Source organism: Streptomyces sp. WMMC940 (assembly GCF_027460265.1).
GTDB lineage: Bacteria > Actinomycetota > Actinomycetes > Streptomycetales > Streptomycetaceae > Streptomyces.
In genome coordinates, this window is record NZ_JAPZBC010000001.1 from 2,175,277 (window position 1) to 2,232,947 (window position 57,671).

The following is a 57,671-nucleotide window of genomic DNA, read 5'->3' on the forward strand; positions in this document are numbered from 1 at the left end:
GCGGCACCCTCGCGTTCCGCCTGACACAGCCACCGGACGACGCCGGCGGAACGCCCGGTGAAACGTCCGGCGAAACGTCCGCTTAACGAACACGACCTTTCACTCAACGGACGCAATCCGGCCATTCTCTTGACGCGCTCCTGACAGGAGGCGTCCACTCCTGCGACTCTTCCACCGATCCACGCACTGCATGCTCCTCAGCTCTGCCGGGCGGCCCACCCAGCCGTCTTCGACCCCCCTCGCAGAAGGAGTTCGCGTGAGACCCACGCCCAGCCGTCGCGCATCCGCGACCGGCGCTCTGCTCGCAGTCGCAGCCCTCCTGGCCGTCGGAGTCCAGTCCGGCTCCGCCGCCGCGGCCCCCGACGCCGCGCCGATCGCCCCGAAGCAGCAGTCCGCCTCCGGGGCCGACCCCGGCGCGCTGCCCGCGCAGCTCTCCCCCGCCCAGCGGGCGGAACTGCTCCGCGAGGCCAACGCCACCAAGGCGGCGACCGCGGCCGAACTCGGCCTCGGCGCCCAGGAGAAGCTCGTCGTGCGCGATGTCGTCCAGGACCGGGACGGCACCACGCACACCCGCTACGAGCGCACCTACGCGGGCCTGCCCGTGCTCGGCGGCGACCTGGTGGTCGCCGAGACGAAGGCCGGACGGACCGAGTCCGTCAGCAAGGCGTCGACGGCCGCGCTGAAGAACGTCGACACCAGCGCCGATGTCGCTCCCGCCGCCGCCGAACGCCAGGCCGTGGCCGCCGCACGCTCCGAGGGCTCGAAGGACACCGCCGCCGACCGGGCCCCGCGCAAGGTGGTCTGGATGGCCCAGGGCAAGCCGACGCTCGCCTACGAGACCGTCGTCGGCGGTCTGCAGCACGACGGCACCCCCAACGAGCTGCACGTCGTCACCGACGCCACCACCGGCGCGAAGCTGTACGAGTGGCAGGCGGTCCACGAGGGCACGGGCAACACGATGTACAGCGGCCAGGTGACGCTGGGCACCGCACCGTCGTACACCCTGACCGACACCACCCGCGGCAACCACAAGACCAACAACCTCAACCGCGGCACGTCCGGAGCCGGCACCCTGTTCTCCGGCCCCGACGACACCTGGGGCGACGGCACCCCGCAGAACGCCGAGACCGCCGGCGCCGACGCACACTACGGCGCGGCGCTGACCTGGGACTACTACAAGAACGTGCACGGCCGTTCCGGTATCCGGGGCGACGGCGTCGGCGCGTACTCCCGGGTCCACTACGGCAACAACTACATCAACGCGTTCTGGCAGGACAGCTGCTTCTGCATGACCTACGGCGACGGCGCGGGCAACGCCAAGCCGCTGACGTCGATCGACGTGGCCGCGCACGAGATGACGCACGGCGTCACCTCCAACACCGCCAGGCTGATCTACAGCGGCGAGTCCGGCGGGCTCAACGAGGCGACGTCCGACATCTTCGCCGCCGCGGTGGAGTTCCACGCCAACAACCCCCAGGACGTGGGCGACTACCTCGTCGGCGAGAAAATCGACATCAATGGCAACGGCACCCCGCTGCGCTACATGGACAAGCCGAGCAAGGACGGCAGGTCCAAGGACGCCTGGTACTCGGGCATCGGCGGGATCGACGTGCACTACTCCTCGGGCCCGGCGAACCACTGGTACTACCTGCTCTCCGAGGGCAGCGGCGCCAAGACCATCAACGGCGTGAACTACGACTCCCCGACCTCGGACGGTCTGCCGGTCACCGGCATCGGCCGCGACAAGGCGTCGCTGATCTGGTTCAAGGCGCTCACCACGAAGTTCAACTCGACCACCAACTACGCGGGCGCCCGCACCGGCACGCTCGCGGTCGCCACGGAGCTGTACGGCGCGAACAGCGCCGAGGTCAAGGCCGTGACCGACGCCTGGGCCGGCATCAACGTCGGCTCCCGGCCCGGCGGGGGCGAGCCCGGCCCCGGCAAGGTCTTCGAGAACACCGGCGACGTCAACATCCCGGACCTCGGCACGGTCAGCTCCCCGGTCGCGGTCACCGGCATCGCCGGCAACGCCCCGTCGAACCTCAAGGTCGACGTCGACATCAAGCACACCTGGCGCGGTGACCTCGTCATCGACCTGGTGGCCCCCGACGGCACGGCCTACCGCCTGAAGAACTCCAGCGGCAGCGACTCCGCGGACGACGTCATCGCCACGTACACCGTGAACGCCTCCAGTGAGGTGGCCAACGGCACCTGGAACCTGCGGGTCCAGGACGTCGCCCGTTGGGACACCGGCCACATCAGCAACGTCAAGCTGACGTTCCCGTAAGCACCGGGGCCCGTCGGGCCCGTGTCGGCACCGTCCGGACCGCCCGGGGGAGCTCTCGCTCCCCCGGGCGGTCCCGCGCGGGGAACCCGTCGGACACGGAGGGACCCGCCCACCTCCGCGCGCCCGGCCGCACGATCCGCCCCCGCTTCAGCGCATCAGCACCCCCGCGCCCTCCCCGGTCACCTCGGTCGGCCACGCCACCAGGCCGGGATCCGCCCCGTGCGGCAGCAGCGGGTGCGCGGGCAGCACGCGGACCGTGTAGCCGAACGGGCCGGTGCGGTCGAGGGCGAGCGGGCCCTCGTAGATCCACCGCCCGGCCGTACCGGGACCGCCGGCGGCCGGCTTCAGCGGAAAGGTCTGGGGGTCGGCGATCGCGTCGTCGGAGTCGACCCGGCCCGCCACGGCCTGCACCTCGACGTCCTCGGGCCGGAGCGCACCGAGGGTGACGCACACCCGCAGCGCCAGCGTCGAACCGAGCTCCGCCGCGCCCGTGTCCGCTCCCGCCTCGACGTGGCCGACCGAGACGCCGGGCCACGCCGCGCGCACCCGGGCCTTCCAGGCGGCCAGTTCACCGGCCGCGCCGCTGTCCAGGGCGAGCAGCCGGTGGGCCCGGGCGGCCGGGGCGTAGAGCCGGTCCACGTACTCGCGGACCATCCGGTCCGCGAGCACCTTCGGGCCCAGCGCGGTGAGCGTGCGCCGAACCATCTCGGTCCAGCGGGCGGGGACCCCGTCCGCGCCCCGGTCGTAGAACAGCGGCGCAATGCGCTCCTCGACCAACCCGTACAGCGCGGCGGCCTCCAGGTCGTCGCGGCGGTCCTGGTCGTGCGCGGCGGTGCCGTCGGCCGTGGGCACGGCCCAGCCGAAGTCCGGCTCGTACCACTCGTCCCACCAGCCGTCGAGCACGGACAGATTGAGGCACCCGTTGAGCGCGGCCTTCATCCCGCTGGTCCCGCACGCCTCCAGCGGCCGCAGCGGATTGTTCAGCCACACGTCGCAGCCCGGCAGGAGCCGCCGCGCCATCGCCATGCCGTAGTCGGGCAGGAAGACGATCCGGTGCCGGACCCGGGGGTCGTCCGCGAACCGCACCAGTTCCTGGATCAGCCGCTTCCCGCCGTCGTCGGCGGGGTGCGCCTTGCCGGCGACGACGATCTGCACCGGCCGCTCGGGGTGCAGCAGCAGCTCCGCCAGCCGCTCCCGGTCGCGCAGCATCAGGGTGAGCCGCTTGTACGCGGGTACCCGGCGGGCGAACCCGATGGTGAGCACGTCCGGGTCCAGCACCCCGTCGATCCAACCCAGTTCCGCCGCGCCGGAACCGCGCTGGCGCCAGGAGGCGTACAGCCGCTCACGCACCTCGTGCACCAGTTGCTCCCGCAGCACCCGGCGCAGCTCCCAGAGATCGGCGTCCGGGGTCGCCGCGACGTCGTCGCCGAGGGCGAGCACTTCCGGGGCCGTCCAGGTCGGGGCGTGCACCCCGTTGGTGACCGAGGTGATCGGGACCTCCGGCGTGTCGAAGCCCGGCCACAGACCGCGGAACATCTCCCGGCTGACGGCGCCGTGCAGCGTGGAGACGCCGTTGGCGCGCTGCGCCAGGCGCAACCCCATCACCGCCATGTTGAACACGCCCGGCTCACCGCCGGGGTAGCTCTCCGTGCCCAGCCTCAGCACCCGTCCCGCGTCCACGCCGGGCAGTTCGCCGCCCTCGCCGAAGTGACGGGCCACCAGATCGCGGTCGAAGCGGTCGATACCGGCCGGGACGGGGGTGTGGGTGGTGAACACCGTCCCGGCCCTGACCGCCTCCAGCGCGGCGTCGAAGTCGAGACCGTACGTCAGCAGCTCCCGGATCCGCTCCAGCCCCTGGAAACCGGCGTGGCCCTCGTTGGTGTGGAAGACCTCGGGCTCGGGATGGCCGGTGAGCCGGCAGTACGCGCGGACCGCGCGGACCCCGCCGATACCCAGGAGCGCCTCCTGCAGCAGCCGGTGCTCACTGCCGCCGCCGTACAGCCGGTCGGTGACGTCCCGCTCCCCCGGCGCGTTCTCCTCCACGTCCGAGTCCAGCAGCAGCAGCGGTACGCGACCGACCTGCGCCTGCCAGATACGGGCTCGCAGTGAGCGGCCGCCCGGCAGGTCGAGGGACACCTGGGCGGGGCTGCCGGCGGGCTCGCGGAGCAGGGTCAGCGGGAGCTCGTCGGGATCGAGGACGGGATAGTGCTCCTGCTGCCAGCCGTCGCGGGACAGCGACTGGCGGAAGTAGCCGTGCCGGTAGAGCAGTCCGACGCCGATCAGCGGGACTCCCAGGTCGCTGGCGGCCTTCAGATGGTCGCCGGCGAGTATGCCCAGACCGCCCGAGTACTGGGGCAGCGCCGCGGTGATCCCGAACTCCGGCGAGAAGTAGGCGACGGCGGCGGGCAGGGGCACGCCGTCGCCGGACTGCTCCTGGTACCAGCGCCGCCCGCGCAGATAGGCGTCCAGGTCGCGGGCGGACTCCGAGACGCGGAACAGGAACTCCGGGTCGGTGGCGAGTTCGGCGAGCCGGCCCGCGGTCACCGACCCGAGCAGTCGCACCGGGTCGCCGCCGGACGCGCGCCAGCCGGACGGGTCCGCGCTGCGGAACAGCTCCCGCGTCGGCGCGTGCCACGACCAGCGCAGGTTGCGGGCCAGCTCGCTGAGCGGGGCGAGGGGTTCGGGGAGGACGGGGCGGACGGTGAATCGACGAATGGCCTTCACAGGTCCCACCTTCGAAACGGTGTTCATCCGGGGACGCACGACGCTGTGCGCCCGTCCGACCTCTCGACCGTAACGGCGCGCCGCCCGGCTCAACCACGGCGCGAGGAGGGCGCATCGAGCCGTGCCTCCATCGGCGGATGCCGGGCCGTGCCGCGTCCCGCGCCGCGAACACGGGTTCGCACGGGGCCGGACGGCGCGGTCCCCCCGGCAGCGGCCAACGGTGCACGTCCCCGCCCGGCGACGGCCGGAGCCTGCGCGGGCTACGGCGCGCGGTTTCCGTCCGCCGCGCTCCCGGCGGCCGCCGGGAGCGCGTGCAGGCTTCCGTGGGAGGCGGCGGCGTAGACGGTGCGGACCTCCGGGGCGTGGGCGGTGGCGAGGATCTGGCCGCCCAGGTCGAAGCTCTGCAGGGAGGCGCCGTCCGCCGCGTCCAGCAGATGGAGCCGGCCGTGCCAGCCGCCCGCGTAGACCGCGGTTCCGTCGGCGCACAGGGAGAAGAACTCCTCGCCGTCCGCGTACTGGGCGCGCCAGACCTCCTCGCCGGTCTTGGCGCTGTGGCAGTGCACGATGCCCGCCGTGTCCCCGACGATCAACGTGTCGGCGACCCGTACGGGCGGGGCGACCACCGGCGCGCCGAGCCGGGTCTCCCACAGCGTGCCGCCGTCGGCCGCGGCCAGGCAGCGCAGTCCGCCGTCGCCGTCGGCGACCACGACGCCGTCGTCCAGCGCCAGCGGCGCCGCCGGCACGGGTGCGGGGAACCGCACGGCCCGGTCCCAGCACGCGCGGCCCTCCTCGTCGTCGACCGCGAGCAGTTCGCGGCCCTGCGCGGCCGAGAGGTAGACGTGCCGGGGACCGGCGGCGACGGGCTCCGCCGGGCCGCCGTCGGAGTCCGAGAGCGGTTCGGTGCGCCACCAGACCCGGCGGGTGACGGCGTCGAAGTGGTGGATCCGGCCCGCCCCGTCGCCGAGGAAAACGCTCTGCCCGCGCAGCAGCACCCGCGCGTGCGGAAGGCTCCCGGCGGGGACGGACCACCAGAGGGTGCGGGCTCTCGTGTCCCAGGACTCCAGCCGGCCCGCGGAGTCGCACACCAGCAGCAGAGCGCCCTCGGCGCACAGCTGAACGGGGGGTGCGAAGTCACGGTGCCGGGCCTGTTCCCGACCGGTCGCCGCGTCGAGCCAGCGCACGTCGCCGCCGCCGTCCGCGGTCACGACACTGCCGTGGCCGGTGGACACGACCTGGTGCGGCCATTCCCCCGCGCCCGCGCTCCAGCTGCGTCGGCCGGTGCGGAACGGCACGGTGAGGTCGGCGCCGTTGCCGGCGCCCGTGAGCAACTCCCTCAGCTCTGACCGGTACCGCGCCAGGGTCCGGGCGACGTCGCCCGGGAGCCTGAGGGTGCCCGGTTCGCCGAAGCCCTCGGCGACCTCGGCGAGGGTGGGGCGGTCGGCCGGGTCCTCCGCCAGGCAGGCCCGGATCAGGCGCCCCGCCCGGTCGTCCGGCAGCCCCGACAGATCGGGCGCGGTGCCCGACACCCGGCGCAGCAGCATCGCGCGGGCGTCCCGCTCCCCGGTGTACGGCGGATGCCCGGTCAGCCCGTACAGCACGATCGCACCGATCCCGAAGACGTCGGTCGCGTTCACCGTCTTCGACAGGCCCATGATCTGCTCGGGAGCGCAGAAGTGGGGATGGCCGATCACGGTGTCCAGGCTCACCGTCACCCGCTGGCCCCGGATGCGGGTCAGCCCGAAGTCGATGATCCAGGGCCCGTCCTGGGTCATCAGCACATTGCCGGGGTGCAGGTCCCGGTGCAGAAGGCCCTTGCCGTGCGCGGTGCTCAGGGTGTCGACGAGCTCGGCGGCGACGGAGTGCACCGTGTCGCGGGGCAGTGCGCCCCCGTGCGACTCCAGGATGCGGTAGAGCGAGAGGCCGGGGATGAAGCGCGTCGCCAGGGTGGGCTGCCGTCCCGCGCCGAAGTCGAAGACGAGCAGCTCGGGGATGCGGGCGCCCTTGCAGCGGTCGAGCGCCTTGCTCTCCTGGTGGAAGCGCTGCAGATGCTGGGCGTCCTCGGTGAACTCGGACTTGAGCAGCTTCACGGCCCCGAGGGTGTCGAGGCCGCGCTCCTCGCCCGACGGACGGCCGAGGTAGACGGTGCCGAACCCGCCCGTGCCCAGTCTGCCGAGCAGCCGGAACCCCGCGGCCTCGGGCGGGTCGACGGCCGGGTCCAGCGGCTTCACCATGACGGGGTCCTCTCCTCGGGCGGCTGGTGCGGGTGGGTGGTACGGCACGGACTCCCGGGACCGCGTCGCGCGGTAGGGCGCCCGGAGCCGCGTCCGGCTCACTGCATGACGACGGCCTGGCTCCCGGTCTCGTGCGAGAACCCGATGCCGCACAGCACGGTCGACTTGCCGAGTTCGCACGTGCCGCTGCCGCTCAGCCGCTCCCCGCCCGGTCGTGGGGCCTCGCGGTCGCACCGCAGGACGAGCACGAGCCGGCCGCCCTCCTGGCGTCCGCGGACGGTGATCCGGGCCCGTACGTCGCCCGCGTCCGTCTCCGCGCTGACCTCCCGGCCGCGCAGCGCCAGCGTCCGGCGGTCACCCGTCCGCAGGTCGGTCACGGTCAGCGTGCCCGAGAGCACGGGACGGCTGCGCTTGTACGCACGCCACCCGGCCGCCCCTCCGAGCAGGGCGACGAGCAGCACCAGCGGATAGAACCAGCCCGGGGCCCGGCCGGGGACGGTCCCGACGAGGTCGACGTCCGTGACGGCCGGGCCGCCCGTGGCGAACTTCGCGTACCCCAGCGAGCTGCGGACGGCGGGCGTCCACGGCGAGGAGACGTCGGCCCGGAGGTCCAGCCCGGCGCGGAAGTCCCGGGCTCCCGGGATCAGGGCGAACTCGGGATCCTGAACCCAGGCCAGCTTCAGCTCGACCGTACGGCTCTGCCCCGGAGCCAGGTCCACGGCCCGCCCCGCACCGCTGACGTCCACGTCCGGACCGCCTCGTTCGGCGGCCGCCCGCAGGACGACCCGCAGCGGGACGTGCCGGGCCTCGGACGACAGCGTGACGCGCACGGTCCTGGAGCGGGCGCCGGTACGGTCCCCGGTGGCCAGGGTGACCGCCCCGGGCCCGGGGCGGCGCACCCCTTCCCCTTCGACGGAGACGGCCACGCCCCTGCCCTCGTCGGTCCGGAGGACGCTCACGGCCTTCTCCGCACGCACCTGGTCCTTGGCGACGCCGAGCTGCGTTCCCAGCGCCGCTGGGTCCACGGGCAGGATGCGCGGGGCGCCGAACGCTCCGCCGAGGACCTCGCCGACGCGGGTGCCCTCGGCGAGCGGCACACCGTAGCCGACGATCTTCCGATTGGTCCCCATCGCCGAGTAGCGCTCCTTGAGGCGCTTCCACGCCGGAGCGTCCTGGCGCTCGTACGGACTGCCCGGCGCGTTGACGGCGCCGTCGGTGAGCAGGAGCACCGCGCCGACCGGGGCCGTGCTGCGGTTGAGCTGCTCGGCTGCGGCCTCCAGCGCGGACCCGTGGTCGCTGGCCGACTCCGTGGCGGTGGCCGGGAGCCCCTTGGCGAAGAGGCTGCCGCCGCCCTTCGCCTTCACCGGGGACATGGGGTGGATGACGCTCGTGGCCCGGCCGAAGGTGACGACCGCGACCTCGTCGGCGGGGGTGAGGGTCCTGAGGAAGGCGTCCAGCCGGCGTTTGACGGTGGCGTAGAGCGGTGCGCCGTCGGGGCCGCGGTCCTGCATGGAGCTGGAGGTGTCGATGAGGACGACGTACGCGGCCGGTACCTCGTCGACCTTCAGCGAACGGTAGATGCCCTCGCGCGGGAGCGGGGCGTCGGCGGCCGGAAGGGCGGTGGCCGCCGGCGCGCCGGGCGCGGCCAGCGCGGCGCCGAGGGCGAGCGGCAGGGCGCGGCGCGCCGTTGCGTGGAAGGTGTGCATGAGGGGTCCCCCCTGTGACGTGCGTGGAACGGGCCTCGGAGCCCGGCGTTGCGCCGGGACCGGGAGCGGCCGCTGGGTCTGTGGCGGGTACGGCGGGGTGTCACGGTGTTGCGGGCACTGCGTGTCGGCGCTGCGGGTGCTCTCGGATCGGTGAGCCGGGGCGTTCCCTCCGTGGACGGCGGTCGCCGTGGGCGAGCGGGTGGGGCGTGCGGGCGCGGGCCGGGGGTCAGGAGCGGGTGGGGAAGGAGGCGGCCCCGAGTTTTCGCAGCCGGGCGATCTCCTGCTCCGTCCTCTGCTGCCTCTGCCGGAGGTCCCGGATCTCCTGCTCGATCCCGGTCCGTTCCGCGGTCAGATGCCGGATCGCGTGATCGCGGTAGTGCTGCCAGATCCTGGGGTCCCGGCCGCCCCGGGCGAAGGCGAGTTCCAGCTCCTGTGTCTCCTCCAGGGCCCGCCCCACGCCCGTGTAGGGCTCCCAGGCCAAGCGGTACGAGGTGAGGATCGCGAGAACGCGGTGGCCGGTGCGTTCCCTTGCGGCCCAGGACTGCAGCGGGGCGCAGAGCTGGTCGGTGCCGGCTCCGGCGCGGCGGGCCGCGTAGAGCTGCGCGGCGAGTTCACCGAGGTCCTCGGGGCTGTCCTCGGCCCGCAGGGCGGTGCGGTGCACGACGCGGAGCGTCAGGGCCGGCGACAGTTGGGGCAGTCGGCCCGCGAGGCGGTTCAGCCACTGCTCGTCCAGCTCGGACTCGTGCCAGTCGGGGTCCTCGGTCAGCAGCCGGACGGCGTCCGCGACGATCTGGACGTGCGGGCCGTGCCGGTCGACCAGACGGGTCGTCAGTTCCCGGCCGGGTCGCCCGGGACCCTCGCCGGTCTGCGGATCGACCTCCAGTACCCACTTGAGCAGCTCCTGGACCACGAGCGTGGCGTTGCTCCGCACGGTGTGCGACTCCAGCTCGGCGCACAGCGTCGAGACATATCCGTCGAGCCGGGGGCCGAGACCGCCGGAGCCGGGCTTCTCCGGAGCCTCGGCCAGGGCCAGGAGGGCCAGCGGCGGCAGTCCTGTGAGAGCGCAGAGCACGTCCCAGCGGGCGGCGGTCTCCGGTCGCACGGCCCGCGGGGGGTGGGTCAGCGCCCGGGTGAGCAGGAGGTGGGGCGGCTCCTCGAAGGGGTCGGACGGGGTCTTGAGGAAGGCGCAGTTGACGAGGCGCTGGAAGAACTCCCCCTGGAGCAGGTACTCCGCGCGCCCGCACGCCGCGGCCGCCCCGAGCAGTCGTACGGCGGCCTCCGGGTGCGCGGTGGTCCACTTCCGGGAGGGCGTGCCGTGCCCGGAGTCCAGCAGTTCGTACAGCGGGGCGAGTTCCTCGCTGCCCGCGGCGTCGGGCGCGGATCCGTCGCCGAGCCACCGGAGCCAGGCCAGGACGTCCGCGGCGGGGTCGGGTCCGGCGCAGAGGGCGTGGACGAGGCGGCCGGCGAGGCCGGGGGTGCCCAGCAGCAGGGACTGGGTGAAGGCCATGGTGCCCTCGGCGAACGGCGGCACGGCGGGCAGCAGTTGCTCGACGACGGGGTCGGGGGCCTCCGACCCCTTCCGGCCCCGCACCTCGCCGATGACGAACGCCAGGACCTGGTCGAGGGGCCCCAGGTCCTCCTTCGTGCCGGAGGTGGCGGCGCGCGCGGTCTCGAACCGGCCCCGGGCCCGTTCCGGCTCGTCGTTCAGCAGATCGTCGACGAGCTGGTCGCGGAAGGCCGCCGAGACCTCGTGGTGCTTCAGGTGGCGCGCGAGGGGAGCCATGTCGGTGGAGCGGCCCGCCAGCTTCTGTCCGGACAGGACGGTGACGGAACGGGGGTCGGCCAGCGGGTGGCGGAGAGCCGCGTCGATGCGGTCGCCCTCCACCTCCCGCCCGGCGCGGACCTCCTGCGCGACGGCGAGCGCCGGGTCGAGGTCGCCGAGTACGCGGAGGGCTTCCCCGTGCGCGTCCGGGCCGTCGATGTCCATCGGTTCGCCCGCGTCCGCCAGATGCCCCAGGACCACCTCGCTCCCGTGCCGGGCCCACGCCTCGATCAGCAGGTCGCGGTAGGAGCGCGCGTCGGCGGAGAGTCCGCCGACGTCCGGGAGCTCCCCGCCCCAGGCCAGGCTGACGACGCCCGGAGCCTCGTCGGGGACTCCCCAGTACAGGCGCATGGGGACCTCGGACCCCGAGGAGACCCAGGTGGCGGCCGAGAGGGTGCGGCGCATTCCGAACGGCAGCATGGCCGCGACGCAGTCGAGGACGTCCAGCAGTACGAGCGGGTCGTACATGCGGCCCCCCGTCACCACCACCTTGCCGTCCAGCAGGTAACCGGCGGCCGCCGCCAGCCAGTGGACGGCCTCGGTCACGCTGGGCCCGACGTGTGCGGTCACCTGGGTCACGAGCCGCCCGCCCGCCGTGACGGGCAACAGGACCGGCGCGGCGCCCGCCGCCGCGAGCCGCGGCGCCGCGTCCAGCGCGGCCCTGGCCAGTCCGCACCAGCCGAGGGCGAGGCCGCCGACCTCGGCCGCGGGTACGGCGAAGTGGCTGATCCGGCAGATCGGACGGTTCGTCCGGTCGACGGCGTCGGTGCCTTCGAGGAGGAAGACGCCCACCGTCGCGGTGCCGTTCGGTGCGGTGCAGGGCCCGATGGTGATCCACGGCAGCCGGTCCCCGGGTGCGGGGGTGCCGGGCGACCAGTGGTGGATGTCGCCGTTGAAGTCGGCGCTCCGGTCCGGCGGGCAGGCGGCCAGCACCTTGTAGCCGCTGTTGGTATGGGGTTCCTTGCCCCACACGGCCCAGTCGGCCGTCAGTCCCGGTGCCATGGCGGGTTCTCCTCTCGTGCGCTTCTCGGGTGCCGGGTCAGGACTGCTGCGGGCCGACGCCCCGCAGGAAGAGGAAGGGTTCGAGGATGTTGACGGGTTGGGGCGGTGCGACGAAGCGGACGGCGTCGTCCACGGGGTTCACCAGGGAGGGGTTCTCGAAGTCGAAGCCCCGCTCGGGGTCGACCCAGAAGCCGACGGCGGAGCACACGAAGTACCCGACGCGCTCGGGGGCGAAGAACAGCTCGATCTGCTGCTTGATCTCGCGCAGGCTGCCGTGCGGGAAGGCCTGGCAGAGCCCGTCGAACAGGCGCTTGGCGTCCATCACCTCGGGCTGCCCGGTGCGCGGGTTGAGCCGGACGTTGCCCTGTTCGCAGGCGAAGCGGAAGACGCGGTCGTCGTCGAACTTCGCCAGGCAGACGGCGATGCTGTGCGGCAGCAGATTGCCCTGGCGTTCTCCGCGCATGTTGACCTCGGTGGCGACCCCGGCGAGGACGTCGGTGAAGAAGTCCGCGTTCTGCCGCGCGTCGTCACCGACCGGGCCGTCGTCACCGTTGACCTGCCACTCGCGGACCGGGTCCACGACGTAGACCATGGCGCGCGAGGCCCCGAGGTCCTTGATGAGCTTGCCACCGAGGGCCGCGCCGGTCTGCGAGTGCAGGTCGAACGCCTCCCCGGGCAGGTCGCGGAGGGTGACCTTGAACTCCGTCAGATCGCGGCCGCGGTCGGCGCCACGCCGCCAGCGCCTGCGGCCGGCGCGGGAGAACCGGGTGCCGGTGAGGTCCCCGGCGAGCGTGAAGCGCACCGGGCGCTGCTCGGTCAGCGTGGCCATCGGGAACGTGCGGTCGCGGTAGAGGATGTGCGCGAGATCGCTGAGGAACTTCTTGGACGCGTGGTCCTCCGGCCACATGCTCCACCTGCCGTACATGGGGTCCTGCACCGCCCGGGACAGCGCCGCCAGCAGAGTGGACTTCCCGCTGCCCATGCCGCCCCAGAGGGTGATGGTCGACTCCGGTGCCGAGGCCGGGCCCTCGGGTTCCCTGCGCTCCTCGTCCCCGGGGGCCGCCTTGTCGGCGGCCGCCGTCTTCCGCTCGGGCTTCGCGGGCTTGTCCGGCTTGTCGGTCCTGGTGGGCCTGGCGGACTTGTCGAGGACTTCGGGGCCGCCGAACCTCTCCGCGAAGCTGCCGGGCTCGGCCGGCCGGCCGGCGTCCGCGGGCGATGCGCCGGAGGTCCGTGCCTTCTCGTCGCGGGGCCCCGGAGGCGAGGGAGCGGCCGGGCCCCCGGGCGCGGTGCCGTTCGACGGTGCGGGCCGGGCGGGCGGGGGCACCGGCGGCAGTGCGGCCCGGCCCCCGACCAGTGTGGACGGATCCCAGACGGCGAACGGCCCCTCCGCGGCCCGGTCGTCCCTTCGGTCCTGCTTTCCGTCCTTCGGCGTGCTCTCGGGGCGCTTGTCGTCCTCGGTCATGGTGGTGCTCCCCCTGTCGTGGCGGCGGAGAGACGTCCGCCGCACGGTCGTTGTCCGATCCGTGCGCCCGACGGGCACACGGTTCGCGTTGCCGCGGTCCTCAGCCGGCCGCCTCGTGCAGCCACTCCCCGCTCGCTCCGTCGGGGACGACCAGACGGATGGGTGCGCCGTCCTCGGGGAGGCAGAGCGCCGGTGCCGTCACGGCGGAGGCGACGCGCTGCGGGTCGTGGCCCGCGGTGAACCGGCCGTCGGCGCCGAAGAGGTCCCACGCCCGGTCGGCCCACCGCGCGAGATGTGGTTCGCCCTCGAGGTGGTCCATCCACGCGGGCTCGTCCACGACCGCCACGCAGGAGACGCCGTCGTAGTGGCGGGCCTCGTCCAGCGCCGCCTCCCACTCGACCCGGTCGGGGCAGATGCGCACCGCGGCGCTGCGCCGCAGCACCTGCGGAGGTGCGGTGCGCGGATGCGGCGGCCGGGAGCCGACCACGAGGAGGACCCGGTGGCTGTCCGGCCGCCACAGGTGCCGGCGGGCGGCGAGTTCGTGCGGTACGTGCTCCAGCCCGGTCGCGAAGTCGTGCCGCAGCGCGCTGTGGTGCCAGCCCGCCAGTGCCCGCTCGGCGGCCTGCGCGGTCGTCATGCCGAGCCGGTGGACGATGGGGTCGCTGTCGTTCGGGCGGTCGAGCGGGGCGTGGTCGCGGTAGCCGATGAGCCCGACGCGGAGCGTGTCGCCGCCGCCCACGGCGTGCCCTACGGCGGCCACGACCGTCGCCGCTTCCTGCAAGCGTTCCTCGACGGCCGTGCCGCCGCCCGCCTGAGGGCCGGCGACCTCCACGGCGAGTACGAGGTCCACGGGGCGGGGCCGGGAGAGCCGCCGGGGCATGGAGTGCGCCAGGTCCGTCCAGGGCGCGGTCTCCGGTTCGTGGTGCCCGTCGTACGCGAGGTCGACCCGGTCGGGCCCGCGCAGCCGGTAGTGGAGCGCCGCGCGGGAACCGGGCGGGAGTTCGAGGCGGTCGGCCCGCACCGGGAGCCATCGCGAGGGGGGGTCGCCGGGGCCGGCGGAGACGACGACGGCGGCGCTCGCCCCCGTGGTGGCTCCGTCCGGCGGCGCGGCGACCGGGACCCGTACGACGGCTCCGGGATCGCCGCCGGCCGGGTCGCCGGTGCGGCTGCCGGCCGGGAAGAGGGGGCGCCGTACGAGTCCGACCGTGCCCGACGTGCCGTCGATGTCGGCGGCGGCCAGCCAGAGGGCACGGCGCAGCGGGAGCGCGTCGGTGAGGTCGCCGGGGTCGGCGGGCCAGTGCGCGGGCAACCGCAGCCGCAGGGCCGGGGCCGCCTCCGGGCACAGGGCGTCGGCCGCCTGCTCCACGGGCCGCCAGCCGGCGGCCCGGACGACGACCAGGAGCGGATCCGCGCCGAGCGGGGTCCCGCGCACGAAGGTCCGCAGTGCCCGGCCGAGGGAGCCCGTGACGTCCGCGGCGGCGGGGCCCGTTCCTCCGGCGAGGAGGAAGAGCCGGCGCAGCCGTTCGGGGAGAGCCGGGGAGGGACGGTCGGTGGCCTCGGCCGTGAGGTCGGCCCAGGCCGAGTCGGCGAGCGACCGGGTCGAGGGGCCGCGGCCGTCGCTGCCGTAGGCCACCCGGCTCAGCCGCAGCCGCTCGCAGCCGATCTCCAGGACGTCCAGCGCGGCGAACCGCCCGCCTGCGAGGGAGGTGAGCGCCCAGCCGAGGCCCGACCGGGTGGTGCGGGCGCTCTCCCCGGCGAGGACGTCGCGCCAGGCACGCTTCCACGCACGCGGCGCGGAAGGGGTGTCGGTGCCGGGTATCAGATGGGCCACTCCGCGGTGGTCCGGGGCCGGCGGCGTCTCGGCGGCCCGCCGGCCGGCGCGCGCCGCGGGTCCGCCTTCCAGGACGTCGGCGGCGCGGAGCGCGGCGCGGAGTTCGCCGTCGAGGCCGGTTCCCGCATGGTCCGGGTGCACTGTCCCCCACCCCCCGATGCGGTCGCCGGCATGTGCTGGGAACGGCCGGCCACCGCGGTGTTTCGCACGTGGTTCAGGCATGGATGTGCCCAGGTGAGGGTGCACGCATGACTGATCGTCGGAACCCGGAGTGCCCACTCCGGATGAGGCTTCACAGTAATCATCCGGTGGAGGGGGACGCAGCTTTTTTCGCAACCTTTCAACAAAAGTCGGCCGGCGCGTTCCGCGATCATTCCGGCGACCCGGGCGATTGGCCAAAAAGAACCGTATGCGATCGATTCTCGATTAGTAATCAGGAATTACTGAACTCAACACGGTAAGAAGATGACCGAAGTTGACTTCGAATGTTCATTACGGTCGCTCTCCGCACGCCCGGAACCGTTCCGGAGGCGGCCGCGCACCGCCCTCCGGACGGCCGCGACCTTGTGCCGCGACCTACGCCCTAGTAGTTAACGGACCACCGGATTGCCGACCCGAAGCGCATGGGAAGGCTCCCCCGGTAGCACCGGAGCGCACTCGCGACCCTTCCATTCGAGTGAACGCGGACAGGAGCGGCCATGCCCGCAGCCCGCCAGTCGTCAACGGAGCAGTTACAAAGAACACCCGCCCCCCGTGAAGAGGGACCGCCCGTTCGACCCGCCGAGCCCGCACAGCCCCCAGGTGATGCCGTGAACCCGCTGATTGGCCGCATTCCCGTGCTGGACGTACGCCCCCTCGTCGACTGCGGCCGAAGGCCCGCGAAATCGACGGTCGGCGAAACGTTCCAGATCACCGCCACCGTGTTCCGCGAAGGGCACGACGCGGTGGCCGCCAACGTCGTCCTGCGGGACCCCGGCGGCCGGCCGGGCCCCTGGACCCCGATGCGCGAACTCGCCCCCGGCACCGACCGCTGGGGCGCCGAGGTCACGCCGGACGCCGAGGGGCGGTGGACCTACAGCGTCGAGGGGTGGAGCGATCCGCTGGCCACCTGGCGGCACCACGCCCGCATCAAGGTTCCGGCCGGGATCGACGTCGCCCTGGTCCTCGCCGAGGGCGCGGAGCTCTACGAACGCGCCGCCGCCGGCGTCCCCAAGAAGGCGGGCCGGGAGGCCGTGCTCGCCGCCGCCGACGGCCTGCGCGACAAGGACCGGCCGGACCGCGAGCGGCTGGAGGCGGCGCTCGCCCCGGACGCGCTCGCCGCGCTCGCCCGCCATCCGCTGCGCGAACTGGTCACCGCCTCGGCCCCGTTGCCCCTCCGGGTGGAACGCACCCGCGCGCTGTTCGGCTCCTGGTACGAGCTCTTCCCGCGCTCCGAGGGCGCCCGGGTCAAGCGCGGCAGACTCGTCTCCGGCACCTTCCGGACGGCGGCACGGCGACTGCCGGCCGTCGCCGCGATGGGCTTCGACGTCGTGTACCTGCCGCCCGTCCACCCCATCGGCAGCACCTTCCGGAAGGGCCCGAACAACACGCTCCAGGCCGGCCGCCACGACGTCGGAGTGCCCTGGGCGATCGGCTCGGCCGAGGGCGGGCACGACGCGGTCCACCCGGACCTCGGCACGCTCGAGGACTTCGACGCGTTCGTGCGCTGCGCCCGGGACCTGCGGATGGAGGTCGCCCTGGACTTCGCCCTGCAGTGCTCCCCCGACCACCCGTGGGTGACCGAGCACCCCGAGTGGTTCCACCACCGGGCGGACGGCAGCATCGCCTACGCGGAGAACCCGCCGAAGAAGTACCAGGACATCTACCCCATCGCCTTCGACCGGGACATGAAGGGGCTGGTCGAGGAGACCGTGCGGGTGCTGCGCCACTGGATGGCACACGGGGTGCGGATCTTCCGCGTCGACAATCCGCACACCAAGCCGGTGGTCTTCTGGGAGAGGGTCATCGGCGAGATCAACCGTACGGACCCGGACGTGGTATTCCTCGCGGAGGCGTTCACCCGCCCGGCGATGATGCGCACGCTCGGCGCGATCGGCTTCCAGCAGTCGTACACGTACTTCACCTGGCGCAACACCAAGCAGGAGCTGACCGAGTACCTGACGGAGCTGTCGGGCGAGGCGGCGGCCTGCATGCGACCCAACTTCTTCGTGAACACCCCGGACATCCTGCACGCGTACCTCCAGGAGGGAGGGCGGCCGGCGTTCGAGGTGCGCGCGGTGCTCGCCGCGACCCTCTCCCCCACCTGGGGGATGTACGCGGGGTACGAGCTGTGCGAGAACACCCCGCTGCGGCCGGGCAGTGAGGAGTACCTGGACTCGGAGAAGTACCAACTGCTGCCACGGGACTGGGAGTCGGCGGAGCGGGAGGGACGCAGCATCGCCCCGCTGGTGACGACGCTCAACCGGATCAGGCGGCGCCATCCGGCTCTGCAGCAGCTCCGGAACCTCCGCTTCCACCACGCCGACAACGACTCCGTGATCGTCTACAGCAAGCGAACGGGTTCGAACACCGTTCTGGTGGTCGTCAATCTCGACCCCCACCACACCCAGGAGGCGACGGTCTCGTTTGACATGCCGGAACTCGGCCTCGACCGGCACGAGACCGTACCGGTGCGCGACGAGCTCACCGGCGAGACCTATCACTGGGGCAGGGCCAACTATGTGCGCCTCGAGCCGGGCGTCACGCCTGCGCACATCGTCGTCCTGCGACCGTCCCCGCCGACCGGAGGGTCACCCACATCATGATCGTCAATGAGCCCGTCCACGACACCTTCGAGGACACCCCCGCCAAGGACCGGGACCCCGACTGGTTCAAACGCGCGGTGTTCTACGAAGTACTCGTCCGCACCTTCCAGGACAGCAACGGCGACGGCATCGGCGACCTCAAGGGCCTCACCGCCAAACTGGACTACCTGCAGTGGCTCGGCGTCGACTGCCTGTGGCTGCCGCCTTTCTTCAAGTCCCCGCTCCGCGACGGGGGTTACGACGTCGCCGACTACACCTCGGTGCTGCCGGAGTTCGGCGACCTCGCCGACTTCGTCGAGTTCGTCGACGCCGCGCACCAGCGCGGGATGCGGGTCATCATCGACTTCGTCATGAACCACACGAGCGACCAGCACCCGTGGTTCCAGGAGTCCCGCGGCAACCCGGAGGGACCGTACGGCGACTACTACGTCTGGGCCGACGACGACAAGCAGTTCCAGGACGCCCGGATCATCTTCGTCGACACGGAGACCTCCAACTGGACCTTCGACCCGGTCCGCAAGCAGTACTACTGGCACCGCTTCTTCTCCCACCAGCCCGACCTCAACTACGAGAACCCCGCGGTGCAGGAGGAGATCATCTCCGCGCTGCGCTTCTGGCTGGACCTCGGCATCGACGGCTTCCGGCTCGACGCCGTGCCGTACCTGTACCAGGAGGAGGGCACCAACTGCGAGAACCTCCCGGCCACCCACTCCTTCCTCAAGCGGGTCCGCAAGGAGATCGACGCCCACTACCCGGACACGGTACTGCTGGCCGAGGCCAACCAGTGGCCCGAGGACGTCGTCGACTACTTCGGGGACTTCCCTGCGGGCGGCGACGAGTGCCACATGGCCTTCCACTTCCCGGTGATGCCGCGCATCTTCATGGCCGTGCGGAGGGAGTCCCGCTACCCGGTCTCCGAGATCCTCGCCAAGACCCCGGCGATCCCGAAGAACTGCCAGTGGGGCATCTTCCTGCGCAACCACGACGAGCTGACCCTGGAGATGGTCACCGACGAGGAGCGCGACTACATGTACGCGGAGTACGCCAAGGACCCGCGGATGCGCGCCAACATCGGCATCCGGCGCCGGCTGGCCCCGCTGCTCGACAACGACCGGAACCAGATCGAGCTGTTCACGGCGCTGCTGCTGTCCCTGCCCGGCTCACCGATCCTCTACTACGGCGACGAGATCGGGATGGGCGACAACATCTGGCTGGGCGACCGGGACGCGGTGCGCACGCCGATGCAGTGGACCCCGGACCGCAACGCCGGTTTCTCGTCCTGCGATCCCGGCCGACTCTATCTGCCGACCATCATGGACCCGGTCTACGGCTACCAGGTCACCAATGTCGAGGCGTCCATGGCGTCGCCCTCGTCGCTGCTGCACTGGACCCGGCGGATGATCGAGATCAGGAAGCAGAACCGCGCCTTCGGCCTCGGCACCTTCACCGAACTCCCGTCGTCGAACCCGGCCGTGCTGGCGTACCTGCGGGAGGCCCCCGCGACCGAGGACGGCTCGGACGACCTGGTCCTGTGCGTGAACAACTTCTCACGGTTCGCCCAGCCCACCGAACTGGACCTGCGCCGGTACAACGGCCGCCATCCGGTGGAGCTGATCGGCGGTGTCCGCTTCCCGGCGATCGGCGAGTGGCCGTACCTCCTGACGCTGGCCGGGCACGGCTTCTACTGGTTCCGGCTGCGCAAGGAGCCGGTGGTCGCGGAGACCGCGGTGAAGGCGGCCTCGCGCAAGGCCCGCGCGCCCAAGGGCGTGTGATTCCGGCACATGCCATGTCGTGTGCGGGGCGGTTGGGCCGTCCCGCACGGGGCACGATTCCCCTCATATCGAGATCGGGTCCGAGTCCGTACGGACCATCCTCCGCCGACACTCCCCCTGCCTGCGGCGGGGGGACCCCCACGCACAGCCCGGACAGCTATTATTTGCCGCAATCCGGGACACTCTTCGCAACCTGTGGTGTGCCCGGGGAAAGGACGCGATGCCATGTCGGAGGCTGCATCCACCCGGACCCCCGTCGCCCTGCTGCCTTCGCTCTCGCCCCTGCTGCGCGAGTGGCTGCCCAGGCAGCGGTGGTTCGCGGGAAAGGGGCGCCCGGTCACCGGCTTCGCGCTGGTGGCGGCGGTCGAACTGCTGCCGGTCGACTCGGCCGGCCCCGGACTGCTGCACCTGCTGCTGCGCGTCAGGCAGCCCGGCCAGACCGTGGGCTCCAGGGCCGCCGTCGGCCGGACCCCGGCCGGGAAGCGCGACCCCGGAACCGGTGGCGACTGCTACCAGCTGCTGCTCGGCGTACGCACCGCACTGCCGCCGTACCTCGCCCCGGCCATGATCGGCCGCGTGGACGAGGGGCCGCTCGCCGGCCGGACCGTCTACGAGGGCCTGCACGACCCCCGGCTCGCCGGGCTGCTGCTGGAGCGGCTCCGCAGGCCCGGCCGGTTCGGCCCGCTCCGTTTCGACCGGGCGGCTCCCGTCCCGGGCGGGCTCCCGGCCCACGTGCTCGACGCCGAACAGTCCAACTCGTCGCTGGTGTACGGGGATTCGTACATCCTCAAGATCTTCCGCCGGGTGTACCCGGGGATCAACCCCGATCTGGAACTGCCTCTCGCGCTCGCCCGGGCGGGCTGCGACCGGGTGCCCGCGCCCGTCGCCTGGTTCGAGTCGGACACGCCCGAGCCCTGCACCCTGGGGGTCCTCCAGCCGTTTCTGCGCGGCTCCCAGGACGGCTGGCAGCTGGCGCTCAAGGCGCTCGCCGAGGGCGACGACTTCACCGAGGAGGCACAGGCACTGGGCCGGACCACCGCGGAGGTGCACACCGCGCTCGCCGCGGCGCTGCCGACCGTCTCACTGAGCGGGCCCCAGACCGAGCACCTGGCGACGGCGATGAACGAGCGCCTGGACGCGGCGCTCCGGGCCGTGCCCGCGCTGCTGCCGTACGTCCGCGGGCTGCGCGCCGCCTTCGACGCGATCGCCGGCGCGACCTTCGACGGCGACGGCAGGGCCCAGCGCATCCACGGCGACCTCCACCTCGGCCAGGCCCTCCGCACACCCGACGGGTGTTGGTCCGTCATCGACTTCGAGGGGGAGCCGGCCCGCCCGCTCGACGAGCGCCGCCGGGTGCAGCCCCCGGTGCGCGACATCGCCGGGATACTGCGTTCCTTCGACTACGCGGCCCGCTCCCACCGCCCCTGGAACCCGGCCTGGGCGGCGCGCTGCCGTGCCGCGTACTGCGAGGGCTACGCCGACGCGTCCGGCTCCGACCCTCGCGCCGAGGCGGAACTGCTGCGCGCCTACGAGACGGACAAGGCCGTGTACGAGGTCGTGTACGAGGCCCGTCACCGGCCGGACTGGCTGCCCGTCCCCATGTCCGCCATCCAGCGGCTGGCCGGCCCGGCGGGCTGACGCCGCGTCACCCCACAGCTGGGCCGCCCCCGGCCCCGCCTTCCCCCTGAGCACAAGGAGGCCGTCCCCGTGACTCCCCGCAATGGCGTACGCCCCGCCAAACCGCTCGACGCATCCGACCGGGAACGGCTGCTCGCCGGCGCGCACCACGATCCGCACTCCCAGCTGGGGGCGCACCTGGTCCGCGGCGGGGTGGCCTTCCGGGTGCTGCGGCCCTACGCGGAGTCGGTGACGGTCCTGGCCAAGGGGCTGCGCGCCGAGCTGCACGACGACGGCGACGGATTCTTCTCGGCGCTGCTGCCCCTGCGGAAGGTCCCGGAGTACGCGCTCCAGGTCGGGTACGAGGACACGGTCGTCGAGTTCGCGGACCCGTACCGCTTCCTCCCCGCGCTGGGCGATCTCGATCTGCATCTGATCGGCGAGGGACGGCACGAGGAGCTCTGGCACGCCCTCGGTGCCCGGCCGATGACGCACCAGGGCGTCACGGGCACCCGCTTCACGGTCTGGGCGCCCAACGCCCGCGGGGTCAGGGTCGTGGGGGACTTCAACTACTGGGACGGCACGGCCTGGGCCATGCGTTCGCTGGGCGCCTGCGGGGTGTGGGAACTGTTCGCGCCCGGTGTGGGTGAGGGCGCGCTCTACAAGTTCGAGATCACCCGGCCCGACGGCTCCCGCACGCTCAGGGCCGATCCGATGGCGCGCCGCACCGAGGTGCCGCCGGCGAACGCGTCCGTCGTCACCGAGTCCCACCACGTCTGGCACGACGAGGCGTGGATGGCGAACCGCGGCGCCCGGCCGGTCCACGAGGCCCCGTTCTCCGTGTACGAGGTGCATCTGCCCTCCTGGCGCCCGGGGCTCACCTACCGACAGCTGGCCGACCAGCTGCCCGCCTACGTCAAGGACCTGGGCTTCACCCACGTCGAGCTCATGCCGGTGGCGGAGCACCCCTTCGGCGGCTCCTGGGGCTACCAGGTGACCGGCTTCTACGCGCCCACGGCACGGATGGGGACCCCGGACGACTTCCGCCACCTGGTCGACGCGCTCCACCGCGCCGGCATCGGGGTCGTCATGGACTGGGTGCCGGCGCACTTCCCCCGGGACGACTGGGCACTGGCGGAGTTCGACGGCCGCCCGCTGTACGAGCACTCCGACCCGGCCCGCGCCGCGCACCCCGACTGGGGCACCCTCGAGTTCGACTACGGGCGCAAGGAGGTGCGCAACTTCCTCGTCGCCAACGCCGTGTACTGGTGCGAGGAGTTCCACATCGACGGACTGCGGGTCGACGCGGTCGCCTCGATGCTGTACCTGGACTACTCGCGCGAGCACGGCGAATGGAGCCCGAACGAGCACGGCGGCCGGGAGAACCTCGACGCCGTCGCCTTCCTCCAGGAGATGAACGCCACCGTCTACCGGCGCTGCCCCGGTGTGGTGACCATCGCCGAGGAGTCCACCGCCTGGGACGGCGTGACCCGGGCCACGCACCACGTCGGGCCGGCGGGCTTCGGCGGGCTCGGCTTCGGTCTGAAGTGGAACATGGGCTGGATGCACGACTCGCTCGGCTACGTCGAACACGAGCCGGTGCACCGCAAGTTCCACCACAACGAAATGACGTTCTCGATGGTGTACGCCTACAGCGAGAACTACGTGCTGCCGATCTCGCACGACGAGGTCGTGCACGGCAAGCGCGCCCTGGTGTCGAAGATGCCCGGCGACTGGTGGCAGCAGCGCGCCAACCACCGGGCGTACCTCGGCTTCATGTGGGCCCATCCGGGCAAGCAACTGCTCTTCATGGGACAGGAGTTCGCCCAGGGCGCGGAGTGGTCCGAGGGGCACGGGCCGGACTGGTGGCTGCTGGACCCCTCCTACTCGGCCGAGGGCGACCACCGGGGAGTGCGGGACCTGGTGCGCGAGCTGAACAGGGTCTACGCGGCCACTCCGGCACTGTGGCAGCGGGACACCGTCCCCGAGGGCTTCTCCTGGGTGGACGGCGGGGCCGCCGACGACAACGTCTTCGCGTTCCTGCGCTACGACGCCGACGGTGCCCCGCTGCTCGCCGTCTCCAACTTCTCACCGGTGGTGCGCCACGAGTACCGGCTCGGTGTGCCGCCGTCCGTGCCCGCCTGGGCGGAGGTGCTGAACACCGACGCGGCACGGTACGGCGGCGGGGACGTCCGCAACGACGACCCGGTCAAGCCCGAGTCCGTGGCCGCCCACGGCCACCGCACCAGCGTGCAGCTCACCCTGCCGCCGCTGGCGACGGTGTGGCTGAGGCCGGTGTGACGACCCCGAGCCGCTGGGTGGCCCTCGTCAGCGCCACATAGAGATCGTTGGGGAGCATCCGCTCGGGCGCGACCACCACCACCGTGTCGAACTCCAGGCCCTTGGCCTGGCGGGGGTCGAGCAGGACGACGGGCCGGGAGAGGTCGAGCGGCCCGTCGCCCCCGAGCCCGGTGAGCCCCGCGTGCAGCTCGCGCGGGGCGATGACGGCGAGCCGGCCCTCCTCCGGCGCCTCGGCGGCGGCGAGGGCCGCCACGTCGGCGAGGTCCAGGGTGCGCTCCCAGGGGGCGATGCCGGTGGACCGGATGGAGCGCGGTGGGGTGAATTCCGGGTCGGTGCTCCTGCGCCGCTCCGCCGCGTACTCCATGATCTCGGCGGGCGTACGGTAGTTGACGCCGAGCCGCGCCAGCTGCCAGCGGTCCTCGACGTACGGGGCGAGGATCCGCTCCCAGGAGTCGCAACCCGCCGGGTCGCCGGTCTGGGCCGGGTCGCCGACGAGGGTCATCGAGCGGGTCGGGCAGCGGCGCATCAACAGCCGCCAGGCCATGGCCGACAGCTCCTGGGCCTCGTCGACGATGATGTGCCCGAACGCCCAGGTCCGGTCGGCGGCGGCCCGCTCGGCGGCGCTGCGGTGGTCGGCCTCCTCCTGCCGCTCCGCCATCCGCTCCGCGTCGATGACGTCATGGGCGGCCAGCACCTCGGAGGCGTCGGCGTCGACGTCCTCCTTGTCCTCGAACTCGTAGGTGCGGGAGGCGTACGAGACGTCCAGCACGCCCTGCGCGTAGGCGATCTGGCGGGCACGCTCGGCCTCGGCGGCGGCGCGGGCCGCGGAGTCGTCCTCGCCGAGGAGCTCCGCCGCCTCGTCGAGGAGCGGCACGTCGGCGGGGGTCCACGGTCCGCCGGAACGTCTGATCAGGTCCGCGTCGGCCTCGTCGGGGTGCGTGGGGTCCGCGAGGTAGTCGGCGAGGAACTCCTCGGGGGTGAGCGGCGGCCAGAGCGAGGCGATCGCGGCGTGCACCTCGGCGCTGGCGGCGACGGCCTTGCCGAGCTGGGCGATGTCGTCGGGGCCGAGGAAGTTGGGGCCGCCGTACGGGTCCTCGCCGATGCGGTCGGCGAGCTGGGTGGTGAGGTCGTCGATGATGCGGAAGGCGAAGTAGGGCCGGGCGAGGTTGTGCGGCAGCCCGGTCTCGCGGGCCTTGTGCCGTGCCTCCACGGCGATGTCCCAGTCGAGGACCAGCTCGCCGTCGTCGTGGGCGATGACGATGGGCTCGCCCTTCTCGGGCACCTGCTGCCGCTCCCGTACGGCCGCGGCGAGCACGTCCGCCATGTCCGCGCGGCCCTTCACGGCCGCGGCGGCGGGACTGTCGGTGCCGGTGGCGCGTACGCCCGGGTACAGCTCCCCGACGGTCGAGAGCAGGACCCCGGTCTCGCCGAGGGACGGCAGCACCTCGCCGATGTAGCCGAGGAACGCCGGGTTGGGCCCGACGATCAGCACGGCCCGCTTGGCGAGCTGCTCCCGGTGGGCGTACAGGAGGTACGCGGCGCGGTGCAGCGCGACGGCGGTCTTGCCGGTGCCGGGACCGCCCTCGACGACCAGCACCCCGCGCTGCGGGGCGCGGATGATGTGGTCCTGTTCGGCCTGGATCGTGGAGACGATGTCCGCCATCCGCCCGGTGCGGGCGCTGTTGAGGGCGGCGAGCAGCACCTCGTCGGCGTCGTGCGACTCGTGGCCGGTACGGGTCGGATCGGCGAGGTCCATGATCTCGTCGTGCAGCGCGGTGACGGTGCGGCCCTCGGTGGTGATGTGCCTGCGCCTGCGCAGCCCGAGCGGTTCGTAACCGGTCGCGAGATAGAACGGGCGCGCGACGGGCGCCCGCCAGTCGATCAGCAACGGCGTTCGCTCGGCGTCGTCCCTGCGGATTCCCGTTCGCCCGATGTGGTACGTCACTCCGTCGCGCCGGTCGATACGTCCGAAACAGAGACCGGAGTCGGCGGCATTCAGCGCGGCGATCGAGGCCGAGTGCTCGGCCACCTCGATGTCGCGCTCCACGCGTGCCTGCCGGCCCGTGCTGACCTGCGCCATCGTGGCGCGCACCGCGGCCTCGGCCTCCCCCCTCAGCTGATCGAGCCGCTCATGGGCGAGGGAGACGAATTGTTGTTCCTGCCGCATTTCCTCGGTTGACAATTCAGCTCCTGACGCGCTACAGTACGTTTATTGAAGTTCTCCGTGTTTTAACTCGCAGCTGAACACGGAACTATTCAATATACGCGGAGAAATACCCGGACCGTCAAATACGGACCGGGTTTTTTGTTGCCCGGGGACACAGTGGCCCGACACCGCGACCGGACCGGGCCGACACCCGACGCGCGGCGAGCGAGGTGAACGAACCGCCCGAACCGGCGCCCGAACGCTGTGCCATACTCGGCGCGCTCCATGCCCGTACCGAAGCCCTGGGGATCGTTCGTGAAGCCCGTGCCCGCCGAGGCCGGCGCCGTCGGCGCCGGCGGTGCCGCCCGCGTCGCGGCGGCCGTGCCGTGGCCGGGCCGTGTCGCGACGGCCCGTGAGATCCGCGCCGGCGGCGGCGCATGACCGGTATACCCCTCACGACCCCCTATCTGGACACCGGGGCCGACCAGTTGTCCTTCACACTGGGCCGGCCGGAGCACCCGGCGCTCGCCGTACGCGACGTCACCCTCGCCGGAGTCGACGTACAGCTGCGGTTGCTCGGTGCCTCGCACCAGGTCCTCGCCGGTCCGGTCCGGGAGACGGTGGCCTGCCTGCCCGGCGTCGAGGGCGGGCTGCCCGACTCCACGACGCACGAGTTCGACGACTGGCGCTACCACTTCGGCGCCCGCGTGCTGCACTGCACCGCCGCGGGGTTCACCGAGCGGGTGGCGGCCGTGCGTGCCCGTTGCGAGAGTGACCCGCGGTCGCTCTGCGGGGTCTTCCCCGGCTCCCCGGACGCCGTCACGGCGCTGACCGTCGAGCCCCACGGAACCGGGCTGCGCTGGCGCACTTGGCACACCTATCCGCAGAGCCGCCAGATCGTGGCGACGCAGACCCGGCTGGAGGCCCGTTGAAGACCGCCCGACTCCTCACCGCGACGATGCTCGCCATGGCCGCCCTCACCGCGTGCTCCGACGAGCCGGACGACGACGGCAACGCCGCCCCGTCCTCCTGGATCCGGCAGCAGTACGGCGGCAGCGGCCCCGGCTACACCGACCCGTCGGACCGGGTCTCCAGGGTCGGTGACGAGATACACGGGCACACCGCGGCCATGGACCGCGTCGCCGACGGCGACATGGTCTTCCTGCGGTACCGGAACGACATCGTCGCCATCAGCCCGCACCTCCGGGGCAGCCGGATCGAGATCGACGACTACCGCACCGGCCACAAGCGCTGGAAGTCCCGTATCGGCAACGTCTGGCCGGACCCCGGGACCGACGCGTTCCGCGGCGGCGGCCCCGGCTCCGGCAAGTAGTCCCCCGCGATCCGCCCGCCCCCATACCGACGACGTCCCCGAAAGGCACCCCCGTGGCAGAGATCCTCGAGTCGGCAGGCACCGCCCTGCTCTACGGCCTGACCGGCTTCATCGTGATGGCCGTGGGCTTCATCGCGCTCGACCTGGTGACCCCCGGCAAGCTCGTACACGTGGTGTGGACGGAGCGCAACCGCGGCGCCGCGGTCCTCCTCGCCGGGCAGACCGTGGCCATCGGCCTCATCATCGACGAGTCCATCCGGGCCAGCGAGTCCGAACAGGGCCTGGGTCTGGGGCTGTTCAGCACGTTGCTGTACGGCCTCGCCGGAGTCGTCGTGATGACCCTCGTGGCCTGCGTCGTCGGCCTGCTGACACCGGGCCGCCTCGGCGCCACCGTGCTCGACGACAGCGACGGCCGCCCGCACCCGGCCGCCTGGGTGCAGGCCGCGATGTACCTCGGCACGGCCTTCATGGTCGGCGCCGCGGTCTCCTGACCACCCCGTGAGCACCACCGTGCAGGACCGCACCGACTCACACGAACCCACCGCCGCATCCGGGTCCCCCGTCCGGTCCCGGGGCGCACGGGTGCTGCTGCTGTTCTCGGTGTTCCTCTGCGCGGCCTGCGGCCTGGTGTACGAGCTGGCCCTGACGGCGCTGGGCAGTTACCTCATCGGCAACTCCGTGATGCAGACCTCGGTGGTCATCTCGGTCATGGTCTTCGCGATGGGCGTGGGATCGCTGGCGGCCAAACCACTGCAGCGCCGGGCCGTCGGCGCGTTCGCCGCCGTCGAGGCACTGCTGGCGCTCGTCGGCGGCCTGTCGGTGCTCGTCCTCTACCTGTGCTTCGCCTGGCTGCGCATCTACATGCCGGCCATGGTGGTCGTCTCGTTCGTCGTCGGCCTCCTCATCGGGGCCGAGATCCCGCTGCTGATGACCCTGCTGCAGCGCATCCGCCGCCAGGAGGCCGGCAGCGCCGTCGCCGACATGTTCGCCGTCGACTACATCGGTGCCCTCATCGGCGGTCTGTGCTTCCCCCTGCTGCTCCTGCCGACGTTCGGCCAGCTCAAGGGCGCCCTGGTGGTGGGGGCGGTCAATGCCCTGGCCGGGGTCGTGGTGGTGCTGTGGATCTTCCGCCGGCAGACCCGCCGCGCGGTGCGCACCGGACTGCTGGTCGTGGTCGCCGCGGTCCTGGCCGTGCTCGGCACGGTGTACGTGCTGGCCGACGACATCGAGGTCACCGCGCGGCAGCAGCTCTACCGCGACCCGATCATCCACGCCGAGACGACCCCGTACCAGGACATCGTCGTCACCCGGTCCACCGCCTTCACCGGGGAGCCCGACACCCGGCTCTTCCTCAACGGCGACCTGCAGTTCTCCTCCGTCGACGAGTACCGCTACCACGAGGCCCTGGTGCACCCGGCCATGTCGGGGCGTCACGCGTCCGTACTGATCCTCGGCGGCGGGGACGCGCTGGCCCTGCGGGAGGTGCTGCGCTACGACCGGGTCGGGAAGGTGACACTGGTCGATCTGGACCCGGCGATGACCCGGCTGGCCCGCGGCTTCGAGCCGCTCAGCGAACTCAACGGCCACGCCCTCGCGGACCCGCGGGTCACCGCCGTCAACGCCGACGCCTTCAACTGGCTGCGGGACGCGACGGAGCGTTTCGACACGGTCGTCGTCGACTTCCCCGACCCGGACACGGCGGCGCTGGCCAAGCTCTACTCGGTCGAGTTCTACCACCTGCTGGGGAAGGTGCTGAAGCCCGGCAGCCAGGTCGTGGTGCAGGCCGGGTCCCCCTTCTTCGCCCCGAAGTCCTTCTGGTCCGTCGCCACGACGATCGGCGCGGCCGGCTACCGCACCACCGAGTACCAGGTGGACGTGCCCAGCTTCGGCAACTGGGGTTACGTCCTGGCCGTTCCCGGCAGGGAGGGCGCGGCGCCGGCCCTGCGCCTGGCCGGGGACGCCCCGCGCCTGCGCTTCCTGGACGACGCGGTCCTGCGGGCCGCGACGGTCTTCCCGCTGGACCGCCGCCCGCAGAAGGTGCGGGCGAGCACGCTGATGGATCCCGCGGTGCTGGAGTACACCCAGCACGAGTGGCAGAACTACTGAGCCCCCGCCCGGTCCCGGGAAGCCGGGCCGGCCACGGTCCGTCCGGTCCCCGCCGGGCGGGGGCGGCGGAGCGCGGCGCGTCCAGTGGCGGGACGGGTCCGGCCCCCAAGTGCCGTGTGCATTCAGGAAGTCAACGCGCGCAAGGCATTGACGACCGCGGTGCCTCCATCTACAAAACATCCTGAGAGCGCTCTCAACCACTTCCGGCACCACCCCCTCCCGGAGGTCTTCCTTGAGCACGAGCCGCATCAGCAGACTCTCCCGTACCCCACTCATCACCGCGCTCACGGCCCTCGCCGTCGCCCTGACCGGGCTCCTCGCCCTCGGTCCCGCGAGCCCGGCCAGCGGCGCGGTACCCCCCGCGCCGGACTGGAACCTCCAGTGGAGCGACGACTTCACCGGTCCGAACCGGTCCCTGCCCTCCTCCGCGAACTGGCAGATCGACACCGGCCACGGCTATCCGGGCGGCCCCGCCAACTGGGGCACCGGCGAGATCCAGAACTACACGAACAACCCGGACAACGTCAGCCTCGACGGCGGCGGCAATCTGCGCATCACCCCGCTTCGCGACGGCGCGGGCAACTGGACCTCCGCGCGGATCGAGACCCACCGCGCCGACTTCAAGGCCCCGGCCGGCGGCACCCTGCGCATCGAGGGCCGGATCCAGATGCCCAATGTGACCGGGGACGCGGCACTGGGCTACTGGCCCGCGTTCTGGGCGCTCGGCGCACCGTACCGGGGCAACTACTGGAACTGGCCCGGCATCGGCGAGTTCGACATCATGGAGAACGTCAACGGCCTCAACTCCGTCTGGGGCGTGCTCCACTGCGGAGTGAACCCCGGCGGGCCGTGCAACGAGACCAGCGGCCTCGGCGCCAGCCGCACCTGCCCCGGCGCGAGCTGCCAGTCCGCGTTCCACACGTACCGTTTCGAGTGGGACCGCTCCGCCTCGCCCAACGCCCTGCGCTGGTACGTGGACGACCGGCTCTACCACAGCGTGAACCAGAACCAGATGGACGCCGGCACCTGGGCCGACATGACCGAGCACGCCGGCTACTTCATCCTCCTCAACGTCGCGATCGGCGGCGCCTTCCCGGACGCGCTGGCGGGGAAGACGCCGACCGCCGCGACCGTCCCCGGCCGCCCGATGCTCGTGGACTACGTCGCCGTGTGGACCCGTGGCGGCGGCACGACCCCGCCGCCGACCGACCCGCCGCCGACGGGCTCCTCCCAGCTGTACCTGCGCGGGGGCGGTGCCGCCGGGGACGCGACCGGGTCCGTCTCCACCGTCACGCTCGCGTCGGCGGGCGGAGCGAACCACGACGGCACCCCGCACAGCCCGCAGGTGTTCACCTCCGGCCCGCTCACCCGGGCGTACAACGGAGGTTCGACGCAGTTCGACCTCTTCGTGGACGCCGGCACGACCGTCGCCAACGGCCAGCAGGTGCGGGTGAGCTACGACCGCACCGGCGACGGGACCTGGGACCGCACCGAGACGTACCACTACTTCGCCACCGACCCCGTCCCGGGATACGAGCACTACACCCAGGCACGCGGTCTGCGCTCGGCCACCGGTACGCACGGCGATCTGACGAACGGCAGAGTGCGGATCGAGGTGTGGAACGCCATCGGCAACGGCGGCAGCACCCTGGGCACCGGCAACCAGTCCTCCGTCCGCATCCCCTTCGGCTGAGCGGAGGAAGGACATGCCGATCCGAAGAGCGCTCGCGAGCGCGGCGGCCCTGCTCTTCCTGGCCACCGCGGGCTGCGCGGCCGGCACCGAAGGGCACGGCGAGGGCCGTGCCCCGATGAACCACAGGGCGCACGCGTACACCTACACCAAGGCCCAGGCGGCGGCGATCGTCGCCCAGGCGGCGGCCCCGCTGCGCGGGAGCGAGTTCCGCGCGGACTGCTTCTCCAGCCACCGGCGGGGCGACGACCCGATCGTGTTCCCCGGCCAGGCGGGCCGCTCCCACATCCACGAGTTCTACGGGAACAGGACGGCGAACGCCTCGTCGACGCTCCAGTCGCTGAGCGCCGGCACCACCAACTGCACGCCGAGCACGGACCTTTCGTCCTACTGGACGCCGACCCTCTACCAGAACGGAGTGCCCGTGGCCCCGGAGCGGGTCACCGTCTACTACCAGGGCATCACCGACCGCACCCGCGCCGTGGCCCATCCGCGCGGACTGCGGTACGTGGTCGGGAACGCCCTCGCCACCTCCCCCGACCAGAACCCGGCCGCGCGCTGGTCCTGCGTGGGACGGCCCGAGTCCAGCCGGGACTTCATGAACTGCCCGCCGGGCACGAAGCTGGAGAACTACCTGGACTTCCCCACCTGCTGGGACGGGAGGAACCTGGACAGCGCCAACCACCGCGACCACATGGCGTACGCGACGGGACAGACGTGTCCGTCGAGCCATCCGGTGGTCGTGCCGCGGCTGGAGCTGCTGATCACCTGGCCGGTGCACGGCGGCGGGCTCACCCTGGCCGGCACCCGGGGCGGGGTCAATGTGACCGATGCCCCCGGCCACACCTTCCACGGCGACTTCTTCAACGCCTGGAACCAGGCGGAGTTGGAACGCCGGGTGCGGGACTGCATCGTGGCGGGCTACATCTGCGGAACGGACGGACGCCCCATCGAGCAGTGAGCCACCGGCGGCGGCGCGGTCCGACGCGGCGCGGCCGCCGCCGGGTACGACGAGTGCCGCCGGGTCCCCCGTCCCGGCGGCACCGTCGCCCTCCGGGGCGTCAGGCTCCCGGTGGCCGGAAGTCGACCCGCGTCCGCGCCGCCGCGTCGATGTCCTCGACGCTGAGCAGGGGCACGGCCCGGGACGTGATCGCCCCCGTGGCACGGACCTTCATGGAGGTGGCGGCCATCGAGACGGCGTCGGGCATGTCCAGCACGAGGTACAGGTCGTCGTCGCCGAACGCGAAGTACATCCATTCGAGGGTGCCGCCGCAGGAGCGGAGGACCTGCTCCACGGCCTCCCGGCGGCCCGTGCCGCCCTCGGTGAGCAGGCCCTTGGTGCCCTCGGCGCTGTAGCTGGCCCGGACCAGGTATTTGGGCATCCGTCTCTCCCGTCCTATCGCCTTTGGATCCACCCTTGGGCACCGACCGCGATCCGGCCAGCCGGAGGGGGCCGGGCGGGGTTCCGCCCGCGCCCGGCACGGCCCGGCCCGGCCAGGACCCATCGGACGGTCCGGACCCGGGACATGCGACACGGGTGGGCCCCGGTCGTGCGCGGTGTTCCTCCTCCCGGGCGGCTGAGCGAGCCCGCCGGCTGAGGGCTCTCCGGCCGGGCGCCGGGGGACGCGTGCGGGCCCGGGGCGGTGTGCGCCCCGGGCCCGCACGGTCACGGCGGTGCTCTCAGACCTTCAGGGCCGGCTCCCTGCGCGCCTCGTCACGCTGCTCCGGCACCTCGGCGGAGGCCGCGCCCGGGGCGTGGTCGTCGACGAAGGTCGACTCGTCGAACGGGATGCGGCCGGCGAGGACCTCGGCGGCACGCTCCTTGTCGATCTCCTTGGTCCAGGTGCCGACCAGGACCGTGGCGACGGCGTTGCCCGCGAAGTTGGTGAGGGCGCGCGCCTCGCTCATGAAGCGGTCGATGCCGACGATCAGGCCGACGCCGTCGACCAGGGCGGGCTTGTGCGACTGGAGTCCGCCCGCGAGGGTCGCGAGGCCGGCGCCGGTGACACCCGCCGCACCCTTCGAGGCGATGATCATGAAGACCAGCAGCGAGATCTGCTCACCGACCGAGAGCGGGGTCCCCATCGCCTCGGCGACGAACAGCGAGCCCATCGTCAGGTAGATGGCGGTGCCGTCCAGATTGAAGGAGTAGCCGGTCGGGACGGTGATGCCGACGACGGGCTTGGAGACGCCCAGGTGCTCCATCTTCGCGATGAGCCGCGGCAGCGCCGACTCGGAGGACGAGGTGGACAGGATCAGCAGGAACTCCCGACCCAGGTACTTCAGCAGCGCGAACAGATTGACCCCGGCGACGACCCGCAGCAGGGTGCCGAGGACGAGGACTACGAACAGCGCACAGGTGACGTAGAAGCCGATCATGATGACCGCGAGCGACTTCAGGGCGTCGACGCCGGTCTCGCCGACGACGGCCGCGATGGCCCCGAAGGCGCCCACCGGGGCCGCCCACATGATCATCGCGAGGATGCGGAAGACCAGCTTCTGGAGGTGGCCGATTCCGCGCAGGACCGGCTCCCCGGCGGAGCCCATGGCCTGCAGCGCGAAGCCCGCGAGCAGCGCGACCAGCAGGGTCTGCAGCACCTCGCCCTCGGTGAAGGCGGAGACCAGGGTGGTCGGGATGACCCCGAGGAGGAAGTCCACGGTGCCCTCGCCGGCGCCCTCGGCCTGCTTCTCGCCCGCGGCCCTCGCCGCGTCCGTCAGCTGCAGTCCGTGCCCCGGGTCGAGGACATTGCCCACGATCAGGCCGATGGCCAGCGCGACCGTCGACATCACCAGGAAGTAGCCGAGGGCCAGACCGCCCACGGCACCGACCTTGGCCGCCTTGCGGACCGAGCCGACGCCGAGCACGATCGTGCAGAAGATGATCGGGGAGATCATCATCTTGATCAGGCTCACGAACCCGGTGCCGATCGGCTTGAGTTCGACGGCGACGCCGGGGGCGGCGAAGCCCACGATGACGCCGAGGACGACGGCACCGATGACGGCGAGATACAGATAGTGGGTGCGATCCCGCCTTGCGGCTGCTGGAGCGGTTGCCACGGGGATTCCTCCTCGGCCTGGTGTTCATCCACGTCCCGGTGGATGCCCGTGACTATTCAGGACCCTGTGACCCCGGTCACCGTTGCGTGCGTTTCGTTCACACGAAACCGGCCAGGCAGACTTGAGCCATGCGCATCCCCCGCCCGCGGAGCCTCGCCGGCCAGCTCTTCGCGATGCAGGTCGTGCTGGTCACCGCCATCGTGGCCGGTTTCGCGCTCTTCTCCTACGTCACGGACCGCGCACAGGCCGAGGAGACCGCGCGCCGGCAGACGACGGCGACCGCGGCGGCCGTGGCGGACTTCCCGTCGGTGGTGACGGCACTGCGGTCGGCGGACCCGACGGCGCGGCTGCAACCGCACGCGGAGCGACTGCGGAAGGACGCGGAGGTCGACTTCGTGGTGATCATGTCACCGGACGGAAGGCGCTGGACCCATCCCGAACCGGGTGAGATAGGACACGTCTATCTGGGTCACATCGACGAGGCACGGCGGGGACACACGGTCTCGGAGACCTACACGGGGACGCTGGGGCCGTCGGTGCGGACGGTGGCGCCGGTGCGGGACGACTCCGGCCGGATCGTCGCGCTCGTCAGTGCGGGCATCACCATCGACAAGATCAGCGAGCAGCTCGGCAAGCAGCTCACGGCACTGCTGGCGATGGCCGGAGCGGCACTGGCACTGGGCGGACTGGGAACATACGTGATCAACGCCCGGCTGCGGCGGCACACGCACGGGATGAACGCGGCGGAACTGAGCCGTATGCACGATTACCACGAGGCCACGCTCCACGCGGTGCGCGAAGGGCTGCTGATGCTCGACGGACACCGCCGCATCGCGCTGATCAACGACGGGGCACGGGAGCTGCTGGGACTCGACGCGGACGTCGTGGGCCGGGCCCCCGACGAACTGGGCCTGCCGCCCGGGCTGACGGGGGCCCTGCTGGCGAGCGAGCCGCGCGTCGACGAACTGCACCTCACGGCCGACCGGGTGCTCGTCGTCTCCACCCAGCCGGTGGTCGGCGGTGAGCGCCGCGGCACGGTGGTGACCCTGCGGGACCACACCCAACTCCAGTCGCTGACCGGTGAACTGGACTCCGAGCGCGGCTTCACCCAGGCGCTGCGCGCGCAGGCCCACGAGGCGGCCAACCGGCTGCACACCGTGGTCTCCCTCATCGAACTGGGCCGCGCGGACGAGGCGGTCGAGTTCGCCACCGCGGAACTCGAACTGGCGCAGGTCCTCACGGACCGCGTGGTGACCGCGGTCGGCGAGCCGGTCCTGGCGGCCCTGCTCCTGGGCAAGGCGGCCCAGGCCAACGAGCACGGCGTCGAACTCGTCCTCACCGACGACAGCCGTATCGACGACGGGGTCCTCCCGCCCTGGCTCCCGCCCCGGGACCTGGTCACCATCCTCGGCAACCTGATCGACAACGCGGTCGAGGCGTCCTCGGCGAAACGACCGGCCGCACGCGGGGCGCGAGCGGACCGGGCCGGGAGCCCCCTCGTGGATGCGTCCGCGGCCGTCACCGCCGGAGCGGCCGCCATGGCCGCGGCACCCGGCACGCATCCGCCGACCCCGCCCGATGCCGCCGGGGCCGGGGCCGCCGGACGGCCCACCGCCGTACGGCCCGCCCCCGAGCCGGGCCACGACGAGCCCGGGGCCGCCGTTCCGGGCGCACGGGCCGCGCGAGCCGGCGCGGATCGGCCGGCAACCACCCCGGGCGGGCTGGAGGACGCCGGGCACCGGGGCCACGGCCACCGGCCCCCCGGGCCCGCCCGTGCCGCGCTCGACGTGCACGGGGACGACGGCCACGGGCCCGCGACCGCAGCGCACGCCCGCGCCGCCGTCGCGCGCCCGCGCGTCGTCGTCACCGCGCGTGCCGACGAGAACGGGCTCGTGCTGCGCGTCAGCGACACGGGACCCGGGCTCGGTCCCGGGGACACGGAGAGCGTGTTCGAACGTGGCTGGTCGACCAGAGGCCCGGGACGGGGCCTGGGGCTCGCACTGGTGCGGCAGGCCGCGCACCGGGGACGGGGCACGGTGGAGGCGGCCCGGGGCCCGTACGGTGGCGCGGAGTTCACCGTACGGCTGCCCCTGAGCACCACGGAGGTCGAGACATGAACGGACGCCCCGGCCGGAGACGCGCGACGGAGGTGGCGGGATGACCGCCCCCACCGGGATCCGGGTGCTCGTCGTCGAGGACGACCCCGTCGCCGCCGACGCACACGCGCTGTACGTGGGCCGCGTACCGGGGTTCACCGTGGCGGGCGTCGCCCACTCGCGGGCCGCGGCGTACCGGGTGCTGGAGCGCACCCCCGTGGAGCTGATCCTGCTCGACCTCTATCTGCCGGACGGGCACGGGCTCCAGCTGCTGCGCTCCCTACGGGCCGCCGGGCACTCCGCCGATGTGATCGCCGTGACCTCCGCGCGAGATCTGACCGTGGTCCGTGAGGGCGTGTCACTGGGCGTCGTCCAGTACGTCCTCAAGCCGTTCACCTTCGCCACCCTGCGCGACCGCCTCGACCGGTACGCCGAGTTCCGCGCCACCGCCGGCGAGGCGTCCGGGCAGGACGAGGTGGACCGCGCACTGGCGACCCTGCGCACCCCGCAGCCGGCCGCCCTCCCCAAGGGCCTCAGCGCACCGACCCTGGAGGCGGTCACCCGCACCCTCCGGGACGCCGAGGGCGGGCTCACCGCGGCCGAGGCGGGTACGGCGGTGGGGATCTCGCGGATCACCGCACGCCGCTATCTGGAGCATCTCGTCACCGAGGGCCGGGCTGCGCGCAGCCCCCAGTACGGCCAGGTCGGCCGGCCCGAGCTGCAGTACCGCTGGCTCCGCTCCGGCCGCTGACCGGCACCGTGCGGGTCGAGCCGATCGACACTCCGCGAGGGACGCAGTGCCCCTCGCCATGTCCCGACTCGCTTTCGCCGTCCGGCTGTTGAAGAGCATCATGAACACCCGGGGGTGATCGACGCGGTGGACCGCCCGTCGCCGGACCGCGGCGCCGCCCCTGACGCGCCGCGTCCTCTCATGGGAACGGCCGACCGCCGGCGGAGCGGCCCGGTGGACCTTTCTACGAGTTCACACCTTGGTCGAACACACCGTAGCCGGACGTGACTCTCCGCTCCTACGGTGTGCGCGTGCACTCCACCCCGCCTTTCAACGCTCCCGCCGCCCGCCGACTGCGCGAGGGCCTGGGAATGGCGCCGGGCCACGTCGCCTACGGGCTCCAGGCCCAGTACGGGCTCCCGGTGACCGCGGACACCGTGGTCGCTTGGGAGCGGGGACTCCTGGCGCCGGACTCCCGGGAGCTGACCGCGCTCGCGGGAGTGCTGTGGTGCTCGCCCGGCGAACTGCTCGGCACCCCGCAAAGCCTGCGCGAGCACCGCCTGGCCCGAGCTCTGGGCGCCGAGGACGTGGCCCGCCGGGTGGGCATGGATCCGGCGGCGTACCGGCGCATGGAGGACGGCAACCGCTGGCGCGGGAACGAACGGCAGACCGCCGCCCTCGCGGAGGCGCTGTCCCTGACCCCGCGCGAGCTGCTCACCGCGACCGGACGCGACGAGGAGCTGGCGGAGCTGCTGCGCAGCGCGGCGACCACCCGCTGGCAGGCGTACGTGCGCCCGGTGGCGAAGATGCTGCCGCTTCCCCGACGGCAGCTGGAGGGCGTGCTGCAGCGGCTGCACACGGACTACCACGCCCGGATGGCGGCCACCTCCAGCTGGGGCGCGTCGGCCGGCTCCGGGGAGTCGGGCAAGGACTTCCTCGACCGGATCGCCGACCACTTCTGGGTGCTGGTCCCCGGCTGAGTCCGTACGGGCCCCGGGCCTCTTCCGCCCGGGGATCGGGCCTCCCCCGTCCGCTTCGCCGGTCCGACGGCCACGGGGCCGATCAGGCCGGGCGCCCCGGGACGGGGACGCCGAGGAGCGAATCGTCTGGCCCACCACCGGCTTCTTCCCGCTGCCAGAGCCCGACATGCCCGGCCGCGCTTCAACGGCGGCCGGAATCCCCGTCCGCCATTACCTGGTTACCAGGGGGTAGATGGAACGCTCCATTCCGTCCATGGTTGAACGCGAACATGCCAAGGCCCTCGGCTCTCCCCGGCCGATGGGCGTCCACCGGACCTCCCTCAGGAGCGAACCCCCCATGCATGTACGCAGATGGACCACCCGCGCCGCGGTCTCGGCCGCCGCACTCGCGCTCACCACGTCCATGACGGCCACGGCCTCCGCCGACACCGTGACCGCCGCACCGCGGACCGTGGCCCCGGCATCCGCCACCACCCACGCGCCGCAGCGCTCGGACCTCACCGCCGCCGGACTGGCCGGGATCGACTACGCCACCTGGCAGCGCGACGTCACGGCGGCCCTCGCCACCGCCCGTCCCTACATCGAGCAGCGCACGGCCGGCGCGTCCGGGCAGCGTCTCGCCATGGTGCTGGACATCGACAACACCTCGCTGGAGACGGACTTCCACTACTTCTGGGAGTACCCGACGCCCGCGGTCAGGCAGGTCCGGGACCTCGTCCGCTACGCCGACTCCCGCGGGGTGGACGTCTTCTTCGTCACCGCCCGCCCCGACATCATCGAGTCGCTGACGTCGTACAACCTCAGGAAGGCCGGGTACCCGGTCGACGGTCTGTACGTGCGCAGCCTGCCCGACCTGTTCGACGAGGTCAGCGCATACAAGACGGGCAAGCGCGCGGAGATCGAGGCCAAGGGCTACACGATCATCGCCAATGTCGGCAACCGGCCCAGCGACCTGGTCGGCGGCCACGCCGAGCGGACGTTCAAGCTGCCCGACTACGACGGCAAGCTCTCCTGAGCCGAGCCGCGCCGAGCGGCACCGTCCGCACGGGTACCGTCCGTCCGCACGGGTGCCGTCCGTACGCCGGCCAGGGTCGCGCCGCACCCTGGCCGGCGGACGGGCCGGCGTACGGGCCAGCGGCGAGTGCGCGCCGGGCCGTCGGACCTGTGTCAGAAGACCGACTCGGCCTCGTGGACCCGGTCCTCGGGCACCGTCTTCAGCCGGGTCACCGCCTCCGCGAGCGGCACCGTGATCACCTCGGTGCCGCGCAGCGCGGTCATCCTCCCGAACTCGCCACGATGGACGGCCTCCACCGCGTGCCAGCCGAAGCGGTTGGCGAGCACCCGGTCGTAGGCGGTGGGCGTGCCGCCCCGCTGCACATGGCCGAGGATGACCGGCCGAGCCTCCTTGCCCATCCGCCGCTCCAGCTCCGCGGCCAGCCGGGTGCCTATGCCGGTGAAGCGCTCGTGCCCGTACTGGTCGATCTCGCCCTTCTTGTACTCCATGGAGCCCTCGGCCGGGTGCGCGCCCTCGGCGACGCAGATGACGGCGAACTTCTTGCCCCGGGCGAAGCGTTCCTCGACCATCTTGACCAGGTCCTCGACCTGGAAGGGCCGCTCGGGCAGGCAGATGCCGTGCGCGCCGCCGGCCATGCCGGACTCCAGCGCGATCCAGCCCGCGTGCCGTCCCATGACCTCCACGACCATGACCCGCTGATGGGACTCCGCCGTGGTCTTGAGCCGGTCGATGGCCTCCGTGGCCACCATGACGGCGGTGTCGAACCCGAAGGTGCGGTCCGTGGAGGAGATGTCGTTGTCTATCGTCTTCGGCACGCCGACGACGGGCATGCCGGCGTCCGACAGCATCCGCGCGGCGGTCAGCGTGCCCTCGCCGCCCACCGGGACGAGGGCGTCCAGCCCGTATTTCCGCGCCAACTCCGCGCTGTTCTCGGCGGCTTCGCGGAGCCTGGAGCGTTCGAGCCGGGCCGAGCCGAGGATCGTGCCGCCGCGGGCAAGGATGCCGCTGACGGCGTTGAGGTCCAGGGTGCGGTAGTGGCCTTCGAGCAGGCCCTTGAACCCGTCCTCGAATCCGATGACTTCGTCCCCGTAGCCGGTCATCGCACGGTGCACGACCGACCGGATCACTGCGTTGAGGCCGGGACAGTCGCCGCCTGCGGTCAGAATTCCGATGCGCATCGTGCCGTGTCTCCTGCTCGCTCGTGGTGCCGGTGAGCCTCATTCCGATTCTCACACGCAGGGACGGGTCCACGCCGGTCCGGCGACCCCGGACCCGGCGGGCGCCTTACCCAGCCGTGGAGGTATTGTCAAGGGGATATTGCCACCCTATCGAGTTTTCTTGAGCCCGAGCGCAGCGGGCACCTCGCGCTCGGCCGCGGCCCAGCAGGACAGGAGAGCACGCGTGACGCGCAGCGTGTACGTGACCGGGATCGACCGCGGGGACGGTCGCCAGGTGGTGGACCTGGGAGTCATGGAGCTCCTGACCCGCCAGGTGGACCGCGTGGGGGTGTTCCGGCCCCTTGTGCACGACGGACCCGATCGTCTGTTCGATCTGCTGCGGGTGCGCTACCGGCTCTCCCAGGATCCCGCGACCGCGTACGGCATGGACTACCGCGAGGCAGCGGCGCTGCAGGCCGAGAAGGGCACCGACGAACTGGTCTCCCGGCTGGTCGACCGCTTCCACGAGGTGGCCCGCGACTACGAGGTCGTGCTCGTCCTCGGCACCGACTTCCGCGCCACCCAGCTTCCCGACGAGCTGGCCCTCAACGCGCGTCTGGCCAACGAGTTCGGCGCCTCGGTGATACCCGTCGTCGGCGGCAAGGGCCAGACGGCCGAGTCCGTACGGGCCGAGGCCCGCAACGCCCACCGGGCCTACGAGGTACTGGGCTGCGACGTCCTCGCGATGATCGTGAACCGGGTGGCGGCCGAGGACCGCGACGTGATCGCCGAGCGCCTCTCGACCCGGCTCCCCGTCCCCTGCTACGTCCTGCCGGACGAGCCGGCGCTGGCCGCGCCCACGGTCGCCCAGGTCAGCCAGGCCCTGGGGGCCACCGTGCTGCTCGGGGACGATTCCGGGCTCGCCCGGGACGCGCTCGACTTCGTCTTCGGCGGCGCGATGCTGCCGAACGTGCTGAACGCCCTGAAGCCCGGTTGCATGCTCGTCACCCCCGGCGACCGCGCCGACCTGGTGGTGGGTGCGCTGGCGGCCCACTCCGCGGGCACCCCGCCGATCGCGGGCCTGCTGCTGACCCTCGACGAACGCCCGGGCGAGTCGATCCTCACCCTCGCGTCCCGCCTCGCCCCCGGCACCCCCGTCATCTCGGTGCCCGGCGGCTCCTGGCCGACCGCCACCGAACTGTTCTCGCTGGAAGGCAAGTTGAACGCCGCTACCCCGCGCAAGGCGGAGACCGCGCTCGGTCTCTTCGAGCGGCACGTCGACACCGGGGGCCTCGTCACGCGTCTGGAGGTCGCCCGCACGGGACGGGTCACCCCCATGATGTTCGAGCACGACCTGCTGGAGCAGGCCCGTGCCGACCGCCGCCGCGTGGTGCTGCCCGAGGGCACCGAGGAGCGGGTGCTGCGCGCCGCGGACGTGCTGGTGCGTCGTGACGTCTGCGATCTGACGCTGCTCGGGGACACCGACGTCATCCGCAAGAAGTCCGCCGACCTCGGCATCGACCTGGGCGACGTGCAGCTGATCGACCCCGCGGCCTCCGAGCTGCGGCCGCGCTTCGCCGAGCTGTACGCGCAGATGCGCGCCCACAAGGGCGTCACGGTGGAGCTGGCCCACGACGTCGTTGCGGACGTCAACTACTTCGGCACCCTGATGGTCCAGGAGGGCCTGGCCGACGGCATGGTGTCGGGCTCGGTCCACTCCACGGCCGCCACGATCCGCCCCTCCTTCGAGATCATCAAGACCAAGCCCGGGGCGTCGATCGTGTCGTCGGTGTTCTTCATGTGCCTGGCGGACAAGGTTCTCGTGTACGGCGACTGCGCGGTCAATCCCGACCCGGACGCCGAACAGCTCGCGGACATCGCGGTGCAGTCGGCGGCGACGGCCTCCCGCTTCGGCGTCGAGCCGAGGATCGCGATGCTGTCGTACTCCACCGGCACCTCGGGCTCCGGCGCGGACGTGGACAAGGTGCGCGAGGCGACCAAGCTGGTGCGCGAACGCCACCCCGAGCTCCGGATCGAGGGTCCGATCCAGTACGACGCGGCGGTCGAGCCGTCCGTCGCCGCCACCAAGCTGCCGGACTCCGAGGTCGCGGGCCAGGCCACCGTCCTGGTCTTCCCCGACCTCAACACCGGCAACAACACCTACAAGGCCGTACAGCGTTCCGCCGGCGCCGTCGCCGTCGGCCCGGTTCTCCAGGGCCTGCGCAAGCCGGTCAACGACCTCTCGCGCGGCGCGCTCGTCAGCGACATCGTCAACACGGTCGCGATCACCGCGATCCAGTCCCAGGGTCAGGAGTTCACCGCATGACCGGTTCCGCCACCGCCACTCGTGTCCTGGTCCTCAACTCCGGCTCCTCGTCGGTCAAGTACCAGCTCCTCGACATGGAGGACGGCACCCGGCTGGCCGTCGGACTCGTCGAGCGCATCGGGGAGGAGACGTCACGGGTGGTGCACACCCCGCTGACCGACGGGGCCGGGAGGCGGGAGCGCACCGGTGCCGTCCCGGACCACGCCGCCGCGCTGAAGGCGGTCGCCGACGAGCTGGCCCGCGACGGACTGGGCCTGGACTCCCCCGAGCTCGCGGCGATCGGTCACCGGGTGGTGCACGGAGGGCTGAGGTTCTCCGCCCCGACCGTGATCACCGACGAGGTCATGGCCGAGATCGAGCGACTGGTCCCGGTGGCGCCGCTGCACAACCCGGCCAACATCACCGGCATCCGCACGGCCCAGGCGCTCCGCCCCGACCTGCCCCAGGTCGCCGTCTTCGACACCGCGTTCCACACCACCATGCCGGAGTACGCGGCGCGCTACGCGATCGACGTGGAGACCGCCGACGCGCACCGGATCCGCCGCTACGGCTTCCACGGAACCTCGCACGCGTATGTGTCCCGCCGGGCCGCCGAGCTCCTGGGCAAGGCGCCGGAGGACGTGAACCTGATCGTGCTGCACCTGGGCAACGGCGCTTCGGCGTCCGCGGTCCGGGGCGGGCGCTGTGTGGACACGTCGATGGGTCTGACCCCCCTGGAAGGGCTGGTCATGGGTACCCGCTCCGGGGACATCGACCCGGCGGTCACGTTCCACCTCAAGCGGGTGGCGGGGATGTCCGAGGACGACGTGGACGTGCTGCTCAACAAGAGGAGCGGCCTGGTCGGCCTCTGCGGCGACAACGACATGCGGGAGATCCGGCGGCGGATCGAGGAGGGGGACGAGCGCGCGCGGCTCGCCTTCGAGATCTACGTCCACCGGCTGAAGAAGTACATCGGCGCGTATTACGCGGTGCTCGGACGGGTGGACGCGGTGGTGTTCACGGCGGGGGTCGGCGAGAACTCCGCTCCCGTGCGGGAGGCTGCCGTCGCCGGTCTGGAGGAGTTGGGGCTCGTGGTGGACGCGGACCTCAACGCCGTACGGTCGGACGTGCCGCGGTTCGTCTCGCCCGACTACGCGCGGGTGGCGGTCGCCGTGGTGCCGACCGACGAGGAACTGGAGATCGCCCGGCAGACTTTCGCGCTGGTCGGCGCGGACCCTCGGGACCGCGACCGAGCGGCGCGGAAAGGCAACGCCTGAGCGGCCCGGCGCCCATTTGTACATTCCACCAGACGGAATATTCCGCGTAGAAACAAACCGATAGGATCCGCCTCATGCGCCGTTCCAAAATCGTCTGCACACTGGGCCCCGCCGTCGACTCCTACGAGCAGCTGAAAGCGCTCATCGAGGCCGGCATGAACGTGGCCCGTTTCAACATGAGCCACGGGACCCACGCCGAGCACCAGGAGCGGTACGACCGCCTCCGGCGCGCGGCGGCGGAGACCGGCCGCGCCGTGGGCGTGCTCGCCGACCTCCAGGGCCCGAAGATCCGTCTGGAGACCTTCGCCGAGGGACCGGTCGAACTGGTCCGCGGTGACGAGTTCACGATCACCACCGAGGACGTGCCGGGCGACAAGTCGGTCTGCGGCACGACCTACAAGGGCCTGCCCGGCGACGTCTCCAAGGGCGACCAGATCCTGATCAACGACGGCAACGTGGAGCTGCGCGCGGTCGAGGTCGAGGGACCGCGGGTGAAGACGGTCGTCATCGAGGGCGGCGTCATCTCGGACCACAAGGGCATCAACCTGCCCGGTGCGGCCGTGAACGTCCCCGCGCTGTCGGAGAAGGACATCGAGGACCTCCGCTTCTCCCTGCGCATGGGCTGCGACCTGGTCGCGCTCTCCTTCGTGCGCGACGCCAACGACGTCAAGGACGTCCACAAGGTGATGGACGAGGAGGGCCGCCGGGTCCCCGTCATCGCCAAGGTGGAGAAGCCGCAGGCCGTGGAGAACATGGCGGACGTCGTCATGGCCTTCGACGGCGTGATGGTGGCGCGCGGCGACCTGGCCGTCGAGTACCCCCTGGAGCGGGTCCCGATGGTGCAGAAGCGGCTGATCGAGCTGTGCCGGCGCAACGCCAAGCCGGTGATCGTCGCGACCCAGATGATGGAGTCGATGATCACCAACTCCCGCCCCACCCGCGCCGAGGCGTCCGACGTCGCCAACGCGATCCTGGACGGCGCCGACGCGGTCATGCTCTCGGCCGAGTCCTCGGTCGGCGCGTACCCGATCGAGACCGTCAAGACGATGTCCAAGATCGTCAGCGCGGCAGAGGAGGAGCTCCTCGCCAAGGGCCTGCAGCCCCTGGTCCCGGGCAAGAAGCCGCGCACCCAGGGCGGTTCGGTCGCCCGCGCCGCCGCCGAGATCGCCGACTTCCTCGGCGGCAAGGCCCTGGTCGCGTTCACCAAGTCCGGCGACACCGCCCGCCGCCTCTCCCGCTACCGCGCGGAGCAGCCCATCCTGGCCTTCACCACGGACGAGTCCACCTGCAACCAGCTCACGCTGAGCTGGGGGGTCGAGCCCTTCATCGCGCCGTTCGTGGAGACCACGGACGCGATGGTCGACCTGGTGGACGCGGCACTGCTGAAGCTCCAGCGCTACAGCGAGGGCGACGTCATGATCATCACCGCCGGCTCCCCTCCCGGCGTCCCCGGCACCACGAACATGGTCCGGGTGCACCACCTCGGCGGCGACAAGCACCCCGCCTGACCGGGCCGCCCGTTCGCGCCTTCGGGGCCGCACCCCCGCGGGATGCTGTTGGCGAATTCGGGCCTGGTTGCTTCGCCCCGTCGCTATGCGGCGGGGCGGAGTGCTGTCAGGGGGCTGGTGCGGGTGCGGGCTCGGGGTGTGTGGGTGAGCCAGGCGTCGATGCGGATGAGGTTGACGGCGGCGCCGGTGAGCTGGTGTTGGAGGCTGGTCTTGGCCAGGCCACGGTAGCGGGATCTGCGCAGGCCGCAGGCGTGCACGGCTTGGGAGATGGTGCCCTCGACACCGGCACGGATCTTGTAGCGGTCCTTCCACGCGTCGGTTGCCTGAAGCTTTCGCGCCTGCTGGAGTGCTTCGTATTCGTCGCGGGGTCTGAGGTTGATCTCCCGGCGCCGGGGCTTGGGGGAGTTGACGCATTCGCGCAGCTGAGGGCAGGGGCCGCAGTCAGCGGGGGAGAACCGGACCCGGACAGTCGGCAGGCCCTCCTTCGAACGGCGCTCGGCCCATTGCGTGCTGACAACGCCGTTCGGGCAGGTCACGCGCTGCTTGTCCCAATCGATGGTGAACGCGTCCTGGCCGAACTCGGCATCGCCGCGGGCGTGCGGAACAGTCACCGCTTTCAGCGGTCCGTGCAGGTCGACCCGGTGGTCACGGCTGGCCGCGGCCAGGGCGCCACCGTTGGCATAGCCGGTATCAACCCAGTGCTCGCCCGGCAGTGAGCAGTCCCCGTGCCCGTATGCCGCGGGCTTGCAGTCGCCCTCAGGAAGACCGACCGATCTCCACGGCAGCGCTCGGCAGCCAGTCGGCATGTGGCATGGATTGAAGATTTCCGTCACCGACAACGCCATGCGCCGCACCGAACGCGAGTGGTGGGAAGAAACCCCGCCAGGGATTACCCGGCGGGGTTTCCACTTCATCGGCTTGCCGAGGTCACTGTTCGTTCAGAGCGGCTCGCAGACGGGCGATCAGCTCGTCAGCCGGCACCTCGACCCAGGCGGCCCTTGGCACTCCGACGCGGACCTCATAACGCTCCCCTTCCAGCTCATGCACCAAAACCTGACGGCTCGCTCCGTCGAGCGGGTCCACTCTCAGGCGGACGGCACCATGCGAGATCGTCGGAAACATGTGCCGTAGCACCTCATCCTCATGGAGGCGGCGGAGAAGGCCCCAATGCTTCCGATGGAATTCGGTCGACAGAAGGTCGGCCCACTGTGAAGACGTAGGCTCGTCCCTCTCGAGCGCCCTGGCGAATTCGTCGAGGTCCAGGAACGTGAATCTCGCCGCCAGCTCGTCGAACGCCACACCTTCCCGCCATGCGGCGACCATCTGCACGAGCAACTCCAGACGGTCCGTCGAGCCGATCTCCCAGGTGAACCCGAGAACGTCCCAGGTGAACCCGGGGATATGGACACGTACCCGGAACCGACGCTCCTCGGTCGCGGGCACGACCGACACGAGCCCCCTCGCCGTCTCGATGGTGATGGCGCCGGCGGTCGAGGGTGCCGGCCAGATCTCGCCTCCGCGCAGCTTCGCAGCCTCTTTCATCGCCGATACCAGGCCGCCCGAAGCGGTGACATCCGGATACAGGTCTTTCCGATGAGTGTCCATACTCGATTCCTCAGCAGTGACAGGATCCGATGATCGAAGGCTTCAAAGGGGCGAGATCTCCGTCCAGCACCGATAGATCCGGCATGTCCGTCGAGGGATCCACTCGCATAGCCCCATCCGGCCCCGAAGGGGAGTAGAACTTGATCGAACTCCACGGGCGTTGGCCGTTGACGAGCGCCCTCGCAATCATCGACATCTCGTAGTCCGTGGCATGTCCGGCCTCACCGGCCCTCAGACCGCGCTGGGCGGCAGCCATGAAGCCGCCGAGCTCGTTCAGTCCCGTCATGTTGACGTGGAGCGTCACCTTCGGGTCGGCGATGGCCATTTCGGCCATCCGGGCGAAGTCCTTCGCGGACGCCCCGGACAAGGTGGTGAACTTGTTCTCGGGAAGCTTTGCCCACTCGTCGAGCTTGCCCTTGTTCTGCCACCCCAAGGCGAGCTTACAGTTGTGTACGAGAACCGGGGTGGCACCCGCCAGCACGAAGAACGTGTGCAGGTCGTCGACCGTGAGGTCGTAGACCGTGCGCGGGGCCAAGCCGGAGCGGGCGTGGAGAGCAGTCACCGCGCGTACGGAGCCGTCCGGGGTGCGCAGTCGGTCGCCGACGCGGAGGTCGGAGACAAGTGTCCATCCGCGGGCCACCACGTAGAACTTGTGCCCCGCGGTGCTGGCCAACTTCCCACCGCCCACGACAGTGATGTCCACCAGCCGCCGCGTGTCGTGCTTGAAGGTGTCGGTGACCTTCCGGGCCTGCAGCTGGCCGGAAGCCGGATCCGTGGCCTTCACGAGGTCTCCCACGCCCACCTGGCTGATGGGTCGTTGTGAGCCGTCCGCCATCAGGACCCGGGTGGTGCCGGGGAAGCTGTTCACCTTGCAGGAGGTGTACAGGTCTTCGTAGGCGTTGATTGTGGCGTTGAGCTTGGCGAGGGTCCCGGGATCCAGCTCAAGGGCCTGAAGGGCCTTGAACGCATCGCGGACCCCGACGCCGGTCTTCATGGCGGCGTCCAAAGCCTGGAGGCCTTCGAAGACCTTGCCGAGCGCCTTGCCGGGGATGAAGTTGCTCGCGGCCCAGGCGCAGCCACTGGCGCTGCCGTGCCAGCAGTCGACGAAGTCCTGGACCAGGACCGCTTTGATGACCTGGTAGGTGGCGGTCATCTCGATGAGCTGCCACTTGCTGAAGTACCGGGTGACGTCCTTCTTCAGACCTGGAATGCGCTTGCTCTCGACGAGCAGCGTGTCCCGCTTGGGGCAGGTTCCGCCGCTGGCTGTCGTGTCGGGGTTCGTGCAGAGAAAGAAGTCGACCACGGCGCTGAAGGTGACCGTGAACGTGGTGGTGCAGCCCTGGAAGCCGACCGTGATTTCGCAGGGGTTGTGCTGCTTGGCGTCGGTGATCTCGATGCTGTCCTCGTCGACGACGTACCAGGTGCCGCCGACACCGGTGCCCGCGCCGGTGGAGACCTGCTTGTTCGCCGCGTTGCGCGCCGCTTCCTCCGCGGCCTTCTGCGCCTCCTTGGCGTACTTCAGTGCGTCCTTGGCCGCCTGCTCGGCTTCGGTTGCGGCAGCGGCGGCTCGGTCGGCCGCGGCGCGGGCGTCCTTGGCCGCCTGCTCGGCCGCGTCCGCGGCGTTGCGAGCCGACTGGGCGTCGAGTGCGGCCTGGTCGGCGGAGGCACGGGCCTCCTTGGCGTAGCCCTCGGCGCGCCCTGCCGCCTGGTCGGCGGCGGCTGCGTCAGCGGTGGCCTGACGGTCGTACTCGATGGTACGAGCCAACGACTGCGATGCCCTGGACGCCGCCTGGGCGGCGTCCGCCGCGTAGCCCAGCGCCTCCTTGGAGTAGGTACGGGCGTCGGCCGCATGTGCGGCGGCGTTGGCCGCGTGCTGGTGGGCGAGCTTCGCATCGCCTGTTGCCTGGTCGGCGAGGTTCTTCGCGGCTGAGGCTTCGGCCTGCGCGTTTCTGGCGTGGGCGTCGGCGACGGCCTTCTGCTGCTCCGCGATCGACTTGGACGCCTGACCGGTCAGCACGACCAGGTTCGCGGCCGAGTCGGTGGTGACGTACGGGGAGCCGAGCTGGATCGCGTCGTTGGCCGGCTTGGCGACCTGTGCCGCGGCGTTGCCGGCGTCGACGGCGGCCTGCGCGGTGACGTGGGCGAAGCCCGCCGCCCTCGCCGAAGCGGCCAGAGCCTTGGCCGCCTCCTTGCTCGCCTCGTCCGCGTGCGACTTGGCGGTCTTGGCGAGCTTTTCCGCCTCGTCGGCCAGCTTGACGGCCGTGTCGGCTTCTTCGGAGGCGTGCTTGGACGCCTTGATGGCGTCGGCCACAGCGCTGGTCGCGGTCGCGACGGCGGCGTCGGCCCTCAGCTTGGCCGCCTGGGCGGCGTCCGCGTTCGAACGGGCCCGCTTGGCGGCCGCCTCGGCGCGGGTGGCCGCGGCGTCGGCCTCGGCCGCTGCCCCGGATGCGGCATCCGCCGCGGCCCGTGCGCGGCCGGCGGCCGCTTCGGCGTCGTCCGCGTGCGCGGCTGCGGCGTTGGCTGCCGCTCTGGACTCCTGGGCGTTGCTGTCGGACTCGTGGGCCTGGGCGAACGCCTCCTTCGCGTCGGCCTTGGCCCGGGCGGCGTCCGCCTTCTGCGCGGCGTCCCACGCGTCCTCGTTCAGGTCGCGGGCCTTGTCACGCGCCTTGACCGCGTCGTTCTTCCGCGCGACCGCGGTCGCCTCAGCTGCCTCCGCCTTCTCCTTGGCGTCCTTGGCGTTGGCCGCCTCGGCCTGCGCCGTCTGCTTGTGCCGGTTGGCCTCGGCCTGCTTGGCGGCGGCGGTCTCCTTCTCCGCCTTGGCCGTCTTCTCCTCGGCCTCCGCCGCCAGCCGCTTCGCATGTGCGTCAGCAGCCGCCGCCTTCGCGTCCGCCTCCGCCTTCAGCGCGACCGCGAGCTTCGCCTCCGCCGTCTCCTTGTCCTTCTTGGCATTGTCCCGGTGCAGCTTGGCCGCGTCCGCGGCAGCCTTCGCCTGCAACTCGGCGGCGTACGCGGCCTGCTTACGGAACTCGGCCTTGGCCTGCGCGGCCTGCGCCAGAGCCCGCTGCGTGATCGTCTCGCTGTCGCCCGCGGAGGCGCGGGTGGCGGCCTCGGCAGTCTCACCGGCCTTCACCATCGCCGTCAGCGCGGCGACGGCACCCTTGGTGACCTGTGCCTTCTGCTGGCCCACCAGCAGACCACGCCCCCGCGGTGCCCCGTTCTTGTCGGCGATCGCGTAGGCAGCCTGCTCGGCGGTGTCAGAGGAAGCAGCCGAGTTCTTGGCCTTCTCCAACTGGGCCTTGAGCACGGCCAGTTGCTTCTTCGCCCCGGCCTGGGTGTCGATGACACCCTTCTTGGCCTTGGCGAACTGCGCCTTGTCCGGGTACGACAGGCTGTCCGTCCCCTTGTGCCCGGACGGCTTGATCAGGAACTTCTGCGCACTGGCGTTCTTGCAGTCCCACAGCCGCGCGTCGGTGCTCTTGGTGAACGCGCTCAGGTCCAGGCACTTGCCCGTGGACAGGCTCTTCAGGGGCGAGGCGGCACGGACGTCGCCCTTCCACGACTGCCCCTTGGACTTGTAGCAGTCGGAGATCTGGATCTTCGTACCGTTCGCCGACGCGTTCCCTGCCACGTCAAGGCACTTGAACGAACCGACGTTACGTATGTGAAGGTCGTCCTCGCTGCCTTCCAGCATCCACTGCTGCGCCGCGCCGCGGTTGCAGGTGTAGATCTGGACCGGCGTGCCATTGGTCTTGCCACCGCCCTGGACATCCAGGCACATGCCCTTGGCGCCCGGTACTTCGAGCGTCACATAGCTGTCACCGATCCAGCCCACACCACCCGCGGACCAGTAGTCCTGCCAGCGGGCGAGATGGTCGGCGACCCAGGAGTGCCCCAGCAGGTCGCCCAGCACCTTCGCGCCGGTGGCGAGGGACGCGGTGGCGTCCTTGTTGGCGGTCAGGATCTGGTTGCGCTGAAGCTGCTGGGAGGCGATCTCCTGCTGCCACTCCGCCGCGGCGGTGGTGGAGATGTCACGCAGCACCCTGTTCGGGTCCATCGGGTCACGCCATGCGCACGACGCGAACCTGGTCTTCAAGTCCTCGACCGCAATGCGGTGTTCCGCCGTACCCGGCTGCGGCGCGGTGCGAGGGAAGCCGCCGGAGGAGAGGAAGATGCGGGCGTTGTCCGCACCCGTCTTCTCCAGTGACCAGTCAGTCAGGTGCTCGAACGCGCCGTGCTCGGCGACCTGGCGGTCCCACTCCGGCTGCCGCGGATCGGGGTCCTTGCCGTACAGCGGCGAGCCGAGCTCCTTGACGGCCTTCACCGTCTGCTCGTCGGCCTTCGGGGTGGGATCCTGGTAGAAGTCGCTTTCGTTCTTCCAGAATCGGTCGGCGACCCACTTGGACAGGCCGGTCTGCTGGTAGAAGGTGCCCCTGTCGTCCCCCGTTCCGCCGGGAGGCTCGTGGAAGTCCGCAATGGGAGGCTGCTCCAACCCCGCGAGCGGCTTCGTCCACGTGTCCCAGAGTGCATTGAGGCCGTCCGCTTCCCTGGACGCCGTGTCCTTGTCCGACTTGTACGCCTGGGCGAGCGGAGTGTCCTCCCAGTGCTGCCTGTTGGCCAGAACATGCAGCTCGTCCTGCGGCTGGTTCAGACCGTTCTGCGCGACAGCGGCCATGGACGGCCCGCCCAGGCGCAGCACGTCTCCCATCAGGCACTGGTCCTGCCGCAGTTCTTCGGCGGCTGTCTCCTCGAACCAGTCATGGGAGTTGCCGGCCGGGGCGGTCAGCCTGTCGAGAAGGCCGGGCTGAACGGCCGCGCCGCCGAGCACGGCCAGTGCGGCGACGGCCGTGACGGCGGAGGTGAATGTTGCGGAAGTTCGTGATCTGGGTCTGAACAACCCTGGTACCGGGCGCAAGAGAGGATCCTCCGTGGCGAACGAGGGCAGGCCGGGGTGACCGTCGCAGGAGGCAATGACGATGCGCGTGGTTCAGCCTGCTGTCCCTGTGCGGAGACAGGGGCAGCAGGCGGTCGAAGAGTGTGCGCGGTTGGGCCGCTGTCGCGGCATGACGGTGCGCCCGTCCCTCCCCCGTGGCGGCGCTGTTCCCCCGGCCGCCGATTGCTGTGCGTGCGTCATGTGGAGTGGTCAAGATCCACCTCGCACGCGCGACGATCATAGATTCAGATCGGCGCCTCTGAAAAGAGGTGACCCGGCAACCGGCTTCTCCAGATATCGGCCCTCGGCCGGTCGCGGCGTCGCGCCGGTGGTCCCGGACGACAACGACGGGCCATGGAACGACCGTGGGCCGCACCCCTGCGAAGGGTGCGGCCCACGGTCTCTTTCCGCGGCTCCCGGAAGAATCAGCCGGCGTTCCCGCCGGTGAAGTAGTTCTGCAGGCCGGGCACGGACAGCGTGCCGCCGAACTGGCCGGCCTGGGTCACCTTGACGTCGGTGAACATGGCGAACGGGACGTTCAGCGGCGGCGGGGTCTTCGGGCTGAACGTGACCGGGATGATGCCGAAGAGGTTGCCCTTCAGCTCCTCCGTGTACATGGTCACCGTGCCGTTGCGGATGGTGGAGGTGGAGCCCCGCTGCGCCCTGACGTGGGCCGTGGTGCCGTTGGGGCCCTGCACCAGTTGGTGGAGGTCCTTGATGTCCACGCCCGAGGCGGTGAACTTCAGGACCTTCTTGATCTTTCCGCTGCCGGTCCTCACCTCGACGATTCCCTTGTAGTCGAGGCCCGTCAGGGTCAGCCGGGAGCTCTCCAGCACCCACGGCTCGTCCGGCAGCGCCGGGATGCCGGGCTCCGCCTTGGCGTTGGCGAGTGCCTCCGGGTCGGCGGTCGGGCACGGGAAGCGCGGCTTGCCGTCGGCGCCCTCGGGGATGTCCTCGTCCTTGACGGGGTCGAGGCCCTTGACCTTGTCGTCCAGCTCCTCCACCTCGGCGCCGGCCTTCTCGGCGGCGTCCTTGATGGCTTCCTTGGTCTTGTCCGCGGCTTCGTCGGCCGCGTCGGTCACGTCCGAGACCGCGTCCTTCACCGGCTCGGTGGGCTTCGACGCGGTGTCCTCGGCCGGCTTCGACGGTTCCTCGGCGGGCTCGGTCGACTCGCTCGCGGCCGGGGCGGCCTCCGGCTCCTCGTCGGGGCCGTCGAAGAGGTCCTTGATGGCGTCGCCGACACCCAGCGGGTCGAGCGGGTTCCGGGTCTCGGACTCGCTCGGGGTGGGCGTCGGGGACGGGTCGGCCTGCTCCGGCGAGTCGTCGTCCGCGCGACCGGGGTCGGAGGCGGAGGGGCTCGCCCCGGGCTTCGGCTCGTCGGTCTGCTCGTCGGTCTGCTCTTCCGCGGAACCGCTCGGGGACGGCTCGGGCTTGTCCGTCTCCTCCTCGGACGGCTTCTCCGACTCCGAGGCGGACGGCGACGCGGACTCGCTGGGCTCGTCCGACCGCGTCACGCAGGGACCGGGGGCGAACGGGATCTCCTGCTTGTCGTCGGCCAGCGCCAGCTTCGGGGTCAGGCCCATGCCCACGAAGACCGCGGTGGGCATGGCGGCGATGGCCATCGCCTTGCCGGCGGGTATCTGGAGCTTCGTGAACAATCTCTTCCGGGGGGCGGCGTGGCGCGGTCCTCCGGGCGTCCGCCCGTCGGTACCGAGGTCCGCCGCCGGCTGAATCTGATCACCCCGCACTGTTCCTCCCGCCTTCGGCATGGGCACTGGTCTTCTGCGTGACGATGCCGTCGCCCACCTGCGGACCCGGCACCAGCGGCACGTCCTGCCCGTCCGACGGTGCGGAGGAGGCCGGGGCCTGCTCCGCCTCGGCCTTGCCCGGTGCCCAGGAGATCGACAGCGCGCCGCCGATCAGGGCGAAGAGGAAGCCGATGAGGAAGCCGCCGATGTTGGACACCGGGAGGGAGATCAGTGCCAGGAGGATCGCGGCGACACCGGCGAACACCCGCACAATGTGGTGGAACCACATCGTCAGCCCCAGCGTCACCAGGAGCACGCCGATGATCAGCGAGCCCGCACCCGCCGTCGTGGCCATGGCCAGCGTCATATGGCCGATCTTGAGGCTTGCGTACGGGAAGTAGGCGATCGGAATGCCGCCGAGAATGGTGAACAGGCCGGCCCAGAAAGGCCGCTGACCGCGCCAGTCGCGGAAACGCCGCTTGACGACTCGGAGAAAGTGCTCGTTCTGCTGCCCCGGGGACTCGGCGCTCATGGAAAACAGCTCCCTGGAACCGGTGTTGCTCGAAGAAAGTGTGTGGATCGGGCGGACGAGCCCGCCTGCCGGCGTACCCGTCCGCCCTGGCGAGTGCTTAGTAGCACTCCTTGACGCCCTTGTGCAGCTTCATGCTGAGACCGCTCAGCTTGAAGGTGCCGGCGGTGGTCGCCCACGCCGTCTGCCTGACGTCGGTCAGGTGGGCCTCCTCGGCACGCTGGGCGAATCCGAAGGGGTTCGCCTGCGTACCCGGCTGGATGCCCGGCTTGTTGCTCTTGTCGCCGGCGGCGACGCCGATGTCGATGTTCTTGAAGGTGGCGTTCGCGTCGAGCGAGGCCACGTCCAGGTACAGGTTCTCCGCCTCGACCGGCGTGCCCTTGTTGCCGGCGCGCAGCTCGAGGCTGACGTTGCCGAAGATCGGGACGTCAGGGGTGACGACCGACTGGCACATGTTGGTGATCGTTGCGGATCCGAAGGCCGACACCGCGACGGGGTGAGCCGTCTTGTTGCCCTTGAGGTCGGTGCCCTGGGCAAGGCTTCCGTACTGGAAGAAGTCCTTGCCGTTCAGGGAACTGGCCGTCACCTTGAAGCTCTGGCCGGAGACGCTGAACGAAGCCGCCAGCGCGCCCTGGGCCAGGCCCACGCCGATCGCGGCCGTCGCGGCCACGGACGGCACCATGACGACGGCGAACCGCTTCCATCTGGTCCCACCACGAACCTGGGACATAAATTTCCTCCTTCTCGGACGTACATCTCCGGCGCGGACCGTCAAGTCCGCCCTGGGATGGGAGAAGTGCTACGTCCTCGGGAAGGAGAGCGCCGTGCCTCAGGCGCGAGCCGCGTCCGAATCACCGGCGATCACCCCCGAGCGACAACCACTGGCCACGCCTTCGCGCAACCTCGATGGACAGGCCCTGCCGGCGGGGCAGGAACCCCCCTGTCCACGGCCGGCGCCTCTGCCGCCGGCCGACTCGGTGGGGACCCAGGACCGCGGTACGCGGCTGGCTGCCGGGCTGGTGCGGTGATGGACCGAGCGTCGCCGATCGTGGTGCATTAAACGCCGGGGCACAAGGGGGTTCGTTACTCACTAGTAACGGACCGATAACCACGCCACGACGGGGTGATGTCGCCCGGCGACACAGGGTGCCTCAGCCGGGCTCGCCGGACAGGGAGATTGCCACCGAAAAGGGGACAGAAGAACGGGGTTGATTTACTGCGAGTAACAGCGGCCGCGTTTACCAAGTTTTGGTAAAGCGCGGCCGCTGTTTGTCACTCTGTCGTCAAATCGGCCCGCGCGCCCGGCACCCCGGGCGGTGGCCCCCACCCGAGTGCGCCGCCCGGAACGGGGGCAACCGAAACCGGTCTCCTCGGCGTCAGAAGAGGACCCTCGCAAGTGCCGTGCGCGCCGCCGTCACCCGCGGATCGTCCGGGCCGATGACCTCGAAGAGCTCGAGCAGCCGCAGCCGGGCTGCGTCGCGGTCCTCGCCCGCCGTACGGCGCACGGTCTCGACGAGCCGGCCGAAGGCGTCCTGCACATGGCCGCCCGCGAGGTCGAGGTCCGCGGCGGCGATCTGCGCCGGTACGTCGTCGGGACGGTCGGCGGCTTCCCGACGCACCTTCTCCGGGTCCATCTCCCGCACCCGGGACAGCAGTTCCGCCTGCGCGAGGCCCAGCTTGGCCTCGGAGTTCGCGGGGTCGTCGGAGAGGACGTTCCGGTACGCCCGGATGGCACCGCCGAGGTCACCCGCGTCGAGCGCGTCGACCGCGGCCTCGAGCACCGCGTCGTGCGGGCCGGGGGCGGGCGCCGCGACGGCCGCGGAGTCGTCCGCCTCCGCGTCGACGGTCAGACCGGTGAGGCCGAAGCGCTGCTCGCCGACCTGGATCAGCTGGTCGAGGGTCTCGCGGATCTGGGGCTCCGGGGCCAGTCCCTGGAAGAGCGGCAGCGCCTGCCCGGCGACCACCGCGAAGACGGCCGGGATGCCCTGGATCCCGAACTGCTGCATCAGCATCTGGTTGGCTTCGACGTCGATCTTGGCGAGCACGAAGCGGCCGTTGTACTCGCCGGCCATCCGCTCCAGCACCGGGCTCAGCTGCTTGCAGGGCTCGCACCACTCGGCCCAGAAGTCGAGGACGACCGGGACCTCCGCCGAACGCTGGAGGACGTCCCGCTCGAAGCCCGCCTCGTCGACGTCGATCACCAGGGCGGACGGGGGCACCGCACCGCCGCCGCCCTGCCGGGCGGCCTCCGCGCGCGTCTGCTCGGCCTTGGCCTTGGCCTCACCGGCCGCCTTCACCGCGGCGAGGTCGACGACGCCGCTCATGGACATGTTCCTAGGCTGCATGAGTACATCCTCCCCCCTCGGCGCGCACGAGTGAAAAATCCGGAGCGCCGGGCCTGTGCACCGGTCGTGCGCACCGGCCCCGCGCGCCCGCGCCGGGTCCCCACCCGGCGCCAGCGGCTGTCGCTTTCGCTACGAGTCGTAGCGTAACTCTTCCTTGGGGGTGCCGGGGCACGCCCACCGGTGAAGTGGCTCACAGCGATCCACCTACTGGCCGGTATGGTCGCCTCCATGTGCAGTCACCGTCGCCGGATCACCCCCCGTACCGGCCGTCCCCGCAGTGCCGAGGCGGACGCCGCCATCCTCGACGCCACCAGGGCCGCACTGGTGGAGCTGGGGTGGTCGAAGCTGACGCTCGGCGACGTGGCGACCCGGGCCGGGGTGGCGAAGACGACGGTCTACCGGCGCTGGGCGGGCAAGAACGAACTGGTGGTGGACGCGGTCGCGGAGCTCTTCGACGAGCTGGAACTGCCCGACCGGGGCAGCCTCGCCGCGGACATCGAGGGCGTGGTGCTCCAGTTCGCCGCGCTGCTGGAACGGCCGGAGGCCAGGACGGCGCTGATGGCCGTGGTGGCGGAGTCGACGACCGACGAACCACTGCGCGAGCGGATCAGGGTCTCGATCGTGGACCGGCAGAAACGGCTGGTTCTGGAGGGTCGCGCCAGGGCACAGGCGCGCGGCGAGCTCCCGGAGGAGACCGACCCGGCGGCGGCCGCCCGCACCGCCGACCTGATCTTCGACGTGATCGCGGGCGCGGTCGTGCACCGGGCGCTGGTGAGCTGCGAACCCGTCGACGAGAACTGGGTCCGCCGCTTCACCGCGGTGCTGCTGGGCGGACTGGGGGCGGCGGCGCAGACCTGACGGCGGGCCCCGCCGGAGGGACCCACCACGGCGCCGCACCGCCCGGGACCGGCGCACCTCCCCGAACGGCCGGACCTCCCGGGGCGCGCCACAGCCGCCGTCGTCGGCGCGGACGCCGCCGCGGTCCGGGCCGGGCCTGGTGATGGCGCGTCAGATCGCCCGGGCGCACGGTGCGGAGCTGACGGCGGAGAGCGCGCCGGGCGGCGTGCGCCGTTCCGTCGCGCGTTCGCCACGGCGAACGCGAGAAGGACCGGCCGTCGGGCCGCTGCGGCGGCGTGACGGCCGGTCCTCCAGGGGCCGGGCGGTGCGGCTCAGAAGCCGGCGGGCTCGGTGTACGTGCCCCACTCGTCCCGCAGCGCGTTGCAGATCTCGCCCAGGGTGGCCTCGGCACGGACGGCGTCGAGCATGGGCTCGATCATGTTCGAGCCGTCGCGGGCGGCGGCCAGCATCCTCTCCAGCGACGCCTTGACCCGGGCGTCGTCGCGGCGGGCCTTGCGGTCGCCCAGGATGCGGACCTGCTCCCACTCGACCTCGTGGCTGACGCGGAGGATCTCCAGGTCGCCGGTGACGGAGCCGTGGTGGACGTTGACGCCGACGACCCGCTTGTCGCCCTTCTCCAGCGACTGCTGGTAGCGGAAGGCCGATTCGGCGATCTCGCCGGTGAACCAGCCGTCCTCGATTCCGCGCAGGATGCCGG

The 57,671-nt window shown here is 71.8% G+C and carries 37 protein-coding genes and 1 pseudogene (1 of these 38 running past the window's edge); 20 read left to right on the forward strand and 18 right to left on the reverse strand.

What is annotated here, in order from left to right; genetic code table 11:
- Nucleotides 1–256: 256 nt before the first annotated feature.
- On the forward strand, nucleotides 257–2,287 hold the full coding sequence (locus O7595_RS09480; protein WP_269728275.1) for a M4 family metallopeptidase: 2,031 nt from the start codon (nucleotides 257–259) through the stop codon (nucleotides 2,285–2,287).
- Between the two features lie 147 nt (nucleotides 2,288–2,434).
- Here O7595_RS09480 and glgP read toward each other — a convergent pair whose 3' ends face one another.
- The 6 genes from glgP to O7595_RS09510 form a co-directional block, all read right to left on the reverse strand.
- Nucleotides 2,435–5,011, reverse strand: a complete 2,577-nt coding sequence (glgP, locus tag O7595_RS09485; protein WP_269728276.1) for an alpha-glucan family phosphorylase — start codon at nucleotides 5,009–5,011, stop codon at nucleotides 2,435–2,437.
- A gap of 260 nt (nucleotides 5,012–5,271) precedes the next feature.
- The gene (locus O7595_RS09490; protein WP_269728277.1) at nucleotides 5,272–7,242 is read right to left on the reverse strand and encodes a protein kinase domain-containing protein; all 1,971 of its coding nucleotides are present in this window, start codon (nucleotides 7,240–7,242) and stop codon (nucleotides 5,272–5,274) included.
- A 98-nt stretch (nucleotides 7,243–7,340) separates the two neighbouring features.
- On the reverse strand, nucleotides 7,341–8,948 hold the full coding sequence (locus tag O7595_RS09495; protein WP_269728278.1) for a vWA domain-containing protein: 1,608 nt from the start codon (nucleotides 8,946–8,948) through the stop codon (nucleotides 7,341–7,343).
- Nucleotides 8,949–9,174: 226 nt separating this feature from the next.
- Nucleotides 9,175–11,772 carry a hypothetical protein gene (locus O7595_RS09500; RefSeq protein WP_269728279.1) on the reverse strand — a complete coding sequence of 866 codons (2,598 nt, stop codon included), beginning with the start codon at nucleotides 11,770–11,772 and terminating at the stop codon, nucleotides 9,175–9,177.
- A 37-nt stretch (nucleotides 11,773–11,809) separates the two neighbouring features.
- Entirely contained in the window at nucleotides 11,810–13,234 is a 1,425-nt protein-coding gene (locus O7595_RS09505) for a hypothetical protein (protein WP_269728280.1), read from the reverse strand.
- Between the two features lie 100 nt (nucleotides 13,235–13,334).
- Entirely contained in the window at nucleotides 13,335–15,206 is a 1,872-nt protein-coding gene (locus O7595_RS09510) for a hypothetical protein (RefSeq protein ID WP_269728281.1), read from the reverse strand.
- Between the two features lie 677 nt (nucleotides 15,207–15,883).
- Here O7595_RS09510 and O7595_RS09515 point away from each other — a divergent pair.
- From O7595_RS09515 to glgB, 4 genes are all read left to right on the forward strand, one after another.
- Nucleotides 15,884–17,869: an alpha-1,4-glucan--maltose-1-phosphate maltosyltransferase gene (locus O7595_RS09515; RefSeq protein WP_269732431.1), complete on the forward strand. Its 1,986-nt coding sequence runs from the start codon at nucleotides 15,884–15,886 to the stop codon at nucleotides 17,867–17,869.
- Nucleotides 17,866–19,641 carry a maltose alpha-D-glucosyltransferase gene (treS, locus tag O7595_RS09520; protein WP_269728282.1) on the forward strand — a complete coding sequence of 592 codons (1,776 nt, stop codon included), beginning with the start codon at nucleotides 17,866–17,868 and terminating at the stop codon, nucleotides 19,639–19,641. Before O7595_RS09515 ends, treS begins: the two co-directional genes overlap by 4 nt.
- A 225-nt stretch (nucleotides 19,642–19,866) precedes the next feature.
- Complete coding sequence (locus O7595_RS09525) at nucleotides 19,867–21,279, forward strand: maltokinase N-terminal cap-like domain-containing protein (RefSeq protein WP_269728283.1); 1,413 nt, start codon at nucleotides 19,867–19,869, stop codon at nucleotides 21,277–21,279.
- A 69-nt stretch (nucleotides 21,280–21,348) separates the two neighbouring features.
- Entirely contained in the window at nucleotides 21,349–23,559 is a 2,211-nt protein-coding gene (glgB, locus tag O7595_RS09530; RefSeq protein ID WP_269728284.1) for a 1,4-alpha-glucan branching enzyme, read from the forward strand.
- Here glgB and O7595_RS09535 read toward each other — a convergent pair.
- Complete coding sequence (locus tag O7595_RS09535) at nucleotides 23,516–25,726, reverse strand: HelD family protein (protein ID WP_269732432.1); 2,211 nt, start codon at nucleotides 25,724–25,726, stop codon at nucleotides 23,516–23,518. The genes glgB and O7595_RS09535 overlap by 44 nt on opposite strands.
- 264 nt (nucleotides 25,727–25,990) lie before the next feature.
- Here O7595_RS09535 and O7595_RS09540 point away from each other — a divergent pair, with 264 nt between their 5' ends.
- The 7 genes from O7595_RS09540 (at nucleotide 25,991) to O7595_RS09570 (ending at nucleotide 31,795) form a co-directional block, all read left to right on the forward strand.
- Complete coding sequence (locus O7595_RS09540; RefSeq protein ID WP_269728285.1) at nucleotides 25,991–26,146, forward strand: hypothetical protein; 156 nt, start codon at nucleotides 25,991–25,993, stop codon at nucleotides 26,144–26,146.
- The gene (locus tag O7595_RS09545) at nucleotides 26,143–26,637 is read left to right on the forward strand and encodes a DUF2617 family protein (RefSeq protein WP_269728286.1); all 495 of its coding nucleotides are present in this window, start codon (nucleotides 26,143–26,145) and stop codon (nucleotides 26,635–26,637) included. The genes O7595_RS09540 and O7595_RS09545 overlap by 4 nt, the downstream gene beginning before the upstream one ends.
- Complete coding sequence (locus O7595_RS09550; protein ID WP_269728287.1) at nucleotides 26,634–27,038, forward strand: DUF4247 domain-containing protein; 405 nt, start codon at nucleotides 26,634–26,636, stop codon at nucleotides 27,036–27,038. The genes O7595_RS09545 and O7595_RS09550 overlap by 4 nt, the downstream gene beginning before the upstream one ends.
- Before the next feature lie 53 nt (nucleotides 27,039–27,091).
- Nucleotides 27,092–27,529: a DUF350 domain-containing protein gene (locus tag O7595_RS09555; RefSeq protein WP_269728288.1), complete on the forward strand. Its 438-nt coding sequence runs from the start codon at nucleotides 27,092–27,094 to the stop codon at nucleotides 27,527–27,529.
- 19 nt (nucleotides 27,530–27,548) lie between these two features.
- Nucleotides 27,549–29,144: a polyamine aminopropyltransferase gene (locus O7595_RS09560; RefSeq protein ID WP_269732433.1), complete on the forward strand. Its 1,596-nt coding sequence runs from the start codon at nucleotides 27,549–27,551 to the stop codon at nucleotides 29,142–29,144.
- A 232-nt stretch (nucleotides 29,145–29,376) separates the two neighbouring features.
- A complete protein-coding gene (locus tag O7595_RS09565; protein ID WP_269728289.1) occupies nucleotides 29,377–30,837 on the forward strand; it encodes a glycoside hydrolase family 16 protein in 1,461 nt (486 codons plus the stop codon).
- A 13-nt stretch (nucleotides 30,838–30,850) separates the two neighbouring features.
- Nucleotides 30,851–31,795, forward strand: coding sequence for a DUF1996 domain-containing protein (locus O7595_RS09570; RefSeq protein WP_269728290.1), 945 nt, complete (start codon nucleotides 30,851–30,853; stop codon nucleotides 31,793–31,795).
- 100 nt (nucleotides 31,796–31,895) lie between these two features.
- Here the strand turns inward: O7595_RS09570 and O7595_RS09575 are convergent, their stop codons facing one another.
- Together O7595_RS09575 and O7595_RS09580 are read right to left on the reverse strand one after the other, a co-directional pair.
- Complete coding sequence (locus O7595_RS09575; RefSeq protein WP_269728291.1) at nucleotides 31,896–32,216, reverse strand: GYD domain-containing protein; 321 nt, start codon at nucleotides 32,214–32,216, stop codon at nucleotides 31,896–31,898.
- A gap of 298 nt (nucleotides 32,217–32,514) precedes the next feature.
- Nucleotides 32,515–33,891, reverse strand: a complete 1,377-nt coding sequence (locus tag O7595_RS09580; protein ID WP_269728292.1) for a cation:dicarboxylate symporter family transporter — start codon at nucleotides 33,889–33,891, stop codon at nucleotides 32,515–32,517.
- A gap of 128 nt (nucleotides 33,892–34,019) precedes the next feature.
- Between O7595_RS09580 and O7595_RS09585 the strand changes: the two genes are divergently transcribed.
- From O7595_RS09585 to O7595_RS09600, 4 genes are all read left to right on the forward strand, one after another.
- On the forward strand, nucleotides 34,020–36,008 hold the full coding sequence (locus tag O7595_RS09585) for a sensor histidine kinase (protein ID WP_269728293.1): 1,989 nt from the start codon (nucleotides 34,020–34,022) through the stop codon (nucleotides 36,006–36,008).
- Between the two features lie 40 nt (nucleotides 36,009–36,048).
- Complete coding sequence (locus O7595_RS09590) at nucleotides 36,049–36,738, forward strand: response regulator (RefSeq protein ID WP_269728294.1); 690 nt, start codon at nucleotides 36,049–36,051, stop codon at nucleotides 36,736–36,738.
- A 350-nt stretch (nucleotides 36,739–37,088) separates the two neighbouring features.
- Nucleotides 37,089–37,697, forward strand: coding sequence for a helix-turn-helix domain-containing protein (locus tag O7595_RS09595; protein ID WP_269732434.1), 609 nt, complete (start codon nucleotides 37,089–37,091; stop codon nucleotides 37,695–37,697).
- A 337-nt stretch (nucleotides 37,698–38,034) separates the two neighbouring features.
- Complete coding sequence (locus tag O7595_RS09600) at nucleotides 38,035–38,712, forward strand: HAD family acid phosphatase (protein ID WP_269728295.1); 678 nt, start codon at nucleotides 38,035–38,037, stop codon at nucleotides 38,710–38,712.
- A 152-nt stretch (nucleotides 38,713–38,864) separates the two neighbouring features.
- On the opposite strand, the gene O7595_RS09605 is transcribed toward O7595_RS09600, so the two are convergent.
- Entirely contained in the window at nucleotides 38,865–39,890 is a 1,026-nt protein-coding gene (locus O7595_RS09605) for an ATP-dependent 6-phosphofructokinase (RefSeq protein ID WP_269728296.1), read from the reverse strand.
- Nucleotides 39,891–40,113: 223 nt separating this feature from the next.
- Between O7595_RS09605 and pta the strand changes: the two genes are divergently transcribed.
- The 3 genes from pta to pyk all read left to right on the forward strand — a co-directional run bounded on the left by pta (nucleotide 40,114) and on the right by pyk (nucleotide 44,959).
- Nucleotides 40,114–42,195 carry a phosphate acetyltransferase gene (gene pta, locus O7595_RS09610; RefSeq protein WP_269728297.1) on the forward strand — a complete coding sequence of 694 codons (2,082 nt, stop codon included), beginning with the start codon at nucleotides 40,114–40,116 and terminating at the stop codon, nucleotides 42,193–42,195.
- Nucleotides 42,192–43,451 carry an acetate kinase gene (locus O7595_RS09615; RefSeq protein WP_269728298.1) on the forward strand — a complete coding sequence of 420 codons (1,260 nt, stop codon included), beginning with the start codon at nucleotides 42,192–42,194 and terminating at the stop codon, nucleotides 43,449–43,451. The genes pta and O7595_RS09615 overlap by 4 nt, the downstream gene beginning before the upstream one ends.
- A gap of 74 nt (nucleotides 43,452–43,525) precedes the next feature.
- The gene (pyk, locus tag O7595_RS09620; protein ID WP_269728299.1) at nucleotides 43,526–44,959 is read left to right on the forward strand and encodes a pyruvate kinase; all 1,434 of its coding nucleotides are present in this window, start codon (nucleotides 43,526–43,528) and stop codon (nucleotides 44,957–44,959) included.
- 83 nt (nucleotides 44,960–45,042) lie between these two features.
- On the opposite strand, the pseudogene O7595_RS09625 reads toward pyk, so the two are convergent.
- From O7595_RS09625 to O7595_RS09655, 7 genes and pseudogenes are all read right to left on the reverse strand, one after another.
- Nucleotides 45,043–45,681 (reverse strand): annotated as a pseudogene (locus O7595_RS09625) (transposase); the annotation flags it as partial.
- Nucleotides 45,682–45,886: 205 nt separating this feature from the next.
- Nucleotides 45,887–46,564 carry a hypothetical protein gene (locus O7595_RS09630; RefSeq protein ID WP_269728300.1) on the reverse strand — a complete coding sequence of 226 codons (678 nt, stop codon included), beginning with the start codon at nucleotides 46,562–46,564 and terminating at the stop codon, nucleotides 45,887–45,889.
- Nucleotides 46,565–46,574: 10 nt separating this feature from the next.
- The gene (locus O7595_RS09635) at nucleotides 46,575–51,269 is read right to left on the reverse strand and encodes a ricin-type beta-trefoil lectin domain protein (protein ID WP_269732435.1); all 4,695 of its coding nucleotides are present in this window, start codon (nucleotides 51,267–51,269) and stop codon (nucleotides 46,575–46,577) included.
- A 650-nt stretch (nucleotides 51,270–51,919) separates the two neighbouring features.
- On the reverse strand, nucleotides 51,920–53,242 hold the full coding sequence (locus tag O7595_RS09640; RefSeq protein WP_269728301.1) for a hypothetical protein: 1,323 nt from the start codon (nucleotides 53,240–53,242) through the stop codon (nucleotides 51,920–51,922).
- The gene (locus tag O7595_RS09645; protein WP_269728302.1) at nucleotides 53,232–53,774 is read right to left on the reverse strand and encodes a DUF6114 domain-containing protein; all 543 of its coding nucleotides are present in this window, start codon (nucleotides 53,772–53,774) and stop codon (nucleotides 53,232–53,234) included. Before O7595_RS09645 ends, O7595_RS09640 begins: the two co-directional genes overlap by 11 nt.
- A 97-nt stretch (nucleotides 53,775–53,871) precedes the next feature.
- Complete coding sequence (locus O7595_RS09650) at nucleotides 53,872–54,501, reverse strand: DUF6230 family protein (RefSeq protein WP_269728303.1); 630 nt, start codon at nucleotides 54,499–54,501, stop codon at nucleotides 53,872–53,874.
- 646 nt (nucleotides 54,502–55,147) lie between these two features.
- A complete protein-coding gene (locus tag O7595_RS09655; RefSeq protein ID WP_269728304.1) occupies nucleotides 55,148–56,116 on the reverse strand; it encodes a tetratricopeptide repeat protein in 969 nt (322 codons plus the stop codon).
- Nucleotides 56,117–56,332: 216 nt separating this feature from the next.
- Between O7595_RS09655 and O7595_RS09660 the strand changes: the two genes are divergently transcribed.
- Entirely contained in the window at nucleotides 56,333–56,974 is a 642-nt protein-coding gene (locus O7595_RS09660; protein ID WP_269732436.1) for a TetR/AcrR family transcriptional regulator, read from the forward strand.
- Between the two features lie 311 nt (nucleotides 56,975–57,285).
- On the opposite strand, the gene O7595_RS09665 is transcribed toward O7595_RS09660, so the two are convergent.
- Nucleotides 57,286–57,671: the final stretch of an acyl-CoA mutase large subunit family protein gene (locus O7595_RS09665; RefSeq protein ID WP_269728305.1), read on the reverse strand. It continues 1,315 nt past the right edge of the window; only the last 386 of its 1,701 coding nucleotides appear in the window; its start codon lies off the right edge, out of view; its stop codon occupies nucleotides 57,286–57,288.

What these genes read in the sequence shown, in the direction of transcription:
- O7595_RS09575 (WP_269728291.1), bottom strand. Translation starts at nt 32,216, where the DNA reads ATGCCCAAATACCTGGTCCGGGCCAGCTACAGCGCCGAGGGCACCAAG.
- O7595_RS09585 (WP_269728293.1), top strand. Translation starts at nt 34,020, where the DNA reads ATGCGCATCCCCCGCCCGCGGAGCCTCGCCGGCCAGCTCTTCGCGATG.
- O7595_RS09570 (WP_269728290.1), top strand. Translation starts at nt 30,851, where the DNA reads ATGCCGATCCGAAGAGCGCTCGCGAGCGCGGCGGCCCTGCTCTTCCTG.
- O7595_RS09490 (WP_269728277.1), bottom strand. Translation starts at nt 7,242, where the DNA reads ATGGTGAAGCCGCTGGACCCGGCCGTCGACCCGCCCGAGGCCGCGGGG.
- treS (WP_269728282.1), top strand. Translation starts at nt 17,866, where the DNA reads ATGATCGTCAATGAGCCCGTCCACGACACCTTCGAGGACACCCCCGCC.
- O7595_RS09615 (WP_269728298.1), top strand. Translation starts at nt 42,192, where the DNA reads ATGACCGGTTCCGCCACCGCCACTCGTGTCCTGGTCCTCAACTCCGGC.
- O7595_RS09650 (WP_269728303.1), bottom strand. Translation starts at nt 54,501, where the DNA reads ATGTCCCAGGTTCGTGGTGGGACCAGATGGAAGCGGTTCGCCGTCGTC.
- O7595_RS09600 (WP_269728295.1), top strand. Translation starts at nt 38,035, where the DNA reads ATGCATGTACGCAGATGGACCACCCGCGCCGCGGTCTCGGCCGCCGCA.
- O7595_RS09635 (WP_269732435.1), bottom strand. Translation starts at nt 51,269, where the DNA reads ATGGGAGACGTGCTGCGCCTGGGCGGGCCGTCCATGGCCGCTGTCGCG.
- O7595_RS09505 (WP_269728280.1), bottom strand. Translation starts at nt 13,234, where the DNA reads ATGACCGAGGACGACAAGCGCCCCGAGAGCACGCCGAAGGACGGAAAG.
- O7595_RS09595 (WP_269732434.1), top strand. Translation starts at nt 37,089, where the DNA reads ATGGCGCCGGGCCACGTCGCCTACGGGCTCCAGGCCCAGTACGGGCTC.
- O7595_RS09630 (WP_269728300.1), bottom strand. Translation starts at nt 46,564, where the DNA reads ATGGACACTCATCGGAAAGACCTGTATCCGGATGTCACCGCTTCGGGC.
- O7595_RS09605 (WP_269728296.1), bottom strand. Translation starts at nt 39,890, where the DNA reads ATGCGCATCGGAATTCTGACCGCAGGCGGCGACTGTCCCGGCCTCAAC.
- O7595_RS09545 (WP_269728286.1), top strand. Translation starts at nt 26,143, where the DNA reads ATGACCGGTATACCCCTCACGACCCCCTATCTGGACACCGGGGCCGAC.
- O7595_RS09525 (WP_269728283.1), top strand. Translation starts at nt 19,867, where the DNA reads ATGTCGGAGGCTGCATCCACCCGGACCCCCGTCGCCCTGCTGCCTTCG.
- O7595_RS09535 (WP_269732432.1), bottom strand. Translation starts at nt 25,726, where the DNA reads ATGCGGCAGGAACAACAATTCGTCTCCCTCGCCCATGAGCGGCTCGAT.
- O7595_RS09495 (WP_269728278.1), bottom strand. Translation starts at nt 8,948, where the DNA reads ATGCACACCTTCCACGCAACGGCGCGCCGCGCCCTGCCGCTCGCCCTC.
- O7595_RS09660 (WP_269732436.1), top strand. Translation starts at nt 56,333, where the DNA reads ATGGTCGCCTCCATGTGCAGTCACCGTCGCCGGATCACCCCCCGTACC.
- O7595_RS09655 (WP_269728304.1), bottom strand. Translation starts at nt 56,116, where the DNA reads ATGCAGCCTAGGAACATGTCCATGAGCGGCGTCGTCGACCTCGCCGCG.
- O7595_RS09540 (WP_269728285.1), top strand. Translation starts at nt 25,991, where the DNA reads ATGCCCGTACCGAAGCCCTGGGGATCGTTCGTGAAGCCCGTGCCCGCC.
- pyk (WP_269728299.1), top strand. Translation starts at nt 43,526, where the DNA reads ATGCGCCGTTCCAAAATCGTCTGCACACTGGGCCCCGCCGTCGACTCC.
- O7595_RS09645 (WP_269728302.1), bottom strand. Translation starts at nt 53,774, where the DNA reads ATGAGCGCCGAGTCCCCGGGGCAGCAGAACGAGCACTTTCTCCGAGTC.
- O7595_RS09590 (WP_269728294.1), top strand. Translation starts at nt 36,049, where the DNA reads ATGACCGCCCCCACCGGGATCCGGGTGCTCGTCGTCGAGGACGACCCC.
- O7595_RS09500 (WP_269728279.1), bottom strand. Translation starts at nt 11,772, where the DNA reads ATGGCACCGGGACTGACGGCCGACTGGGCCGTGTGGGGCAAGGAACCC.